The organism is Pseudoalteromonas prydzensis (assembly GCF_001661495.1).
Lineage (GTDB): Bacteria > Pseudomonadota > Gammaproteobacteria > Enterobacterales > Alteromonadaceae > Pseudoalteromonas > Pseudoalteromonas prydzensis.
Genome location: NZ_BDDT01000013.1, coordinates 1 through 57,671, shown reverse-complemented (window position 1 = coordinate 57,671; position 57,671 = coordinate 1). Strand labels below are relative to the sequence as shown.

Annotated in this window: 43 protein-coding genes and 1 riboswitch (1 of these 44 running past the window's edge); of the genes, 24 read left to right on the top strand and 19 right to left on the bottom strand. The window is 42.1% G+C overall.

Annotated elements, in window-relative coordinates:
- From argB to A7968_RS18090, 7 genes are all read left to right on the top strand, one after another.
- On the top strand, positions 1 to 330 hold the 3' portion of the coding sequence (argB, locus tag A7968_RS18120; RefSeq protein WP_064667979.1) for an acetylglutamate kinase. The gene continues 432 nt to the left of window position 1, outside the view; 330 of the gene's 762 nt are visible here — the last part of the coding sequence; its start codon lies off the left edge, out of view; the stop codon is at positions 328 to 330.
- A 7-nt stretch (positions 331 to 337) separates the two neighbouring features.
- Positions 338 to 1,258, top strand: coding sequence for an ornithine carbamoyltransferase (locus tag A7968_RS18115; RefSeq protein ID WP_064667978.1), 921 nt, complete (start codon positions 338 to 340; stop codon positions 1,256 to 1,258).
- 10 nt (positions 1,259 to 1,268) lie between these two features.
- Positions 1,269 to 2,471 (top strand): argininosuccinate synthase, encoded by a 1,203-nt coding sequence (locus tag A7968_RS18110; RefSeq protein ID WP_064667977.1) that lies wholly within the window; start codon positions 1,269 to 1,271, stop codon positions 2,469 to 2,471.
- 55 nt (positions 2,472 to 2,526) lie between these two features.
- On the top strand, positions 2,527 to 4,392 hold the full coding sequence (argH, locus tag A7968_RS18105; RefSeq protein ID WP_064667976.1) for an argininosuccinate lyase: 1,866 nt from the start codon (positions 2,527 to 2,529) through the stop codon (positions 4,390 to 4,392).
- A gap of 270 nt (positions 4,393 to 4,662) precedes the next feature.
- Positions 4,663 to 4,878 (top strand): hypothetical protein, encoded by a 216-nt coding sequence (locus tag A7968_RS18100; protein WP_064667975.1) that lies wholly within the window; start codon positions 4,663 to 4,665, stop codon positions 4,876 to 4,878.
- A gap of 35 nt (positions 4,879 to 4,913) precedes the next feature.
- A complete protein-coding gene (locus tag A7968_RS18095) occupies positions 4,914 to 5,444 on the top strand; it encodes a hypothetical protein (RefSeq protein ID WP_064667974.1) in 531 nt (176 codons plus the stop codon).
- 82 nt (positions 5,445 to 5,526) lie between these two features.
- Complete coding sequence (locus tag A7968_RS18090; protein WP_157586784.1) at positions 5,527 to 6,015, top strand: hypothetical protein; 489 nt, start codon at positions 5,527 to 5,529, stop codon at positions 6,013 to 6,015.
- Here the strand turns inward: A7968_RS18090 and A7968_RS18085 are convergent.
- A complete protein-coding gene (locus A7968_RS18085) occupies positions 6,012 to 7,406 on the bottom strand; it encodes a capsule assembly Wzi family protein (protein WP_064667972.1) in 1,395 nt (464 codons plus the stop codon). The two genes, A7968_RS18090 and A7968_RS18085, sit on opposite strands and share 4 nt — an antisense overlap.
- Positions 7,403 to 7,885 carry a pantetheine-phosphate adenylyltransferase gene (gene coaD / locus A7968_RS18080; RefSeq protein ID WP_064667971.1) on the bottom strand — a complete coding sequence of 161 codons (483 nt, stop codon included), beginning with the start codon at positions 7,883 to 7,885 and terminating at the stop codon, positions 7,403 to 7,405. The genes A7968_RS18085 and coaD overlap by 4 nt, the downstream gene beginning before the upstream one ends.
- 251 nt (positions 7,886 to 8,136) lie before the next feature.
- Here coaD and A7968_RS18075 point away from each other — a divergent pair, with 251 nt between their 5' ends.
- Positions 8,137 to 8,790 carry a TetR/AcrR family transcriptional regulator gene (locus A7968_RS18075; protein ID WP_064667970.1) on the top strand — a complete coding sequence of 218 codons (654 nt, stop codon included), beginning with the start codon at positions 8,137 to 8,139 and terminating at the stop codon, positions 8,788 to 8,790.
- A gap of 102 nt (positions 8,791 to 8,892) precedes the next feature.
- Positions 8,893 to 10,350 carry a tRNA uracil 4-sulfurtransferase ThiI gene (gene thiI, locus A7968_RS18070; protein WP_064667969.1) on the top strand — a complete coding sequence of 486 codons (1,458 nt, stop codon included), beginning with the start codon at positions 8,893 to 8,895 and terminating at the stop codon, positions 10,348 to 10,350.
- Between the two features lie 29 nt (positions 10,351 to 10,379).
- On the opposite strand, the gene A7968_RS18065 is transcribed toward thiI, so the two are convergent.
- Positions 10,380 to 11,279: a ketopantoate reductase family protein gene (locus tag A7968_RS18065; protein ID WP_064667968.1), complete on the bottom strand. Its 900-nt coding sequence runs from the start codon at positions 11,277 to 11,279 to the stop codon at positions 10,380 to 10,382.
- Entirely contained in the window at positions 11,272 to 11,625 is a 354-nt protein-coding gene (locus A7968_RS18060) for a VanZ family protein (RefSeq protein ID WP_064667967.1), read from the bottom strand. The genes A7968_RS18065 and A7968_RS18060 overlap by 8 nt, the downstream gene beginning before the upstream one ends.
- Before the next feature lie 161 nt (positions 11,626 to 11,786).
- Between A7968_RS18060 and A7968_RS18055 the strand changes: the two genes are divergently transcribed.
- Together A7968_RS18055 and A7968_RS18050 are read left to right on the top strand one after the other, a co-directional pair.
- The gene (locus A7968_RS18055) at positions 11,787 to 12,269 is read left to right on the top strand and encodes a YajQ family cyclic di-GMP-binding protein (protein WP_064667966.1); all 483 of its coding nucleotides are present in this window, start codon (positions 11,787 to 11,789) and stop codon (positions 12,267 to 12,269) included.
- A 188-nt stretch (positions 12,270 to 12,457) separates the two neighbouring features.
- A riboswitch (cobalamin riboswitch) is annotated at positions 12,458 to 12,625 on the top strand.
- A 34-nt stretch (positions 12,626 to 12,659) separates the two neighbouring features.
- Positions 12,660 to 14,495: a TonB-dependent receptor domain-containing protein gene (locus A7968_RS18050; RefSeq protein WP_064667965.1), complete on the top strand. Its 1,836-nt coding sequence runs from the start codon at positions 12,660 to 12,662 to the stop codon at positions 14,493 to 14,495.
- A gap of 79 nt (positions 14,496 to 14,574) precedes the next feature.
- Here A7968_RS18050 and msrA read toward each other — a convergent pair whose 3' ends face one another.
- The 3 genes from msrA to A7968_RS18035 form a co-directional block, all read right to left on the bottom strand.
- Positions 14,575 to 15,111: a peptide-methionine (S)-S-oxide reductase MsrA gene (gene msrA / locus A7968_RS18045; protein ID WP_064667964.1), complete on the bottom strand. Its 537-nt coding sequence runs from the start codon at positions 15,109 to 15,111 to the stop codon at positions 14,575 to 14,577.
- A 136-nt stretch (positions 15,112 to 15,247) separates the two neighbouring features.
- On the bottom strand, positions 15,248 to 18,346 hold the full coding sequence (locus A7968_RS18040) for an efflux RND transporter permease subunit (RefSeq protein ID WP_064667963.1): 3,099 nt from the start codon (positions 18,344 to 18,346) through the stop codon (positions 15,248 to 15,250).
- Positions 18,347 to 18,349: 3 nt separating this feature from the next.
- The gene (locus tag A7968_RS18035) at positions 18,350 to 19,402 is read right to left on the bottom strand and encodes an efflux RND transporter periplasmic adaptor subunit (RefSeq protein ID WP_064667962.1); all 1,053 of its coding nucleotides are present in this window, start codon (positions 19,400 to 19,402) and stop codon (positions 18,350 to 18,352) included.
- 245 nt (positions 19,403 to 19,647) lie between these two features.
- On the opposite strand from A7968_RS18035, the gene A7968_RS18030 reads away from it, so the two are divergent.
- From A7968_RS18030 to A7968_RS18015, 4 genes are all read left to right on the top strand, one after another.
- On the top strand, positions 19,648 to 20,376 hold the full coding sequence (locus A7968_RS18030; RefSeq protein ID WP_064667961.1) for a DUF2982 domain-containing protein: 729 nt from the start codon (positions 19,648 to 19,650) through the stop codon (positions 20,374 to 20,376).
- A 16-nt stretch (positions 20,377 to 20,392) separates the two neighbouring features.
- Entirely contained in the window at positions 20,393 to 20,725 is a 333-nt protein-coding gene (locus tag A7968_RS18025) for a hypothetical protein (RefSeq protein ID WP_064667960.1), read from the top strand.
- 94 nt (positions 20,726 to 20,819) lie between these two features.
- Positions 20,820 to 22,493: an Lcl C-terminal domain-containing protein gene (locus tag A7968_RS18020; RefSeq protein ID WP_064667959.1), complete on the top strand. Its 1,674-nt coding sequence runs from the start codon at positions 20,820 to 20,822 to the stop codon at positions 22,491 to 22,493.
- Complete coding sequence (locus A7968_RS18015) at positions 22,490 to 22,993, top strand: Lcl C-terminal domain-containing protein (protein WP_064667958.1); 504 nt, start codon at positions 22,490 to 22,492, stop codon at positions 22,991 to 22,993. Before A7968_RS18020 ends, A7968_RS18015 begins: the two co-directional genes overlap by 4 nt.
- A 9-nt stretch (positions 22,994 to 23,002) precedes the next feature.
- Here A7968_RS18015 and A7968_RS18010 read toward each other — a convergent pair whose 3' ends face one another.
- A complete protein-coding gene (locus A7968_RS18010; RefSeq protein WP_064667957.1) occupies positions 23,003 to 24,112 on the bottom strand; it encodes a tRNA nucleotidyltransferase/poly(A) polymerase-related protein in 1,110 nt (369 codons plus the stop codon).
- Between the two features lie 128 nt (positions 24,113 to 24,240).
- Between A7968_RS18010 and A7968_RS18005 the strand changes: the two genes are divergently transcribed.
- Together A7968_RS18005 and A7968_RS18000 are read left to right on the top strand one after the other, a co-directional pair.
- Positions 24,241 to 25,158 (top strand): ExeA family protein, encoded by a 918-nt coding sequence (locus A7968_RS18005; protein WP_064667956.1) that lies wholly within the window; start codon positions 24,241 to 24,243, stop codon positions 25,156 to 25,158.
- Positions 25,159 to 25,171: 13 nt separating this feature from the next.
- On the top strand, positions 25,172 to 26,200 hold the full coding sequence (locus A7968_RS18000; protein ID WP_064667955.1) for a general secretion pathway protein GspB: 1,029 nt from the start codon (positions 25,172 to 25,174) through the stop codon (positions 26,198 to 26,200).
- Here A7968_RS18000 and A7968_RS17995 read toward each other — a convergent pair.
- The 8 genes from A7968_RS17995 to putA form a co-directional block, all read right to left on the bottom strand.
- On the bottom strand, positions 26,197 to 28,869 hold the full coding sequence (locus A7968_RS17995; protein WP_064667954.1) for a TonB-dependent receptor: 2,673 nt from the start codon (positions 28,867 to 28,869) through the stop codon (positions 26,197 to 26,199). The genes A7968_RS18000 and A7968_RS17995 overlap by 4 nt on opposite strands.
- 86 nt (positions 28,870 to 28,955) lie before the next feature.
- Positions 28,956 to 29,984: a FecR family protein gene (locus A7968_RS17990; RefSeq protein WP_064667953.1), complete on the bottom strand. Its 1,029-nt coding sequence runs from the start codon at positions 29,982 to 29,984 to the stop codon at positions 28,956 to 28,958.
- A gap of 23 nt (positions 29,985 to 30,007) precedes the next feature.
- A complete protein-coding gene (locus A7968_RS17985) occupies positions 30,008 to 30,586 on the bottom strand; it encodes an RNA polymerase sigma factor (RefSeq protein WP_064667952.1) in 579 nt (192 codons plus the stop codon).
- Between the two features lie 77 nt (positions 30,587 to 30,663).
- Positions 30,664 to 33,408, bottom strand: coding sequence for a beta-N-acetylhexosaminidase (locus A7968_RS17980; RefSeq protein WP_064667951.1), 2,745 nt, complete (start codon positions 33,406 to 33,408; stop codon positions 30,664 to 30,666).
- A gap of 144 nt (positions 33,409 to 33,552) precedes the next feature.
- Entirely contained in the window at positions 33,553 to 35,838 is a 2,286-nt protein-coding gene (locus A7968_RS17975; RefSeq protein WP_064667950.1) for a beta-N-acetylhexosaminidase, read from the bottom strand.
- Between the two features lie 83 nt (positions 35,839 to 35,921).
- Positions 35,922 to 38,450 (bottom strand): TonB-dependent siderophore receptor, encoded by a 2,529-nt coding sequence (locus tag A7968_RS17970; protein WP_064667949.1) that lies wholly within the window; start codon positions 38,448 to 38,450, stop codon positions 35,922 to 35,924.
- Positions 38,451 to 38,555: 105 nt separating this feature from the next.
- Positions 38,556 to 39,752 (bottom strand): cyclic di-GMP phosphodiesterase, encoded by a 1,197-nt coding sequence (locus A7968_RS17965; RefSeq protein ID WP_064667948.1) that lies wholly within the window; start codon positions 39,750 to 39,752, stop codon positions 38,556 to 38,558.
- A gap of 107 nt (positions 39,753 to 39,859) precedes the next feature.
- Complete coding sequence (gene putA / locus A7968_RS17960) at positions 39,860 to 43,663, bottom strand: bifunctional proline dehydrogenase/L-glutamate gamma-semialdehyde dehydrogenase PutA (RefSeq protein ID WP_064667947.1); 3,804 nt, start codon at positions 43,661 to 43,663, stop codon at positions 39,860 to 39,862.
- A 169-nt stretch (positions 43,664 to 43,832) separates the two neighbouring features.
- Between putA and A7968_RS17955 the strand changes: the two genes are divergently transcribed.
- Positions 43,833 to 44,315 (top strand): winged helix-turn-helix transcriptional regulator, encoded by a 483-nt coding sequence (locus A7968_RS17955; protein ID WP_064667946.1) that lies wholly within the window; start codon positions 43,833 to 43,835, stop codon positions 44,313 to 44,315.
- Between the two features lie 339 nt (positions 44,316 to 44,654).
- Here A7968_RS17955 and A7968_RS17950 read toward each other — a convergent pair whose 3' ends face one another.
- Positions 44,655 to 45,689: an IS110 family RNA-guided transposase gene (locus A7968_RS17950; RefSeq protein ID WP_064667945.1), complete on the bottom strand. Its 1,035-nt coding sequence runs from the start codon at positions 45,687 to 45,689 to the stop codon at positions 44,655 to 44,657.
- A 433-nt stretch (positions 45,690 to 46,122) separates the two neighbouring features.
- The gene (locus A7968_RS17945; protein ID WP_064667944.1) at positions 46,123 to 46,722 is read right to left on the bottom strand and encodes a TIGR04211 family SH3 domain-containing protein; all 600 of its coding nucleotides are present in this window, start codon (positions 46,720 to 46,722) and stop codon (positions 46,123 to 46,125) included.
- Positions 46,723 to 46,936: 214 nt separating this feature from the next.
- Between A7968_RS17945 and A7968_RS17940 the strand changes: the two genes are divergently transcribed.
- The 4 genes from A7968_RS17940 (at position 46,937) to A7968_RS17925 (ending at position 51,733) form a co-directional block, all read left to right on the top strand.
- A complete protein-coding gene (locus tag A7968_RS17940; protein WP_064667943.1) occupies positions 46,937 to 48,457 on the top strand; it encodes a CYTH and CHAD domain-containing protein in 1,521 nt (506 codons plus the stop codon).
- A gap of 28 nt (positions 48,458 to 48,485) precedes the next feature.
- On the top strand, positions 48,486 to 49,163 hold the full coding sequence (locus tag A7968_RS17935; protein ID WP_064667942.1) for an START domain-containing protein: 678 nt from the start codon (positions 48,486 to 48,488) through the stop codon (positions 49,161 to 49,163).
- A gap of 145 nt (positions 49,164 to 49,308) precedes the next feature.
- On the top strand, positions 49,309 to 51,297 hold the full coding sequence (locus tag A7968_RS17930; RefSeq protein WP_064667941.1) for an LTA synthase family protein: 1,989 nt from the start codon (positions 49,309 to 49,311) through the stop codon (positions 51,295 to 51,297).
- A 28-nt stretch (positions 51,298 to 51,325) separates the two neighbouring features.
- Complete coding sequence (locus A7968_RS17925) at positions 51,326 to 51,733, top strand: diacylglycerol kinase (protein WP_064667940.1); 408 nt, start codon at positions 51,326 to 51,328, stop codon at positions 51,731 to 51,733.
- A 1,082-nt stretch (positions 51,734 to 52,815) separates the two neighbouring features.
- Here A7968_RS17925 and metK read toward each other — a convergent pair.
- Entirely contained in the window at positions 52,816 to 53,967 is a 1,152-nt protein-coding gene (gene metK, locus A7968_RS17920) for a methionine adenosyltransferase (protein ID WP_064667939.1), read from the bottom strand.
- A 277-nt stretch (positions 53,968 to 54,244) separates the two neighbouring features.
- Here metK and tkt point away from each other — a divergent pair, with 277 nt between their 5' ends.
- Positions 54,245 to 56,236 (top strand): transketolase, encoded by a 1,992-nt coding sequence (tkt, locus tag A7968_RS17915; protein WP_064667938.1) that lies wholly within the window; start codon positions 54,245 to 54,247, stop codon positions 56,234 to 56,236.
- Between the two features lie 636 nt (positions 56,237 to 56,872).
- Positions 56,873 to 57,274 carry a PaaI family thioesterase gene (locus A7968_RS17910; RefSeq protein WP_064667937.1) on the top strand — a complete coding sequence of 134 codons (402 nt, stop codon included), beginning with the start codon at positions 56,873 to 56,875 and terminating at the stop codon, positions 57,272 to 57,274.
- The last annotated feature ends 397 nt before the right edge of the window (positions 57,275 to 57,671 follow it).

The following is a 57,671-nucleotide window of genomic DNA, read 5'->3' as shown; positions in this document are numbered from 1 at the left end:
TTTGGTGACGATGGCCTTTGGTATAACGTGAATGCCGATGAAGCTGCGGCGGCGATTGCTAAAGAGCTCGATGCAGAAATTATTTTTATGACCGATGTAGAAGCTGTGCTTGATGCAGATAAACAGCCGTTACATCAACTTGACACAAATCAGATCAATACTTTAATTGCAGAAGGAGTAATTTTGGGTGGGATGGAGGTCAAAGTTAAGACCAGCCTTCTTGCTGCCCAGCACTTACGACGTGGCGTTTATATCTCGAGTTGGCAAAAGCCAGGAAACTTAGTAGCTCTACTTGCGGGTGAGCACGTCGGAACAAAAATTACACCATAGGTTTTATATGTTTAATCATTTTTTATCAGGTCTTGAACTAGACCAGCAAGGCGCACTTAAATTACTTAAGCTTGCGCAAAAAATTAAAGCAAATCCAGCTGATTTTAGCCAAGCACTGGCTGGTAAATCAGTGGTTACGTTATTTGAAAAACCAAGCTTACGTACGCGTTTATCATTTGATATTGGCATCAATAAGTTAGGTGGTCATGCTGTGTATCTTGATTCACAAAATGGTGCCATGGGCGCCCGTGAATCAGTAAAAGATTTTGCTTTGAATATTGCCAGCTGGGCAGATGGCATTGTTGCACGTGTGTATCAGCATAAAACCTTAACTACGCTTGCTGAATTTTCCAGCGTACCTGTGGTCAACAGCTTGTGTGATTTATATCACCCATGCCAAGCGTTGGCTGACTTTTTAACATTACAAGAAGTATACGGTGATGTGAGCCAGCTAAAACTTGCTTATTTAGGTGAAGGTAACAACGTTACACATTCACTGATGTTACTGGCTGCAACCTTAGGGACTGATTTTGTTGCAGTATGCCCGAAAGGCAGTTCACCGGATTCACAAATTCTTAAGCAAGCTGAGCAAATTGCGGCAATGAATGGTGCATCGGTAATGGTCAGCGATCGTGTTGAAGCAGCGGTTGGTGCAAATGCTGTGTATGCCGATACGTGGGTATCAATGGGCGACGATACACCGCTTGAACAAGTAAAAGAAAAGTATATGCCGTATCAATTAAATACTGCATTACTTGAACAAACAGGGGCTGACACTGTATTACATTGCCAGCCTGCACACCGTGAGTTTGAAATTACCTCAGAAGTAATGGATGGCCCGGCGTCAAAAATTATACAACAAGCAGAAAACCGTATGCATGCGCAAAACGCGTTGCTTGTTTCATTATTAAATCCAAATTTTGTGTAAGGTATCACCAATGCGTTCTATTAAAAAAGTTGTATTAGCCTATTCTGGTGGTTTAGATACGTCGGCCATCGTGCCATGGTTAAAAGAAAATTACGGCTGTGAAGTGATTGCGTTTGTGGCCGATGTAGGCCAAGGCGCAGAAGAGCTTGAAGGCGTTGAAGCTAAAGCTATCGCATCAGGTGCATCAGAGTGTTATGTAGTTGACTTAAAAGATGAAATGGTAAGTGACTATATTTATCCAACACTTAAAACAGGGTCAATCTACGAAGGTACTTATTTACTTGGTACCTCAATGGCACGTCCTATTATTGCAAAAGCGCAGGTTGAAATTGCTCGCAAAGTAGGTGCAGATGCACTTTCTCATGGTTGTACAGGTAAAGGTAACGACCAAGTACGTTTTGAATCTTGTTTTGCCGCGCTTGCTCCAGATCTTCAGGTGATTGCGCCATGGCGTGAGTGGGACTTATCAAGTCGTGAGTCATTACTTGATTACTTAGCTGAACGTGATATTCCATGTTCAGCATCAGCAACTAAAATCTACAGCCGTGATGCTAATGCTTGGCACATTTCTCACGAAGGTGGTGAGCTTGAAGATCCGTGGTGCCAACCAAGTGAGCAAGTCTGGACTTGGACTAATTCACCAGAGCAAGCACCGAATGAGCCTGAGTTTGTTACTTTAAATGTAGTTGAAGGTGAAGTTGTTGCGGTAAATGGTGAGCAACTTAAACCGTATGATTGTTTAGTTAAACTAAATGATATTGCATCACCGCATGGAGTTGGCCGTGTTGATATCGTTGAAAACCGTTTAGTGGGTATGAAGTCACGTGGTTGTTATGAAACACCTGGTGGCACAGTGATCATGGCGGCATTACAAGCAATTGACGAACTTGTACTTGATAAAGCAAGCCGCAAATGGAAAGAAGTACTGGGCGGTGAGTTTTCGCACTTAGTGTATGACGGCCGTTGGTTCACGCCGCTTAAAGATTCAATTTTAGCGGGCGCTGAAGCGCTATCAACCGTCGCTACCGGTGAAGTCGTACTTAAGCTTTACAAAGGCCAAGTGACAGCGGTTCAGAAAAAATCACCAAATAGCTTATACAGCGAAGATTTTGCAACATTTGGTGCAGATGATGTGTACGACCAATCGCATGCTGAAGGTTTTATTCGTTTATTCTCGCTTTCAAGCAGAATTTCAGCACTAGCGAAGAAGTAATTTTACTACAGCCCCGTAACTAAAACGGGGCAATTTCAGGGTTTGGAGAGATTTCATGGCATTATGGGGCGGACGTTTTTCTACGGGTCCAGATGAGGCGTTTAAACAATTTAACGACTCACTTCCCTTCGATTATCAACTAGCGGAGCAGGATATTGTCGGCTCTGTTGCATGGGCTGGTGCCTTAAAGCAAGTTGATGTACTAAGTAGTAGCGAGCATCAATCGCTAGTAGCTGCACTATACGAACTACTCGACGAAGTAAAAGCGGATCCGCAAGCGGTGGCAACATCGGGTGCTGAAGATATTCACTCACATGTTGAAGCTGCTTTAATCGAAAAAGTAGGTGATTTAGCTAAAAAGTTACACACCGGACGTAGCCGTAACGACCAAGTTGCCACTGATTTTCGTTTATGGTGTCGTGATACCGCAGATCACTTACTTGCAGCGCTTGGTCAGTTAAAAGGTGAGTTTATTGCGTTGGCTGAACGTGAGCTGGGTACTATTTTACCTGGTTATACCCATTTACAACGCGCACAACCACTCTTGTTTAGTCACTGGTGTATGGCGTATGTTGAAATGCTCGAACGTGATGAAAGCCGTTTAAGTGACGCTAAAGCTCGAATGAACTTTTGTCCATTAGGCAGTGGGGCACTTGCCGGTACTGCGTACCCAATTGATCGGCAAGCACTTGCCACTGGGTTAGGTTTTACCGCTGCGACTAAAAATAGTTTAGATGCTGTATCAGACCGTGACTTTGTGGTTGAACTATTGAGCTGTGCGTCAATCTCTATGATCCATTTATCGCGTATGTCAGAAGATCTGATCTTCTACAACTCGGGCGAGGCGGGTTTTATTGAGTTGGCTGATAATGTCACTTCTGGTTCGTCACTTATGCCACAAAAGAAAAACCCAGATGCATTAGAGCTTATCCGTGGTAAAACTGGCCGTGTCTTTGGGGCATTTAGTGCCATGATGATGACGTTAAAAGCTTTGCCGCTTGCCTATAACAAAGATATGCAAGAAGACAAAGAAGGCTTGTTTGATGCGATGCCAACCTGGCTTGCCTGTATTCATATGGCGCAAGCGTGTATTAAAGGTATAAAAGTAAATGGTGAACGAACGCTGGCTGCTGCAAAAGGTGGCCATTCAAATGCGACTGAGTTAGCTGATTATTTAGTAGCCAAAGGCATCCCGTTTAGAGAGGGTCATCATATTGTTGGTGTACTGGTGCAAATGGCTATCGCACAAGGGAATAACTTAGAAGATTTAAGTTTAGAACAATTCCAATCTGTGCATAGTATTTTTGAGCAGGATGTATATGCTGTATTAGAAATAGACGCATGTATTAAAGCGCGCCAAGCACTTGGTGGCACATCTTTAGAGCAAGTAAGCATTGCTGTTAAAGATGCTAAAAAAAAACAGCAAATAACGGTTCGTGACGCTAATCTTGATGATGTTGAGTCAATTGCAAAGCTGATCCAGCATTGGGCGACTGTAGGCGAAAATCTGCCGCGTGCTAAAAGTGACATGGTGCACTCAATTAATGAGTTTGCGGTAACGGAAGTTGCAGGCAAAGTCTCAGGCTGTGCGTCACTGTATATTTATGATACTGGTCTTGCTGAAATTCGCTCACTCGGTATAGATCCCGAAACCGGTATTACCGGACAAGGTCGCCAGTTAGTTGAGCACTTATTAGTTAAAGCCAAAAAATTGGCACTGAATCGCATCATTGTTTTGACGCGAGTACCTGATTTCTTTGAGAAACAAGGTTTCACATTCTGTACTAAAGACAGCTTACCGGAAAAGGTAATGAAAGATTGTGAACTGTGTTTGCGCAGAGACAATTGTGACGAAGTCGCAATGGAATTTATTTTGAAGCTAAGTAGAAATACGGAGATCCCGTGTAAAAACGTGGCCTAGAAATCCCTGGATGTAAAAGACGTACGGTTACCCCTGTGCGTTTTTTTATGTCTAAATACATCTGGTATGATCTGTTGTTCTACCTGCTTATTATCAAGATCAAAAAAAGATCGTTTTTTTTAAATGTTGGATCGGTAATTGCTACCTATAAAGTGTACGATGGCTCAGTGTGAGTTCATCTTAAAAGCGCCAATAAATAATCAGAGCGCTAAAGCAACGATAGCTTGTTTAACAAGTTATTAATTCAACATTTTTGAAAGGATCAATCTAATGCAAATTACTGCTAACAACCAACTGCAAATGCAAGCATACAACTCTATGCAACAAACAAAGCCAGCACTTGAACAAAGCGCTAGTAATAAAACCCTACAATCTGATACAGTGTCTATATCCAATGAAGCTTTACTAGCGGCAAAAGGTGAAGCTGAAATTCAGCGTGGCGGTGGTGGTTTATCTACAGATCCAGATCGTCGTCGTCCGACTTGATTAGTTGCTAAGGCTTAGCGAAAACGAGATGGTGTATGTATTTTGATTTAACGTCTTTAGGGATCCACTTTGATACAATAATCATTTGGGGATTCTTAATGGCTTGCTTATATAATTTATTTTTAAAGTTTGCTGTTGAGGACAGAAGTAGTTCACCACTCGTTATCTCTCTTATAATGCTTGCTTCGTATGGTCTTAGCTATGAATTTGTGGACCTAAATGCTGGTATGTATGTCTATCTTATATGGGTTAAATATGACATTATAACAATTATAGCCCTTCTAGCTTCACATAAACTGCTAAAGCTTCGCTATACTTCTACTCTTCTATATATACTGACTGGTTTAACTATTAACACCTTGATTTTTATTGGAATTCATGTAGATATTGTGATGTTCGAAAATAAAGATTATTGGTGGTTTTGGAGTTTTTATTCAATCGGCATCACAGTTGTTGATTTTTTTATGGTTGTAACACTTATCTTTGGAAAAGATTGGTTACAGGTAGGCAAACTATTTTCTAAATGGACAGAGAAAAAACCGAAGACTAATTTTAAAAATTGCTAAAGCAATTTTTAAAACTAAATTAATGATGTTGTTTCAAGAGTATTTCGGTATCTATTTAGCTTCGCTAATCATGTGGGGCTTTATGATGGCGTTTCTATACAACGTTGTTAAAAAATCTTCTACCCCAGGAAGCAATGCTACCGTTATGTGGATGTCTTTGGCTATTTTCTTATCTTACCTTGTATCTGACCCTTTACTCAATTTATCACTTGGGGTTGATATGATGTATAGCTATAAGAGCTACTTAATTTGGGCTCTGTGTGATTTATTTATCTTAGTTGTGATTTTGCTAATAGCTAAAAACCAATCTTTTCACAATTGCCCTGCTAAGCTATACCTAAGCATAGGCTTAACAGTCAATATGCTGTTATTTATTGCTATGCATATAGATATCAACTTTATTTACCGTTTTGAACCTTGGTGGTTTTGGTCTTTTTATTCTGTCACGGTTAACGTGATGGATGTGATGATGATTATTGCACTACTGTGCAATAAGGATTTTCTTGGCTTGGTACGTGGTTATAATCGATTGCGAGGCTTACTAAAACCAGAAGCCTCGCCAAACGCTTAAAACCGATATTCCCAACTGGTTTTTAATGCGCTGTTGGTATCAGACTCATCACTAAATTCGTCTTTATACACTGAGCCGCTGATCTTCCATAAACCACTAAAAATTGCTTGCTGATAACCAAGCTCTAATTGTAAACGTTCGAAAGTCTCGGGTGTTTGAGTTAGGTCTAGCATTTCGCTTTGCGACCAGCGTAATTTGGCATAACCGGCGTAACCGTTCATAGTATGATAATGAGCACCTAATACGGCTGATTTACTTTGCAGCGGCGTTGCAGAGCCAATTAAGCGATCTTTATGATTATAGGCTTGGGCATAGTTAGTAAAGCTCTCATTAGCCTCATCACAGCTAAGTTGCGCTGTACAATCTTGTTGGGTATTTGAATATTCAAAATAGGTTTTTAATAACTGTTTTTGATCACCAAAAAAACTTTCTACACCCACTGTATAAAAAGGATCACTGGGCGCAATACCACTGTCATTTTTACCCATTAGCTCAGTATAAAAAGCAATCGGTTGATTGGCGATGCTGGTTGAGTACTTAGCATCTAAACTGGTTAAGCGTTGCTTAGTTGTTCTCAGTTCAAGCGAATTGGGGTCTATTTCTGTGCTGGTGAAATAGTCCGAGCCCGCTGAGCTAAATGCAATCTCAAGCCCCGCAAGTGGAGTGCTGGCAAAGCGCACTGCCCAATAATTACCTTTTTCACTGCTATTTAAATGTGGTTTTTGTTTTGCGTAAATGCCGGTTAATTGCCAGTTACCAATAAATGATAGCCAGCTTGGCCCCACGTATTGTGTGTTAGCACGGTTGACTCGTAGACCTTTCATTGGCGATGCATTATTCGAAAGCAGTAATGCATTATCGTTGCTTGGCCCCCACCAATGGCTTACTTGCTCGGCACTGACAGACCAATTCCCCATTAATACCGCTAAATAGCTGCCATGATAATTTGTATATTCATCATCCAGTGCTTCGTCTGCGTAATTAACACTTACTTTGGCGCTAACTCGATTACCTGTGATTGCGCCATAGCTATTTATGCCGCTTTTTTGCTGATCGCGTTTGCCAAAGCTTTGCTGCAGCTCAGGTGCGCCATTGTAATTAATTCTAATACCGGAGCTGGTGCTTTGTTTTGCATTTGCTAATGCATGCTTTACATGTTGATAAGCAAACTGACTTTGTGCAGGTAATGAACTGGCTTCAATTGCATTTAAATCTCTGGCAATACCTTGCCACATCAAGGGATAGCTATTAACAGGCTGTTTAATTACGCCTTGGTTAAACAACATTTCAATTGATGATCGCAGTAGTGGATCATCGCTTTCAATCCAAGGGCTTGCAAACGCAGGTGCTGCGACCACAACTAAAGCACTTAAATAGACATTTAACTTCATCCGTGTAATTTTTCCTGTAATGCTTTTACTACAATAGGGTGCACAAACTCACTGACATCGCCTTTATGACGAGCAACTTCTTTCACTAATGTTGAAGAAATAAATGAATTTTTTTCAGCTGGTGTTAAAAACACACTTTCTAAATCAGGGTTTAGGCGACGATTCATGTTAGCTAGCTGAAACTCATAATCAAAATCAGACACCGCTCTAATTCCGCGGATCAACACATTTGCATTATGATCTCGCGCTAAATCAGCCAGTAAGCCTGAAAAGCCAATCACACTAACGTTATCTATGTGAGTGAGTAAACTATTGGCAAGTGCTACGCGTTCATCTAAGCTGAAGCACGGCTTTTTACTAGGATTGTGAGCGATTGCAACAATCACAGTATCGAACATTTTTGCTGCCCGCTGGATCAAATCTGTGTGGCCATTAGTTAATGGATCAAAGGTACCTGGGTAAATTGCGGTGACTTTCATAAAATATCGGCTTAGTGTTATTTTGGCTGCTATATTAGCAGTCTTTGTTGCCCAGATCAGCCTGCAAATTGCGACTGTAGAGCTTCATTTGTAAATGAGTTTATTTCATTAAGAAACAATAGCTACGAATTATGGGTTAGAAATTTTCAAGTTAGTATTTTATTGGTTTAGATTTGTATATACTGCGCGACTACGAATACTGAGTGAATTCTGAGCATTTACTTAAATAAAAACAACTAGAGCAGCAGGATATGAGTACCAAGGATAAAATAATTAAAACTAGCATCATGTTATTTAATCAACATGGTGAGCGTGCAATAACGACTAACCATATCGCTTCTCATATGGGGATCAGCCCCGGTAACCTTTATTATCACTTTAAAAATAAAGAAGACATCATTCGGCATATTTTCGCATTATACAGCCAGCATTTACACACACAATTTGTGCCAATGGCTAAGCATGATGAAGCATTCACGCACTTAACAGGATATCTTGATGCTTTGTTTGAATTGATGTGGCGGTTTCATTTTTTCTATGACAATTTGGGGGATATTTTATCTCGCGATGAAGTATTGAAAAAAGACTACATTGAATTTCAAGCCGCTTTACTAAGCCAAGTGCGCGAACTGGTAATTGGTCTGCGCGAAGGTGGCATGATCACCATCGACGATGAAGATGCCATTGAACTTGCTCATATGTTAAAAATCACCGTCAGTTTTTGGACTCCTTATATTAAAGCCAGACGTTTAAGCGGCGAACTCATGCAGCAAGATATTTATAACGGTATTTTAAAAGTATTAGCGCTTTTTAAAGCTTTTGCTACAGAGCAAAGTATTCCGCAAATTAACTTGTTACGCGAGAAATATAGTGCGCTCGCTGCACAAGCTGAACCAGCCAGCTAAGCATAGAGCTTTTGTTTATTTCCTAGACGTTAGATTTTTTGCTATAATCGCGCGCCCAACACGTGGGTGCGTGAATCCTAAATATTGTCTAACGAGTAAACTATGCTTAAATTTATCGTCAAACTCCATCCTGAAATAGCCATTAAAAGCCGCTCTGTGCGTAAACGTTTTACTAAGTTGTTAGAAAACAACATTAAAATTGTATTACGTAAGCTTGACGAAAAAGTACAAGTACAAAATAACTGGGATAATATATCGGTTGTGACTAAATCAGATGACGCGCAAATGCGCCTTGATTTTATCGATGGCTTACAACGCATCCCTGGTATTGTGCAGTTTATTGAAGTAACCGAAACCAGTTACGAAAACCTTCATGACATTTACGAAAAAGCGTTAGATATGATTGGCCATACTGTTGTCGGCAAAACATTCTGTGTTCGTTGTAAACGCCAAGGTAACCATGATTTTACCTCGACAGATGTGGAGCGCTATGTAGGTGGTGGTTTAAATCAGCACGTAGATGGTGCCAGCGTCAGGTTGAAAAACCCTGAAGTAACTATTCGTCTCGAAATTAAAGATGATAAAGCGTATATCGTAACGCATGCTCATCATGGCATGGCGGGTTTCCCATTACCAACCCAAGAAGATGTGTTGTCGTTAATGTCAGGCGGGTTTGACTCTGGCGTTGCCAGCTATCAAATGATCCGTAAAGGCGCTCGTACCCACTTTTTATTCTTTAACCTAGGTGGTGCGGCGCATGAAATCGGCGTTAAACAAGCCAGTTACTATATCTGGAAACAGTTTAGCTCAACGCATAAGGTTAAATTTATCAGCGTTGACTTTGAACCGGTTGTTGCTGAGATCTTAGAAAATGTTGAAAACAGTCAAATGGGCGTGATCTTAAAGCGCATGATGATGCGCGCAGGCAGCCAGATTGCTGAAAAAATGGGGATACAAGCCTTAGTGACCGGTGAAAGCCTTGGTCAAGTTTCAAGCCAAACTTTAGCAAACTTAAGTGTGATTGACCGTGTTACTGAAACGCTTATTTTACGCCCATTGATCCAGCACGATAAACAAGAAATTATTAATATCGCTCGTAAAATTGGTACTGCTGAAATGGCAGAAACCATGCCTGAGTACTGTGGTGTGATCTCTAAAAAGCCAACGGTAAAAGCTAAAATTGCTGTTGTAGAAGCTGAAGAGCAAAAATTTGATTTTGATGTGCTCAATACTGTGGTTGAAAATGCCCGTATTATGGATGTGCGTGATATCGATGTTGAAGCAAAACAGGAGCTTAAAGAGGCTGAGTCAGTGTCTGATTTACCGGCAGGGGCTGTTGTTGTTGATATTCGTTCACCGGAAGAAGAAGACACCAACCCACTGGAAATCGACGGGATTGAGGTTGTGCACTTACCGTTCTTCCGCCTAGCGACTAAATTTGGTGATTTGCCACAAGACAAAGATTATTACTTATACTGTGCCAAAGGTGTAATGAGTCAACTGCAAGCGCTTATTTTACATGACAGCGGCTTTGCTAACGTGAAAGTTTATCGCCCATAAGGCTGGTAGTCGTTCAAAAAAGCGCGATTTTAATCGCGCTTTTTTGTGTCTAAAATTGCAGTTAATAAAGCACCGTTATACGGCGTATCAATATTGAGTTTTTGTCCTTGCTGACAAATATAGCCACAAATCGCCATCACTTCTGTTTCGCGTTGATGATGAAAATCTTGATGCATGGAAGAGTAATTAGCTTGGGTGTGAGCCATCACTTGATAGGCGCTATTAAGGGCTTGTGCTAAATCTACGTTAATGCCAAGTGCTTTGGCAATGTTGCATGCCTCAGCTAATAAATTCATGATTTGTCTACTAAACTTAGGCGCACGTAATTCACCATTTTTTACATTATTTAGGGCACTGAGTGGGTTAATAGCAATGTTAACTAATAGTTTTTCAAAGCGTAACTGCTGTATGTTGTTAGTCGTTGTTAATGCCGGTATGTTAGCTAATAGATGTTTAACGTCAGGCAGTTTTACTTTGGCTGAAGAGTTGCAATCACCTAAAACACTGTCACCCATACCAGTATGTAATACACTAAAAGGCGTATTTTTATAACCCGCCAAGCGAGTTGTTAAAAAGTACAGCCCTTGCTTTTGCGTCAGCTCGGCATTGAGTTCATCAACATTTCCCATGCCATTGTGAGATAAAATCACTTGGCACTGAGTGCTTAAAAATGGCTTTAGCTGACTAAATGCACTGGCGACTTGGTGTGCTTTGACAGCAAAAATAACGGTGTCGATTTGGGTGCTTGCGGTTAATTGTACAAGGTTTATCACTTGGCAATTAATCGCTTGTTTGATGTGTTGTTGCTGGTAAAAACGAGGCTTACACTGCGTTTGCTTACTGATGAGTGTTACTGAGTGCTGCTGAGCTAAATAGTAGCTGTAGAGCAGCCCAATCGCACCATCGCCAACAATAAATATATTAGCCATTTTGATTCTTTTTAAAGTGTGAATATAGGCCATATAACAAGAAGAAGCAGGCAGCACCGCTAAAGTCAGCAACCACATCTGCAATGGATGCGCTACGATAAGGAATTGTACTTTGCATAAGCTCGATGGCAATACCATAAAACGCCAATAATGTTAGATGTATATAAACGGGCAGCTTAAACGCTCTGACCATAACAGCCGCTAAAACAAAGAAAATAGCAAAATGTACTAATTTATCTAAATGGGGCAGTGACGACACCCCAACGCCCCTAAAATCACGGGCAAACAAAAAGGTAAACACCAGCATACTGATTAAAAATAGAGTTTGATAAACACGCCGAGTCACGAAAAATCCTAAATTGCTTAAAAATAGAGCCGCAGTATATCAAACTAATTTCGTATCGCACCTGAACAAAGCACAGAAAAGTGTAAAGATTTATAAAATTTATATAGTATAATTATCGACAATATAAATTTGAATTAAAAATATCTTGCTAGGAGAGACTTATGCCTTCATTTGACATTGTTTCGGAAGTCGAAATGAACGAAGCAAAAAATGCTGTAGATAATGCTAACCGTGAATTAGAAACCCGTTTTGATTTTAGAGGTGTTGATGCATCGATTGAACTTAACGATAAAACAATTAAATTAAAAGCGGAAGCTGACTCACAAGTTATGCAGTTGTTTGATATTTTAGCGAGCAAAATATCAAAACGCGGTATGGACGTAGCAAGTTTAGAGCTGCAAGACATTTCTCGAGCAGGTAAAAATGTATTTCGTAATGTTGCATTAAAGCAAGGTATCGAAAAAGACATGGCTAAAAAAGTCGTTAAAGCCATTAAAGACTCTAAAGTAAAAGTACAAGCCGCTATTCAAGGTGAAGAAGTTCGTGTTACAGGCAAAAAACGTGATGACCTACAAGAAGCCATGCAAGTTGTACGTAGTGCTGATTTAGGGCAGCCATTTCAATTTAAAAACTTTAGAGATTAGAAAGCTAGGAGCTAGGTTTTTAGGTGCTAGAAAAAGCCAAATTGCAGCAATGCAGTTTGGCTTTTTTAGTTTAGAACTTATTCCTAGAACCTAGAACCTAGAACCTAGAACCTAGAACCTTTAGATGTATAGCCGTCCATTGACATTTATCCCTAAAATAATCACAATAACCACCTATTTTCAAGGTGCTTGTGGTTACTTTTCAAGGTTGTTGATTAAGTACAGCAAGATAATCGGGAAGTTGGTGGCGTTTATAGGATATAAACGAAGTCCAACACTGCCCCCGCAACGGTGATACATAATATACGCAAGTATCTATGTTAAGTCCGGAGACCGGCCTTGAAGTCAATTTACTATCACTTGTGCGGTGGGCGCGGGTCAGGGGAAGTCATGTTAAATAAATCTACTCTAGGCGTAGCAATCGCTGCTGCGTTATCTTTTTCTGTGTCTGCAGAGCAATCAATTGAACATATTACTGTAACCGCGAATAAATTCGAGCAATCAATTACTGACGTTCTTGCCAGTGTTGCTGTTATTGAGCGTAGTGATATCGAAACAAGTAATGTCCGTGATTTACCAAGTTTGTTAGCAACACAAGTAGGTTTTCAAATAAATTCAAATGGTGGATTTGGGCAAAACTCTGGCGTATCGCTTCGTGGTTCAAGTTCGCGTCATACCTTGATTTTAGTAGACGGTATTCGTACCGGATCAGCAACCCTTGGTTATACATCAATTAGTAATATTCCTCTTAATTCAATAGAGCGCATTGAGATAGTTAAAGGCTCGCGTGCAGCTGTATATGGTTCTGATGCTCTTGCCGGTGTGATTAATATCATTACTCGTAAAGAGCAGCTATTAACGCTAAATGCAACATTTGGGACAGACGCTTATCAAAATTATCAAGTCGCTGGTACAGCGGTAGTTGATGCCGTTACAGCATCGTTTAATGCTGGATTTGAAAAAACCGATGGTTTTGACGTATTGCAAGGTGTAGCGCCGGATGAAGATGGTTATGAAAACAAAAACATTGGCTTTAACATTCAATATGCCGATGAATTGTTGGGGGAATTAACTGCGAAAGGGCAATACAGCGAAGGTTATGCTCAATACGACAGTGCGTTTTCGCCTGTTGAAAGTACCGTAGAAAATAATGAATTTGAAAACTATCAATTAGCTTTTGGGTGGGAAAAATCGCTCACAGATCAGCAACACTCTGTCGATATAGCGTTATCAAGGGATGGTTCAGATAATGCGCGCGTAGATTATACTGGCGGTACCGTTGTGGATGTATTCGACACTAAGCGTTCTCAGATTGATTACAATGCTCTTTATATAGTTAATGCAGAATTCGATATTAATGGTGGTTTAAACTGGTATAAAGATGATATCTCAGGAACGTCAGGTGATTATGCTGAAAATAGTCGTGAGGTGTATGCAGGGTACATTGGTGGTTATTATGATAACGAGCAACTTTTAGCTAATCTAGCAGTTCGTTATGATGATGATCAATATTTTGGCGATGAGACAACTTATACAGCTGCTGTTGGCTATCACTTGCATGAAAATGCAACATTTAGACTAAGTCAAAGTACAGGATTTAAAGCGCCAACATTTAATGATTTATATTATTCAGTGTCAGGTAATCCAGATTTAGTTCCTGAAACATCAGTAAACCAAGAGATCGGTCTGAGTCTTGATTTTTCACAAGTAAGTGTTGATATATCTATTTTTAGAAATGATATTGAGAACTTAATTGCTTGGGCACCTAATGCCGCCGGTGATTGGCAACCAGCTAATATCAACAAAGCACGACATGAAGGTGTTGAGTTTAGCTTTGCTAATGAAATATTAGGCTTTGATAATCAGTTTAATTTTACCTACTTAAATGCAGAAAATACTGAAACGGGTGTAGCACAAACGTATGTTTCACCACGTACAGTAAATTGGTCTGTTGCGAAACAGTGGGGCGATTTTGATGCAGGTTTTGATATGCAGTACCGTAGCGATCGTCAAGGTAAAGTAACAGAGCTAAGCTCTTATACGTTATGGAACTTAACTGCCAATTACCAATTAAACCAAGCTCTTTCGTTTTCTTTACGCGTAGAAAACTTATTTGATAAGCAGTACAACGCAGTTGACTCAAGTATGGATTATGCAACTGGTGAAGTGTTTTACTACAATACAGCTGACCGCCGTTTCTTTGTTGGCGCCAGCTACCAGTTCTAATTTCGTGCAAGCTTAAATAAAAAAGCCCGACACCGTTGTGCCGGGCTTTTTTGTATCAAGATGATAATACCTATTTTACTTAATTTACTAAAAATTGTTTATAGTCTTTCGCAAACTTTTGCAGCTTAGGTGCAATCAATAAACTGCAATAGCGCTGCTCAGGGTTTTCGTTGTAATAGTCTTGGTGGTATTGCTCAGCAGGGTAGTATGTAGTTGCTGGGCTTACTTCAGTGACGATATCTTCGCGTATTTGGCTTTGTAATTTAGCAATGTAGTTGTTTGTTTGCGCTTGTTGCTCACTATCATGATAATAAACTACACTGCGGTACTGGGTGCCCACATCATTGCCTTGGCGATTGAGTTGCGTGGCATCGTGCAACGTAAAAAACATTGCCAATAAGGTTTCAAAGCTTATCTGGTTGCTATCAAACTCAATATTAACGACTTCAGCATGGCCTGTCAGCCCTGTGCAAATTTGTTTATAGGTTGGATTCGCTGTTTCGCCACCAGTGTAGCCAGAGCTTACTTGTAATACGCCTTTTACACGTCGAAATGCGGCATCGATACACCAAAAACAGCCGCCACCAAAGGTTGCAGTTTCAATTGCTATGCTCATATATGTACTCCTAAGAACGTTAAATTACGCAGATGTTCTAGCCTAGCAGAAGAACGGCAAAGACGGTGTTTTATTTCATGAGTTAGAGTGAGGATAGAGTGGAAGCGTTGCTGCAAGGTGCAGCAACGCGCTTTGTTTAGAGTTCTTTAAGTGGCTTTTCAGCTTCTTGCTGGTTAAGTTTCTGTTGTAAAAACTCGGGTGATTGCGTGTTTCTAGCCAGCGCATAATAGGCCGCAGGCACTACAAATAGCGTCAGTATGGTTGCGACAATAACGCCGGTAAACACCACCACACCAATTACCATACGGCTTTCGGCACCAGGGCCAGATGCCAACACTAACGGCACGGCACTCATTACCGTGGTTAATGAGGTCATAATAATAGGGCGTAGTCGCATGGTTGCTGCTTGTAATATTGCTTCACTAAATTCAATGCCTTGGTCGCGCAGCTGGTTGGTAAACTCAACAATTAAGATACCATTTTTAGCGCTGAGGCCGATTAACATTACAATCCCGATCTGGCTGTAAATATTTAAAGTAAGCCCCGTAGACCATAAACCAAACATGGCACCCATTAACCCAAGTGGTACTGTAAGCATAATAACAAACGGGTGCACAAAGCTTTCAAATTGTGCTGCTAACACCAAGAAGGTAACGGTAAGCGCTAGAATAAATACGTAGGTCATTGCTGAAGCACCTTCGTAGAATAATTGTGATTCACCTTTATAATCAACCGCACCATCAATATCATTTTCTTCAGCAGCGATTTGATTCAAAAAGTTAAGCGCTTCTTCGAGTGTATAACCATCTGCAAGGTTTGCGCTAAGTGTGATTGCGCGCATACGGTTATACCTATTCAAACGAGATGCCGTAGCTTCTTCTTTCAGGCTGATCAAGCTATCTAGTGGGACTAATTCACCACTGCGTGATTTTAAATAGATATTTGAAATATCAGTTGGATCTTTAAAGTCTGCCTTGGTGCCTTTTAAAATCACATCGTATTCTTCACCGCGATCAATAAAAGTAGTAACACGGCGTTGGCCAAGCATAGTTTCAAGAGTACGACCCACATCAGACACCGACACGCCTAAATCCGCTGCTTTATTTTTATCGATACTGATCAAAAATTGCGGGAAAGTTTCTTTGTAATCGTGATCGATTCGTACTAAGCCTGGATTTTCCTCGGCACGTTTAATAATGCGGTCGCGCCAATCGGCAAGTTGGTCGTAATCGTTACCTTGTAATACAAATTCTATCGGTCGAGACGAGCCGCCGCCACCGATGCCGCTACGCATAATGGCAAACGTTCGCACATCGGTCACTTCAGCCATTTTGCCACTGATTTCATCCATTACTTGCCACGTTGAGCGTTTACGGTCACTCCAATCTGCCATGCCAACAATGGCAACACCACCCGAACCACCCCAACCTGGCACACGCACTAATACGCGGCTCAGTTCGCCAGATTCAGAATATGGCATTAAGCGCTCTTCAATTTTTGCCATATTCTCAGCGTTATTTTCATAGCTGGCACCTTCAGGGCCACTCATCATTAAGAAAAAGGTTCCTCGGTCTTCTTTAGGTGTTAACTCTGACGGGATTTGTTGGAACAATGCATAACTAACAAAACCAGCGAGCAATAAGGTTATTGCTAAGCCTCCTGAGCGGGTCATATTTGAAGTTAACGCATTCTTATAACTTTGTTCAATTTTGTCAAAAATGCGGTCCATCCATTGGCTAAACTTGCCTTCTTTTGACGAGGGCTTAAGGATTAATGAACACAGCGCAGGAGAGAGTGTTAATGCGGTAATACTCGAGAAAAACACTGCGGCACTTACCGCCATGGCAAATTCAGTAAATAAAGCGCCTATACGGCCATCCATAAATACTAAAGGCACGAATACTGAGATCAATACAAGCGTCGTGGCAACAATCGCAAAACCAACTTCGCGGGCACCGCGATAAGCTGCCAGTAATGCCGGTTCGCCTAATTCAATACGACGGTGAATGTTTTCTAGCATTACAATGGCATCGTCTACCACTAAACCTATTGCTAGTACCAATGCTAGTAGAGTTAATAAGTTGATTGAATAACCCATTGCCAGCAAGAACATAAAGCTACCAACTAAAGCAACCGGAACAGTCACTGCGGGGATCAAGGTAGCGCGAATATTGCCTAAAAATAAGAAAATAATTAACACTACTAAAGCCATTGAGATGGCGAGCGTGCTGTATACCTCGTTTATCGACTCTTTAATAAAGATTGATGAGTCATAGCTGTCTTGAATGGTTGTGCCTTCTGGTAAGTTACGTTTGATTTTTTCAAGTTCAGCGCGGGCGTTATCAACTACGGTTAAGGTATTTGCTTTAGCTTGCTTAACAATGCCAAGGCCCACCATATTACGGCCGTTACCACGGAATAAGCTTTCATCATCTGCAGCTTCTAAATGAACGTCAGCCACTTCACCAAGACGAACTAAGTAGCCATCATCACCACGTTTGATGACTAAATTTTGAAAATCACGTTGTTCTTTATAGCTACGCGCAGTGCGCACGGTAAAGTCGCGGTCGATAGATTCTATTTCACCAGCCGGTAATTCAACATTTTCAGTGCGTAAGGTGTTTTCTATGTCACTACTGGTGATACCGCGCGCTGCCATAGCTTGGCGGTTGAGCCAAATTTTCATGGCATATTTACGCTCGCCGCCCACACGTACATTCGATACGCCATCAACAACGGCTAAGCGGTCGACAATAAAGCGCTGCGCATAATCAGAAAGCTGTAAGGAGTCCATAGTGTCACTGTTGAGTAAGAACCAAGCGATTGGACTTTCATCACTGTTAGATTTTGACACTTCAGGCGGGCGTACTTGCTCAGGTAAACTGTCAAGAGCACGTGCCACACGCTCACGTACATCGTTTGATGCAGCATCAATATCACGGCTTATATTAAATTCGATGGTGATATTAGAGCGACCATTACGACTTGATGAGTTAATACTTTTAATGCCTTCAATACCGGAGATGCGGTTTTCCAGCACTTGAGTGATTTTAGTTTCAATAATTTCGGCTGACGCGCCGGTATATTCAGTGCTAACACTGACAATGGGTGATTCAATATCTGGATATTCGCGCAGTGGCAGCATTGAAAAAGCGACTAAACCAAAGGTCAGTAGCAATAAATTAATTACAATCGCAAAAACAGGGCGTTTAACACTCGTATCAGTAATTTTCACGATCTACCCCTTCACAGACACTTTGCTACCAGAACGAATCTTAATGATTCCTTCAGTAACAATTAGTTGACCATTACTAATGCCTTCATCAATGGCAACCCAGCCGTTGTGACGGCCTGCAACATGAACTTCTACTTTGGTGGCTATACCGTCTTCAATTTGAAAAACATAATGTTTATCTTGTTGTGGAATAACCGCTTTTTCTGGCACCATCATGGCTTGATTAGAGCTCAGTTGTAGGGCGGTATTAAGCAACATGCCAGGGCGTAATAAACCACTTTTATTGGCAAAACTTGCGGTTACTTCAACACTGCGGGTAATTGCATCGATGCGAGCGCTAACGTGGGTGACTTTACCGGTAAATGTTTTTTCTGGGTAAGCGTCATTTTGAGTCATGACCTTCATACCTACGTTTAATTGCGCGAGGTATTTTTCAGGAACTTTAAAATCTACCTTGATGATGCTGATATCATCTAAGCTGGTAATTATAGTGCTGTTATTTACATAGGCACCAATTGAAATCTGGCGCTTCCCTAAAATACCTGAGAATGGCGCAGTAATGGTCATTTCTGAGAGTTTTGTTTTGGCATTTTCTAACTGCGCTTCGGTGGCATCAACGCGAGAAAGTTGTTCTTCCAATAATGATTTTGCGGTGGCCTGTGAGCGAGAAAGCTCAGTTAAACGCTCAAGTTGACGCTTTTCTTCGCGCAAGTTGATTGCCAGCTCTTTTACTGTCAGTTCTTCTTGCAATGATTGTAATTGTACTAGCTTTTGACCTTTGCTAACTAAGTCACCGTCTTTGAAATAAATGTCAGTTACGTAGTCATTTTGTGCGCTTTTGATATAAATCGCTTGATTCGCACGCGCGCTGCCGATAGCCTCAATTAGCACAGCATTTTCTTCACTTGCTACAGTGTGCGCTGTAACTTGGGTTGCACTTGCCGTAAAGTCGGATTGTTCACCTTGGCTACTTGGTAAGTAAAGGTAAACACATAGCCCAAGAAGTAAAGTAATGATAAATGGAAATAGCGCTTTGCCAGATTGCTTTGAATACATTTTTAAAATACCGGAAAATTAATTGCCTCTAGTGTACAAAATAACAGCGTGGAATAGCTGTCGCGTATCTCATAAATCTGTCGGTTAGGCGTAAAAGTTAAAGTATTTATCAATTTGTTCCTGTTTTGTAATTATAAATGAGGGAGTTATGAAGTTAACGAGCAAATGTTCACATTGTTTGAAAATACGTAAATTGATTATTTGGGCTATAGTTATGTACGCTTTTTATATAGTTTTTTATCGCTATGGTTAAACGTAAGCTGGCTGTGTTGAAATTTCGTGCGCAAGGCGCGCGCAATGGCATAGAAGTTCTTATCGTTGGTGCAATAGGGCTTATATTTATTATGCTGTTTAATTTATTGCGCCCCGGTGAAATTAGTATTTTAGAAATCTTTTTGGTAAGTTTGTGCTTAGCGGCAATTTTTGTTGGTTTTCTAAAAACTCAAGAGCCATTTTATAGTTTAGTTATTACAGAACATGAGCTTACTTATCAGCACAAATATGGTTATTGGTCTGTTAAGCAAGAAAACTTCCATCACAGTGGGATCCCTACAGTAGAACAACAGCTTGAAAAGCTTGAGTTAAATGCGGTAGGTATTAAACTAAATAATACAGATGAATTTTTATCACAATTAGCGCCAAGAATTGCTGGTAAATTGTTGATTGAGCAACGACATTTATTTATGCAAGTGATTCAAAAACATTGCAAAAATGGTAATTGCCCATCAGAATGGTTGGTTGAAGACAATCATTACACCTCAGTGCATGGGCGCAGCTTCAATGGCTTGATTGCTATGTTTGCCAATAGGATGCGACATTTACAGCAATTAACCGGGTACGATTTGTTGTTACCTGCAAGTGTATTAGATAGTAGTATTTGGGACTTTAGCCGTAATTTAAATGCTTGGCACAGTAACCCAAAGGTATTTATAGAATCTCAATTAGAGAGAAAGGCGCTTGATAATAAGCGTTAGTTAGTAGGATGAAGCGATGAGTCAAGATAGATCTTTTATTAAAAGTGGCAGAAATACCATTATCCACAAAGATAAAAAACTCGATTTAGTGATCGTGAACTCTGAAATACACCCAAAAATCAAAGTAACTCAGCATGGTTTAGAGCCATTTAAAGAAGAGCTGCCAAAAAACCGCCGTGAAGCTAAAGAACGTTATTTAGAAGTTGTTTATGTTAGCAGTGTTGATGTGTTTGGCGAAGAAAAGCGTTTACTGTTTATTCAGGCTCTGGATGGTCGTGAATACAAGATAGATTACAGTAAAATAGGGACTAAGTTATTTGTCCGCATTCACCAAGATAGTTATTTATAATATTGTTCTCTCAAATGGCACTGTAATTGCTTCATAAACTTATTGGCATAACCTTTAGTGTTATGTAATTTCGATTTTAATGAGGAAGCAGTGGATGAAATCTCGCTTGATAATTGCCCCACTTTTAACTTTATTAGCCGCATGTGGTGGCGGTGGAGGGGGAAATGATAACCCGGTTGTGGCCGCCTCCGTATTTGCAGGCAATGATCAGCAAATTATTGAAAAAAGTGAGTTTACCATTGAAGCCAAAGGCTCTCCTGCCGATGGCACTTTTACTTGGCAGCGAGTCAGTGGCCCCATAATTGACGGCTTCCCGCTTGATGGTGCACTACAAACCGTAACCGCCCCAAACATTAAAGCCGACAGCGAATTATTACTGCGTATTAGCTATCAAACTACTGATGGTCAATTAGTCAGTGATGATTTACTAATTAAAATAGAATCAAATAATCAGCTTCCGCAAGTTATTATTACTCAAACCGCACCAGCAACCTTACCTTCTGATTATAAAGATATAATTACCCTTAGCGCAGCAGGCTCAATAGATCCTGATGAAAACGGCCAAATTAACAGTTACAACTGGCAACAAATTGCAGGCCCAACCCTTGCTGTAGACAGTAGCAGCAATGCGACAATTAGTTTTGTGCATCCGCTGCTCGATACTAATACTTTAATTACGTGGTTAGTAACAGTAGTGGATGATGAAGGGGGAGAGTCAAGCTCCGAGTATTCACATACCTTAAATAAAACCAGTGAAGTCATTATTGCCAATGCGGGTACCGATCAGAATGTTATTGAGCTGGAAACAGTGACCTTAGATGCCACCGCTTCAGAAACTGTAACAGAAACATTTAAGTGTTTTTGGCAGCAAACTGCAGGCACAGCGGTGCTTGATAACCAACAGCAATGTATTACTTCTTTCACAGCACCGGCAACCGAAGCGGTCAACACGCATACTTTTGAAGTAACCGTGACCGACAGCAAAGGGCGTACTGATAAAGACAGTGTGGATGTCGTGGTTAACTCTAAAGCGCTGGGTCTTATCAATGATACTGGGATGAGTAAATGCTATAACAATACCCAAGAAATAGCCTGTACAAGTCCAGACTTTCCACGTCAAGATGCCTTTGTCGGTCGCGATAGTGGCGTTGGTTCACATATCGAGAAAGTGGGTGCCGGTGAGCAGGCATTTGATTTTACAAAACTAAATCAGTTTGCCGATGAATTATTAGATAGCGCTGCTAATTTTAGTTGTATTCGCGATAACGTGACCGGTTTGATTTGGGAAGTAAAAAGCCCGAATACTGGCACTCTACCTAACACGCAACTTCGTGAAGGACAAAATCACTATACGTGGTATTTAACCAATGAAGATGGTGTGCAAACGGGTAGTAGCCTTGGCACGCCAAATAGCACTTGCCCAAGTGATAGTAGCTGTAATTTGCAAGAGTATGTTGATGCGGTTAATGCCCTTGATTACTGCGGCGGTACTAACTGGCGAGTACCTAGTTACACAGAGTTATTAACGTTACTTAATTATGGCAAGCATGGGCAATCTATATTGCTCGACGAAAACTATTTTCCTAATACACCTAATAGTAGCTTACTCGCGGATGGACTCATTTATTGGACCTCGCAAACTGCCGTCGATGGTACGAGTTTATCGCAAGCGTATATTTTTGATATGAGCGACGGGAACGATTTGGCTTATCCAAAAAGTAATACCGCGTTTGTGCGTTTAGTCCGAACTGCAGGAGCAACACAATGAAATCATTATTAATTGGCTTATTGTTAGTGTGTCCCACAGTAATGGCTGTGTGCTATGACGGTGTAACACAAACAACCCCTACTGCGCGTTTTACTGTAAATTCGGACGGAACTGTGAGCGACAGTGTCACAGGTCTTATGTGGCAAACCTGTAGTTACGGGCAACGCTATGATCTAACAACCAATAGCTGTTTAAACAGTATAGTTAAAGTTAATTGGCAAGAAGCATTAAGAGCGGCGGTAAATGACCGCACGGCTTCTTATAAGGATTGGCAAGTGCCTAATAATAAAGAGCTTGCTAGCATTTTAGAGCACAGTTGTGTAACTCCCAGTATTAATGAAGCAGTATTTTTTGGCAATAAAAGCGAAAATTATTGGACCAGTACATCAGGTATTGCTGATAAAACCGCAGCTTGGGTATACACCTTTGATAGAGGCTTAAACAGCTTGCATGCGAAAACCTCGTTTGTGTATTTACGCCTTGTACGCTATGAAAAGTAACGTCGGTACTTAACTTAAAAATTGCTGAAATACTTCTAACCGCGCTTGTTCTAGCGCGGTTTTTATTTGCGCGCCTTTGATCCCTTGGGCAATAAATTGCTGCGGGTTGATTGCTCTTGCCGTGTTGGTTGCTGCTAATAATTTTTGTTGATTGCCAAGTGGGGCGGCTTGATTAATTTCAATTGCCTTAAGTACTGCTTCAAATCGCTCCGGGCGACGCCATAAATCAAGTTGGTTACAACAGGCAAGTAATTGCTCTGCGGTAATTGTTTTACTTGTTAAGGTTGCAAGGTGAGCATTGAGTTGTAATGCGAGATCGCGTACGTCATTGGGTAAGCGAATCGTTTGGCTCATTGCTTTTATGTCATCGGCGGTTAATGAGCTGGAGGCTTGTGCAAACAATAATGCTTGATCCGTTATATTTTGGCTTTGTGCGTATGCGTAACGGGTTTTTAATTGTTGGTATAGCTCATTACTCCAATTACTTGCTAAAGCTGGGCTAATTGCGGTGAGCGCCCCTAGTTGCGCTAATATATTTAAAAATTCAGCAAATGCACCATCCGCGAGTGACTTTTCACACTCTAGCCAAATACGTTCTGCGGTCAGTGTTTTCAGCTCGCCACGGTTGATCATCTGGGTTAATAATGCTTGAGTTTCATCGGCAATGGTAAAGCCTAGATAGTGGTAGCGTGCGGCAAATCGCGCAACACGTAAGATACGCAGCGGATCTTCACTAAATGCTTCGGATACATGGCGCAAAACATGATTATCTAAATCTTGCTTGCCACCGTAAGGGTCAATTAAGCTGCCATCTTCCGCTTTAGCGATGGCGTTAACCGTTAAATCACGGCGGCGTAAGTCATCTTCTAAAGTGACATCGGGCGAGAACTCACACACAAACCCGGTATATCCTTGGCCTTGTTTACGTTCGGTGCGGGCGAGGGCATATTCTTCTTTGCTTTTAGGGTGCAGAAATACCGGAAAGTCTTTTCCGACTTGTTGATAGCCTTGTTTGAGTAATTGTTCTGGTGTTGCGCCTACAACCACGTAGTCGCGCTCTTTAATAACTCGCCCAAGTAGTTCATCGCGAACCGCGCCACCCACCAAATAAACTTGCATAACTCACCCTGAATATTAACTGTGCAAACTATTTTACGTTATTTCACTAATAAAACGCTAACAAGGTTTTCACTTAGCGCATTTTTTTGCCATTATAGGCGCTGATTTACTCAGTAAGGAAATTCAGGGTGTATTTAAGCTACTTTGGCTTGTCAGAAAAACCATTTTCAATCGCGCCAAACCCACAGTATTTGTTTTTAAGTGAACGTCACAAAGAGGCTTTGGCTCATCTAACCTATGGTTTAGGTGAGGCGGGAGGCTTTGTATTACTTACTGGCGAAGTGGGCACAGGAAAAACTACCCTTACCCGTAGCTTACAAGAGCAATTGCCTGAGAATACGCAAGTTGCTTTGATCCATAACCCTGCTTTATCGCAGCTAGAACTATTGGCGAGTATTTGCGATGAATTCAGCATTGCGTACGATGAGCAAAATGCCACGTTAAAAACCTTAACGGATGCAATTAAAAAGCACCTTGAAGCGAATCATCACGCCGGTGGACACACTATTTTAATAATAGATGAAGCCCAGCTACTAGCCCCTGATGTACTTGAGCAGCTGCGATTACTCACTAACATAGAAACTAATCATAAAAAATTATTACAAATCGTGTTAGTAGGGCAACCTGAATTACAAGCCTTACTGAAACGTAATGAGTTACGCCAGTTAGCGCAGCGGATCACTGCTCGTTATCATTTATTGCCGTTAACAGAGGGGCAAACCTTTGCCTACGTTAAACACCGTTTATATGTGGCAGGCTGTGATCGCGGGTTGTTTTCTAATGATGCGTTAAAAACAATTCACTTAGTGACGGCAGGTATTCCACGTTTGGTAAACTTATTATGTGAACGCTGTTTAATGGGCGCTTTTTCGAAGCAGCTAACTATGATTGATAGTGATATAGTAATGCGCTCTGCACAAGAAGCGTTACCGCCCAGTGCATTAAATGCCGTTAGCATAGATCAGCAGTCGTCATTTAATTGGCTTTATCCGTTGGCATTTTTAACTGTGCTCAGTCTGGGTATTGGTTTGTCGTTTATTCTTTAATTAATGGTCATATATGTCGTACTTATTAGATGCCTTAAAACAATCAGAACAACATGACGAAGCGTCTGCACATGACAGAAACGCTGAGCAATTAAAACAGCAACAAGAGCTACAGCGCTATCGTTTTATTGCGATTTCGCTTGGCTTGTTAGTTGCTTTTTTACTGACTTTGATGGCGGGGTTTTCAATTGGTAAATGGTTACAGACAAATTATTTAACTGCGCCAGAGCAAGTGGTAACGAATGTTGATAAGCAAGCAGTAGAACCAGCTGAAAAAGCCCCAACTACTGTCGAGCCTGAGCAATCTACACCTGCGCCAACCAATCCCGCACAAGTTAATCCAACACAAACGAGTCCAACGCAAGTTGCCAGCACGCAGCCTATACCACAGCAGCAGTTTGTTCAGCCTCAGCAATATCAACAAGCTGCAGGGCAATATCAGTGGGTGCAAGTGCCAGTAAATAATATGCCTACGTACCCACAAGGTCAGCCTATGCTAGTGCAAACGCCTAATGGCTACCAGCAAGTATATGCAACGCCTCCGCAATACAACCCGAATAACATGCAAATGCAGCCAAGTAGTAATAATAGCGCTAGCAATATTGATATGAGTAAATACAAGGTATTAGGCAAACCCATGGGGGAGCCTGCTCGCGAGCAGGCAAAACCAGCTGCAACGGTAAGTGATGAAGAACTGGAAACAGTACCAACTGCACTAAAAGATGCGTTTGCCCGTGCTATTGAAGACACGCAAGACACAAGGCCGCATCAAGTTACTCAAGGTACTAAAAATTCATCTTATGCCCAGCCAATTGAGTTATTGCCGGATGCTTTGCTTGCCTTAATACCTGATATTAAATATCAAGCGCATATTTATTCGTCATCGCCAGATAAACGCTGGGTGAAGCTTAATAATCGTGAGCTTTACGAAGGCGATAGCGTTGGTGATTTACGAGTACTGGAGATCACCCCAGAGCAAACCGTACTTAGTTTTGATGATTATGAATTTAGCTTAAAAGCGCTACAGGATTGGCCGAATTAAAATTGATAGCTGAGCGCCACTTTTATGGTACGGCCAAATATTGGTCGTCCATAAAATAACGGTTCTTGATGACTTAAGTCATCCCTTGGATTGCCTTCCGTTAAGCCTAATGTATTGGTGAGGTTTTTCACTTCGAGTTGCGCACTAAGCTGCTCTGTCATTGCATACTCTGCCAATAAATCCCACGTTTGGTAAGCCGGCAATGCAAATTGATTGGCAATATCAGAATAACGTTCTCCCACATAAAACCAAGTGACAGCAACCGTTAGTGGCCCTGCGCTATATTCAGGGGTTAGGCGCAGTTGCAACTCTGGAGTACGAGTAATTTGGTTACCATTAAATCTACTTTGAGGTAATTGCGCGGGAATGCCGTAAAACCCAGCATCCTGCCACACGCCTATCGCAGCAAACTGCCAAGCCTGATTAAACTGATAGTTATACTCAAACTCTAATCCTTGGGTTTGGGTGTTAATTAGCACCGCTTGCTGGGCACTCGCAGCACCTCTGTATACAGTAAAGGGCAGAGGATCAAAGTTAGTATCAAAAACAGTGCCGCTAAACTGCCAGTGCGGTGCTTGGTAGCGTAAACCTATTTCACTCAAGGTTAAGCTGATTGGCTTTCCAAAGTTTTGCTGCGCACGTTGCTCATCGTTTTTAGACCAACCGCGAGCATTGCCATAATTTATCAGTCGAGGCATTTCGAAGGCGTCAGCATAGCGAGTAAACACGGCGAGTTGTTCACTAAGTTGGTAGTTGGCCCCGATACTGAGGGCATTTTCACTAAATGAATCAGTTAGTGAACTTGCCTGAGTGTAATGGGAGTAATAAGTTTTTGTATTGCTCAAGGTTGATAGCTGCCCTTGCTGGCTGTGACTGTTTAGCCTGAGCTGCTCATTGCGTAGAGCAAAATCAACCCTGAGTTTGTCGGTTATTTGCCAGTCTAAGCTTGCATAAAGAGAATGCGACTGCGACTGCCCTTGGCCTTTTAAATACACAGGCCCCGCATAAGATAAAAAGCCTTGCTCGGTAAAATTAGCGACAACATTATCCTGCTGATCCACCAGCACAATATCAAGCCGCTCAGGCTGGTGTTTAACGTCGGTAAGTAATTGGCCAAGCCATTGATCTAAAGGAAGAGAGCTAAAATCGCTGTGGGCGTATATATGCCCCAAGCTGATTGACCAATGCTCTTTTAGGTAGTTAACACTAAAATGATTTATAAACTGCTGTTGCTTATAGTCAGAGTACATTGGGTAGCTTGATGTGATCAGCCCATTGCCATTAAGTTGGCTGGGGTCTTGAATTAACGTTTGATCTGTACTGCGTTGGTATTTGGCTTGCAAGGTGGCATCTGCAAAATGACTTTTGAACTGGTTTACATCATCAAAGAGTAAGCGGCTATTCGCATCAATGATGGTGTCATTGCCTAAGTTCATTAACGTATAAAAGCGATTACTTAAATTTGCGTAACGGGTAATATTATTAAGTTGCAATTGTTCTGACAGCAGCCCTTTAAATTGTACTGTGTAGCTGTTCATTAAAGTATGTTGCGCATCGTCTAAATCGTGTTGGCGCGTGCCTTCTGGAGTATGAAAATTCAATAATTTTAGATCATCGCTAAGCAGTGTGCCGTAGTCATAGGGTAGGCTTTGTAGTTGTTTGATAGTGCCATGATTTTGCATGACTAATGGGGCATAAAAGCTGGTTTTATCGTTTAAGTGTTTGTAGCTAAAATCCAGTTCTACATCATCAGTTAGCCAGCTTAGTCGGGCGCTAAATTGACCGCCTAAATCACTGTTAAAACCCGGTTCGCGAATGCCATTTGAATCTCTGTAAAAACCACCAAAGGTATAAAATAGCTGCTCATTAATGGGGCCACTAAATACGCCATCAAAACGTGTGTAGTCATAATTTAGCGCTTGACTCAATTTGACTAAGTTAAATGGCAACTCTGAGCCGCGACGACCAATATAGTTAACCATAGCAGCTGGGCCGTTGACGGTGAAAATACCACTGCTACCGCCCCTTACTGCTTCAATTGCTTGATGAGTTAAATCTGGGCGTAAAAAAAAATCACTCCAAATACCGTCGTAGGTTATTGGCAGCCCATCTTCCATTAAACTAATAAAACGAAACCCTTCACCCCCTCTCAGGCCACGCGGTGCAACATTGTTATTGGTTTCACCACCGGAATCTTCTACCCAAAAGCCAGTAACGTTTTTAAGGATTTCGGCGCTGGAGTACGGGGTGTGTTGCTGTAGTTGCTGTGCTGATAGGTGAGTGATTGAAATAGACGAATTTAAAATATTACGCGTTTTACCACTGACGCCAGTAACTATGATGCGTTCAAACTCGCTCTGTTTATCTGCTGCTGTTGGGGTTACAAAAATACGCTGTTGAGTGGAGTCTAAGGTAAATTGATAGTGGCTATTGGCAAAGGTTTTAACTAGTAATTGTTCAAGCGTAAAACGCCCTTGTAAAGGGGGGAGGAGGGTAGGCTCTGCTAAATCTGCGGCGCTAAGTTGCCAACCACTTTGCGCGGCAACATCAAGAATGCGCTGCTGCAAAGTAGCCTCAGGTAAATTAAATTGATAGTCGGTGGTAGCATGTACACAGCTACTAAATAATATTAACCAAGGTAATTGCTTGGTTAATAAGCTTAATAACATGGTTTGATTCAATATTTTTATTATTGTCCAAACTTTGTACCATTTTTAGCTCGCGTATGCCATGCCACTTTTAGCTAACTTACTATTTAGTTAACTGTTAACGTATATTCTTTACCTTGTTGAGTCACCGTGATTGGGTAAATTTTATCAAGGCTGTGTAGCCATGAGTCGATTTCAGAGGTTAACAAAGTGCCATTGTAAGTAAATTGACTGAGTTGTTGACTGCCAAGGGTTATTTTCAGCTCACTGTAACGGGCAACATCATTGAGTACATCGCCTAAGCGGGCATTTTGATACACTAAACGACCCTGTTGCCAGTCCATGGTAAGGTTTTCTCCTTGTGCTTTGCTACGCGTAATGGTGCCAGTTTGAGTTATTTGCGCGGCTTGTCCTTGGGTTAATTTAATTGCCTGCTGCTGCGCGAGCGATACCGTGCCCTCAAGTACATCAACGCGAATAGATGTAGGATTTGCACGCACATTAAACACGGTGCCTAGCGCTTCTACTTGGCTTTGCTGATGGCGCACAATAAAGGGTCGTTGTTTGTCTTTAGCGACCGTAAATAGTGCTTCACCTTGGTATAAAGTTAACTCTCGCGAGCTATTACTATAGCGCACCGCTAACTGGCTATTAGCCCCTAAATCCACTCGGCTATTATCAGCTAAGGTGATAGTACGGTGTTGGTTAATAGTGGTACGAAAAAACTGATTTTGTACATTGGTCATTGCGGCACTGTTATTTGCAACCGTTACTGTCTTATTGCTGGGTTGTTCAACATTAATAAATACGGTAAAGCTTAATAAGAAAAACGCCGCAGCAAGGGCAAAGTAGCCTATACGAGAGCGTTTTTCAGCACGTTTACTGATATCGTTTACAGGTGGTATTTGCGCAAGTTGTTGCTCTACATAATCGGTATCTAGCTGGGTGGATACTTGCCATAGTTGCTGCATTTTTTGAAAAATATCACGGTGCAATTCGCTTTGCGCCAACCAATCATGTAACTGAGCTGGGTAATGCTGGCTGTTATTAACAGACAGTTGCTGATCTTCTAATAACAGCAGCCAATCAGCGGCTTGCTCTTCAATAATCGCTAAATCGTCAGGTGATGGGTTCATGCTAATATCCTTAAAACTCATGATCAAAGCTCATGTTGTAACTGTTGATAGCAATGACGAACTGCACGTAATACATATTTTCGTACCATACTGGGAGATATTTGTAAGGTCAAAGCGATTTCTTCATAACTTTGACCACGAATTTTATACAGTAAAAAGGCCAGTCTACATTTGTCTGGTAAGCTGGCGAGGGACTTTTCCATTTCTTTAAGTAACTCTTGGTTATGGTGATTCTTCTCAGGGTTGGCACTGTTGCCAGGTTGCGGCATTTGTTCACTTTCGTCAGTGTGCTCCGCAAACGGACTGCGGGCTTTGCGACGAAGCTTATCTATGGTTAAGTTGGTGGCTATTTTATATAAATAAGCTGCAATATAGTTACTCACTTGCGCATCTTCTAAACCTAACAGTTTTACAAATGCTTCTTGTGCTATGTCCTCTGCTTCACGCTGATCAAGGCCTTTAGCCATAATATGGCGCACCAACTTTTGCTGTTGTTGTAAAAACAACTGCTCAACCTGCTGACGGCGCTTGGCATCGGCTTGTACCGCCACCGGAGCCTCGTTTGCGGCTTTCTTTCGTTTAAATGACAATAAAGGTGGCATGGCTACGCATCCTATTCTTCCATTTATAGTACAACGTGAGTTGCACCAAAAGTACAACCCACGTGCAGTTTGCTTAGCTAGTTAACTGTTGCGACGCGGCTTACTTTGCCAGAATCACTTACCGTTCTCAGTTGTACACTTGCTGTTGTTGTTAGCGATACCGGACCTTGATAACTTTGCCACGTTGCGCCTTGATCGAGTGAATACTCTGTTGTCATACCAACAAATCGTGTATTCACTATAAGTTGACCGTTTTCAATATTGCCGCCGGGTAGTGGTATGCGGTAATTAACGCCAATTTGTGCTGGCATTTGAGCATTAATATCGACCACTTGGTAATAGTCCAATAGTGGTAGAGCGTATTGCCCTAAGGTATTGGTGAAGGTTTGCCAAGCTTGCTCCATAGCGGCTCCTTCGGCTGGCATGCTCTGCACCCACGCACGCTCAGCTGCCCCTAGTAACTTAGGGAAGGTCATGTAATCTAAAATTTCGGGGGACTTTTGATTTTCACCAAATAACTGTGCTTGGATCCCCTGAATATTTTGTTTACCAGTGTCATTGAGTAATATCCAGTTTGGGTTCCAAGGCACAGGATTACCTAGCTTGTCAGTTTCGGCATTGGCGTAAATATTAAACGGGCGATATTCAAAGGTTTTTTTCGTGTCAGTGTAGCCCGCCCAATGATAGCCAATTTCATCAGGGTGTTTATTGTAAGCTAAATCCAAATACAGGTTTGTGGCATGAGAGAGCACCACTTGATAACCCTGATTGGCAAACTTATAAGCTTGATGCTCATTGCCCCAGCCCCATACATTGTTCCAAAAAATAGGGTAGATGGTGCCATAATTTACGTTGCCGGTGCCATTATGTGATAACACATCGCCCCAGGTTGCCATATCAAAACCATGCTGATTGACGATCTGTTTCCAACGTAAGAAAAAGTAATCAAACAATTCAGCATCAGTTTTACCTGCTGTGTTTGGATTTTGTTGTACCGCAGGAGATTGAGCCCACCATTCATTTGGTCCTAAGTGCGGCAGTTCATCACCACCGCCATGTAAGCGAGTAAGCTTAGCATCTGGGACTGCATCGTAGATTGCGCGGGTTTCACTGATTATATGGTTTAAAAATGTAAAGGTGCTCTCAAGCGCTGGATTAACAAAGTTATCAGTATAAAATTGCGGTGTGTAGTATTTGGATTGATCAAGCGGATCGATAAGACGATATTTGTTTGCTTCTGCTAAGTTGGTGTCTTTATATTTATTAAAGCGATGCTCCATTGCTTTAATGGCTGCTCTAGCATGGGCAGGGAAATCATATTCGATGATCACATCTATATGTCGGTCGGCGGCATACTGTAAAATCTCTTTGAAGTCATTAACAGTGTAGTAGCCCCAACCTTTGCCTAAGTAGTTTTGCTGCGCAACTTCAAAACCTTGAAAGCTAGGAGCAACGCCTAAATTTGCTTCGTTGCGATTAGCTGGCTTATTGGCAATACCATCACCCGCTGCAAATTCATTGGCTGCGCCCATAAACGTATGTAGCATGTTTTCTTCGTTAAGATCATAACCACGCTTGGCCCCAAAATCCGTGAGTTCAGGAATTCCAGGGATCTCAATACGCCAGCCTTCATCATTGGCAAGGTTAATTTCGAATTTGTTTAATTTATAAAAAGCCATTAAATCTAGCAGCTTGAATACCGTTTCTTTAGATTGAAAGTTTCGTGCTACATCGAGCATCATGCCGCGATAGGCAAAGCGGGGCGCATCGAGAATAACACTTGCGGGTAATACGGCATTGTCAGCTAAAGTTGTTGAGTTCTTCGCATTTTTATACACCGAAGTGGGGATCATTTGGCGTAATGTTTGAATACCATAAAACACCCCTTGCGCATCACTACCGGTAATTTTGATGCCTGTAAAAGCATCAATCTCAAGTTTATAGCCGCTGGTGTTGGCTTGGCCGTCTTGATCAGTATCGAGACTGCTATCAATCTGGAGCATTATTTGGTTTGGAGTATGTTGTTGGCTGGCATTAATGGCAAAGCTACCACTGAGTATATCGCTTAGCGCGGTTTGTAAATAAACGGCTTCTTTTGTCAGCGCTGCTGAGGCTGTAATTGTAGTTAGCTGACTCATTAAGGTTAAAAATTCATTGTCAGTGGTTACTACCGAATGAGGCTGAGGAACAAGTTGGTTTTGTAACGATAAATTAGTAAGCGGCGCACTGTTTTCGCTAAATCGCAATGCACTGTTTTGCACTGGCATATTATCGTTTGCTGTTTGTGTGGTTTGCTTTGGATCAGTTGGATCCATATACACATCTACTAATACCGCCTGAGGTGTTTGGTTATCATAGCTAATATGAAACCCTGAAGGAGAGTCATTTTTTAGCATTTGCCAATATTGGGCGATGATCTCTATTTCACGGGACTCACCAGGTTGAATTGGTGTAAATCCAGCGACAGGTTTTAATACAAAATAGTCGCCACTTTTTGCCGTATCGGCATTATCGAGACTTAAATGTTGGGCAGCAATATGCTGGCGAGCCAATTCACCATTAGGATCTGAACTTGGTAATACGCTAGCTGGCGGGCGCACTGAGCTAAAGTATAACGCCCAGCCACTTTCCCCTAGAGGCTCTAGGCCATTGTTAGTAATAGTGAGGCTACCCATAAAGATATTTTCGCCAATACCATGATCAATCACTTGCCAATTTAATGCTAAGTTATCTGGATTTGGTTGGGCGTTACTAAATTGACTCGCAGTGAGTAATGCTAATACTGAAAGTGCGGTGGTTAGTTTTTGTTTTTTCACAAACATAATGGCTCCTGAGCATTGTTATTATCGGTAGAGCGCTTACTGCAAGTTGACTCTAAGGTTATAAACGCTTTTAGGGGACTGTTTGGGAACGAAAAACTAAAAAAAGCCCTAAATACGCAATTAGTATGAGGGCTTTGGGCGGTTTTAGTTTACGGCAATCTCATCAATATAAAGTGGTAGCTTAGGGATTTGCGGGTCATCAGATTGCTTACTATTAATCGCAATGACTTTTAAATAGCGTAATTTCACACCATCAAATACCAGAGTAGATAATGGTCCTTGCGGGTTATTGTCTTCAGCTAAGTTTTGCCAAGATTGTTGATCGTTTGAGCCCATAACTTGAATTTTTACGGGTGGGTGGAGTTGGCGGTGGCGTCCACTGTTGTAACCCAGTTTAACTTGCGTCACCAAGGTGGGCTCTACAAAGTCAATGGTCGCTTCAAGATCGGTGTCGTAAAAAATAGCGTAATCGTCACTGCTGTAAAATTGATCATAGGCAAATTGGCCATCTTGTAATTTGGCTGCTGAATCATCGGCAGCAGTATTACTAAGGGTAATTTTTTTAGTTAATGCCAAATGTGGGTTGAGGGTAAGGCGGGCATCACCAACTAACTGCCCGATTGCATCGGCATAGCTTTTTGCACGCAGTTGCGTTTCTTTAGTAATGACTAACGGCTCTTTGTAGATCATTGATGAAAGTGTTGGCTCTGTGCCATCTAAGGTGTAGTAAATGCGTATGCCGGCAATCTCGGTGCTGATCTCTGCCTGTAAATTATTACCTATCACTGTGCTGCTTATAGCTGGTTTGTAGGCGCTACTAGCCGTATTGATATGCATCTGTTGGTAACGTTTAAATAATGCTGGTAAGCGGTTTTGGCTATAGTCAGACCAAGATTTATTGTCTTTGTTAGACCACAATGTTTCAGCTAATGCACTTAACCGCGGAAACAGCATATACTCGGCGTGACGAGGGGTTTTAATGTACTCAGTCCATAAAGCGCCTTGTGCGCCAATAATGTAAGCTTGTTGCTCAGCGCTTAAGTCATTGGGTTGAGGGTCATACTGATAGACATCTTGCAACCCCGTCAACCCATGAATTGCTTTGGGTTCATCTAGATTACGTGATTGATAAGCATCAAAATAAATATATTGATACGGGCTCATGATCACTTGATGGCCCATTTTCGCCGCTTGAATACCCCCTTCAGTGCCACGCCATGACATGATCAAGGCATCATCTGCAACCCCGCCTTCGAGTATTTCATCCCAGCCAATTACCTTTTTATCAAGTGCTTGCACTATTTTTGCGACCCGTTTAATAAAGTAGCTTTGTACTTGCTCGGGGGTTGTAAGATTATGCTGCTGCATTAATTTTTTCACCTCAGCACTTGCCAGCCACTGCTTTTTAATCACTTCATCGCCGCCGATATGAATATATTGGCTCGGGAATAGTTCCGCCACTTCTTGGTAAATTACCGCTAGAAACTCAAAGACATCTTCACGCGGGCATAGCACATCTTCAAAAATGCCAAATTTTTCTTGTACCGAAACGGCTTGTTGATGACATGAAAGTTCAGGGTAAGCGGCAAGGATTGCAGTGCTATGGCCTGGAATATCAATCTCAGGGATCACTTCAATATGGCGTGTTTTGGCATATTCAAGCACTTCTGTAATTTGTGCTTTAGTGTAAAAACCTGATACCGGTTGGTTATCAAACAGTGGCTTATAATCATAAGTATGGCCTACTACTGTATGTGGGCGGGTGCCACCAATGGTGGTAAGTTTTGGATAAGCATCGATTGCAATACGCCAGCCTTGGTCATCGGTTAAATGCCATTGAAAAACATTAAACTTATGCATAGCTAGCCAGTCAATGTAACGTTTAATAAAAGCCACATCGAAGAAGTGTCGGCTCACATCTAAATGCATGCCGCGATAACTAAAGCGCGGCTCATCGTTAATTTTAACTTGTGGAATAAGCCAGCTTTGGCGGTTGATTGGCATCCGCGATTCTATTGCTTCGGGCAATAACTGACGCAGAGACTGCATCGCCCAAAAGAGTCCCTGTGCAGTACTTGCTTTGACTTCAATAAATTCTTTTTCAACAATTAATTGATAGCCTTCAGCGCTAATAGGGCGCTCAACAAGCTTAAAAAACACGCTATTTTTAACGGTGTTATTCGCTTGCGTTACGGGTAATTGGTAGCCTGTTGGTGGGCGCAGAAAATCAGCAAACTGCTGCGCGACCGCTTTGGCTTCATTGTGGTTATAGTGAATTTCAGTATCGTAAGCCAAACTAAAACTGCCTTGATTATAGTGACTGCTGGTTGGTTTTGGGGTGATCTGTGCAAATGCAAAGTAGGGGGTAATAAGTAATAGCAGTGAGAGTAGGCTGCTTTGTAGGTATATAGCAAAATAGCGTTGAGGCATTGTAACTTCCTGAGAAAAGCCCGCAATAGCGGGCTTGGTTAAACTAATCAGCACTGGGCATAGCGCAAATTAGCAAGGGGACTTTAAAAATTAAGGGTTAAAGATGCGCTGATAGTGCGCCCTAAAATGGGTCTGGCGTAGTAATAGTCATAGCCTGCTTGAACATCGTTAATTGCTCGCGGGTTACCCTCGGTTAAGCCAAGTTCATCGCTGAGGTTGGTGGCTTTAACATGTAAGGCAACGCTGTCATTGAAGCGATAATTGATACCCATATCAACGGTGGTGTAAGCGGGTAGTTCAAATTTGTTTTCGCCATCAGAGTAGCGCTCACCTAAATGATGCACAGTTAAATAGACATCACCATCGTCAAAATAATAAGTAGGCGTTAGGCGTAATTGCACTTTGGGAGTGCGTTTAACTTGCTTGCCATTCCAGTGTGAGAACACACCGGTAAAACCTTCCATCTTCGGGTTTTGTACCACACCGGTTAATTCCAGTTGCAATGAATCAAGTGCTTGCCAAACAGCCTCAAATTCGACCCCATCGGTGATGGTGTCAATGGTTTGGTTGGCGACTTCACCATTGCTACCAGTAAAGTTACGCTCTACTAAGTCATTAAATTTAGTTCGAAATAAAGTGACTGAGGTTCCTAGGGTGTCGCCTGAATAGCGAGCGCCAAGTTCGCTAAAGGTGAGGTTTACACTGTCATTAAAATCGGCATCAATACCGGCATGAATGTTTTGCCCATAACTCATTAAGCGTGGCATTTCAAAGGCATCAGCGTAGCGGCCAAACATGGAAACATCGTCACCGAAGGTGTAATTAAAGCCCACTGTCCATGCGGTTTCTGTTTCATCACGTTGTTTTGATAAATATTTTGTTGAGGTGGTATCAACGTAGTTATTAGCTAGGTTGTTATCTACATCATTGCCACTTGCATCAAATGCGCCATCAACAGGTTTTGCAAACTCAGTGCCAGATGCTGTGCTATCAAGCTCTAGCCATTCAACGCGAATACCGCCATCCAGACGTAAGTTGTCAGTTGCTTGATATTGCTCATTAATAAATAATGAGTTTGAGGTACTAGTACCAAATGCTGTCGCTTGCCCCCAGCCTGGTGCATATCCAGTTGAGCCGTTGTCGGTGAGCTGACCAACCACTTGCTGGTTATCATCAACAGCAACAATATCAAGTAATCTGGCATTGTCTTTAACTTCGGTTAAAAATTGCGATTCCCATTTATCAACAGGCAGTGAATCGGCATCGACATAAGCAAATAACCACCCCATAGTGAAAGTGTGTTTATCGCCTTCGTAGGTAAAGTTAAGCTTATTAACAAACTGCTCTGCATCGTAGCGAGAATACAGCGGGTAGCTAGTCGTAACTAAGCCGTTGCCATTTAAATTACTCACATCATTAAGCATTTCGCCGCTATCTACATAACGATACTGCGCTGCTACAGCGCCATCATCAGCAAACTGATCAAGCATTGCCAGTACATCTTGTTGGCCAAGTCGGTCATTGGCATTGACTAAGGTTGAGTTGTCAAAGTTAAGCAAGATATACATGTCGTTTTCAAACTTTGAGTAACGCCCGGCGGTGTTAAGTAACCAGCGATCATTGAGCTCCCAGTCAAGGTTATAGCCTAAGGTACTAAACTTAGTGTGCTGACCGTCTTTAAGATCGCGCGTTTGGTAGCTGCCATCTTCTTGTAAGTAATTTAAGAAGCGCTGACCATTACCAATTAACGTACCGTGTTGCGGATCAACTCCAGGAATACCTTTGGGATTGTTTTGATCTTGCAGCGGAATTGGCACAAAGAAGGTGGTGTGATCATTTAAATGTTTAGCAGAGAGGGTAAGTTGACCTTTATCAAACTCGCGCACAAGATTGAGCCTAAGCTGGCCACCGTGATCGGCGGTAAATTCGGTATCTCTTACTCCGTCTGAACGGCGATAAAAACCACCTACCGACATTTTCCAATTATCACTGATAGGCGTGCCGTAAAAAAATTCGCTGCGATACATGCCATAATCGGCCGTTGTGAGCTTTATAGTGGCTTCTTCAACGTCATCAGGTTTACGGGTAATAAAGTTAACTAATGCCGCGGGGCCGTTAGTAGTTAGTAAGCCTGACGTACCACCACGAACAGCTTCCATATGTTCGATGGTAATATCTTGGCGTTGATAAAAATCTACCCACACGCCATCGTACACCACAGGTAAGCCGTCTTCTTCAACGCCAATATAACGAAACCCTTCGCCGCCTCTCAGGCCGCGCGGCGCTACATTGTTATTGGTTTCACCACCTGAGTCTTCAACCCAAAAACCCGGCACGGCTTCAAGTAAATCAGCGGTACCAAGCGGGGCTTCTCGAGCAAGTTGCTCTGCATCTAAGGTGGTGATTGAGACTGATGATTCTAGTTTGGTTTGTCCGCGGCCACCACTGCCTGTGACAACGATGCGCTCAAGATCCAGTAGTTTTTTTTGTTCACTGTTTTGTTTGCCGTTTGGCTGTGAGTTTTGTGCTGCAGCTAGCGCACTGCCACTGAGTAATGCGCTACTAATAGCCAGTGCAACGAGATGTTTTTTATAATCTGTTTTGTTGTTCATCGTATTCCCTTCGTTGTTGTTGTATCCAAAGCTGACGGATTATTGGCTTTGTAAATCTATAAACGAACGAAGGAGGCGTTTTAGGAATTTTTATTTATAAAAATGTCACGGTAAAATTGAATGCTTAAAAAAGCGAATTAAATCAATATTAAAATCGGCAGGCTTCACGGCTGCTTCTAAACTATCTTGAGCACGATTATGCGCCAGATCAATATCGGTTACTTCGGTGTAATGAGCGTGTTTTGCGTTATAGAAGGTTTTAACCACCGGCTTTAGCGGGCTACTAGGGTTACTTTTGGTCACTAAACCGACTTTTTGACTGGAGAGCTTTACTAGAGTCCCCACCGGGTGAATACCAATGCACTGAATAAACTTAGTTAATAGCTCGCCATCAAAGCTGTCAGGACAACCGTCTTTGAGTATTTTAAAGGCTTTTATTGGCTCCATGCCCGCTTTATAAACCCGCTCAGCGGTTAGGGCATCGTATACATCAACAATCGATGCCATTCTCACATATTGACTAATTTCATCGGCTTGCTTTGCAAACGGGTAACCTGTGCCATCTAATCGTTCGTGATGATACCCAGCGATGTCGACGGCAATACCTTTAAGACCTGATTTTTCTAAAATTTGCTTACTAAACAGGGCATGATTTTGCATGATTTTATATTCATCATCAGTCAGTTTGCCTGGCTTATTAAGAATTTCGTCAGGGATCTGAATTTTACCAATATCATGTAATAGCGCACCGGTGGCAAGCTCTTCAATCAGTGCTTTATCAAAGCCTAAGTGTTTGGCAAAAATGCTGATCAAAATAGATACATTAATCGAATGCTCTAGCAGGTAAGTATCCTTTTCACGCATTCTGGTTATGCAGGCAAGGGCATCTTGGTTACGAAATACAGAATCAATAAAGCCACTTGCAAGCTCTCTAAATGGCGCGATATCTATAGTGTTACCGGCTTTTATGTCGGTGAATGCCTTGCTTTGTAATTGCTTTGCTTCGGTGTAGAGTTTTAACGCTTTATCCATCTCTTTTTCAACACTGTGTGTTGTGTGCCATGGATCACGGTGTTTTGGTGGGACAACTTTTACAGTTTCGGTAGCGACCGCCGGGCTTTGCGCAACAATGGTTTTATCAGGATCAATCTCAACTTCTAAGATGCCCGCTTTTATAAGTTGCTGTACACCAGCTTGTGTTTTGACCCAACCTTGGTTTTTGATTTTTATTTTACCCGTTTGTTTGGTCACGCTTTGTACAAACATACCTGGGATAAGTTGAGCAATTGGGATTATTTTCAATATACTTACTTCATACTAAATAACTGTCCTTTAAAGCTAGCAAACTTTTTACCATATAAGTAGCAAAAAGGGCGCTAATTAGCGCCCTTTTTATATCTACTTAAACGTTACTCGTCGTCTTCAACTAAAGTCATTAGTGATGTATTACCACCTGATGCGGTAGTATCAATACTAATAGTCTTTTCGGTTAATAAACGCTTGATTAGCGTATCGTAGTACTCTGCACTGATCACTGGCAAAATTGCGCCTTTACGTTGTGCTAGCTGTTGGCTGAAATAACCTAAGCGAGAAGAACGTGCTGCAACTACCGCACCTGCTAAATGCGGGTGGGCCAAAATAGCTTGTAACTGGTTTGGTTTAGCTACTTGGAATACCCCTTCAGCAATGCCTGTTGAGATAAACTTATCTTTAAACGCGACAGCTTCCTCATAGAATAACTCAGACGCTACAGTGATCACGGTATTACCCGCAGCAAGTGCGGTGATGATCGAAATAGCCCAGAAGTTAAACGAGGTGCTCTTATCTGCATAACATACTACACAACCACGTGCTTCAAGATGCAGGGTATTTGATTCACCTGTAGGCCCAGGCAACGTAGTAAACTTACGCATATGCTTTTCTAGACGATTAAGCTGCGCACGTGCATCGGCAAGTGTCAGTGCTAAATCGTCCGCCAGCTCATCGATAATATCAACCGTTGCTACTTTAGCTAATAACTGACGTACCGCAGAAACACGATCGTTCAGTGGTGTCGCACGCCAGATTTTTTCATCGCGCATTGAGTTAGCCATTAACTTTTCAACTTGCTCAGCAGCACCAGAGTAGTGGTGAGTATCAAGCTCATCAGGCGTTAAGTTAGTCATTTGTACGTTTTCTGGCGATGCTTTTTCTTTAACTAAACGCGCTAAGTAGTTAGGGCCACCGGCTTTAGGGCCAGTACCAGATAAACCACGGCCACCAAATGGTTGCACACCAACAATCGCACCAATCATGTTACGGTTAACGTAGACGTTCCCCGCACGTGACATTTTAGCTAGGTATTCACAACGCTCTTCAATACGAGAGTGAATGCCCATAGTTAAACCAAAGCCAGTGTTATTGATTTGGTCAATCACGTTATCAAGCTCTGAGCCTTTAAAGCGAATAACGTGTACACATGGGCCAAATACTTCGCGTTTTAGTACTGATAAATCTTTGATCTCATATAAACGTGGCGCAAAGAAGTAAGCCCCGTTTTCACTGTTATCAGGAATTTTACACTCATAATGCAGTGTTGCGTTGCCTTTTAAGTACTCAACATGTTCGTTTAAGTTCTTCAGTGCTTTTTCATCGATGACCGGACCAATATCGGTTGATAGCAATGATGGATCGCCAACGTGTAATTCTTGCAATGCGCCTTTAATCATAGTGATCACGCCATCAGCGATGTCTTCTTGTAAGAATAATACGCGAAGCGCTGAACAGCGTTGGCCGGCACTTTGGAAGCCAGAGCTGATCACATCGTCAACAACTTGCTCAGGAAGCGCCGTTGAATCAACGATCATACAGTTTTGACCACCGGTTTCGGCGATTAATGGCACTTGAATATCGTTACGAGCCGCCAATGTTTGCGAAATAAGTGTGCCCGTTTCTGTTGAACCGGTGAACATCACCGCTTGAATACGTTCATCAGGAACAATGGTTTTACCTACTTCACTACCACGAGCGATAACAGGTTGTACTACGTGTTCTGGTAAGCCAACTGATAACATTAGCTCAATCGTACGAAGTGCGATGTAGCTGGTTTGTTCAGCTGGTTTAGCGATAACGGTATTACCAGTTACGATCGCAGCGGCGACTTGACCTAAGAAGATTGCTAATGGAAAATTCCACGGGCTAATACATAAGATCACACCACGGGCTTCAAAACGCTCATCTTCACTTAGTTCTTCGGCACGAGCTGCGTAGTAACGACAAAAATCAACCGCTTCACGAACTTCATCAATACCGTCTTGAGCTACTTTACCAGCTTCTTTAATACAGATAGCCACAAGCTCGTCGTGATGACGCTCTAGAATGTCAGCAATACGACGTAATAGATTTGCGCGCTCTTTAACTGACGTTTGCGACCAAGACTCAAACGCGGTTTCTGCGTTAGCAAGCAAGGTAAGCATTTCGTCGCTGTTTTGCAGCTTCACATGACCGATGATTTCTTTATGGTTTGCAGGATTTTTAACTGCAATAGACCCTTCAGGAATATCGCTTTCACTAATGCGGTGCTCTGCAAACCAGCTATCAAGATTTGCTTTGAATGGTGTAATGGCATTAATGTCAGTTAAATCCATACCTTTCGAATTAGCACGCTCTGCGCCGTATAAATCAATTGGCATTTTGATTTGCGTGTTGTACTTGTTCCGTAACCCTTGCAGTGTTTCTACCGGATCAGGTAATAATGATTCTACAGGTTTGGTGGTATCAACAATGGCATTTACAAACGATGAATTCGCACCGTTTTCAAGTAAACGACGTACTAAGTAAGCCAATAAGTCTTCGTGTTGACCAACAGGGGCATACACACGACACTGAATTTTTTCTTCCGTTACGATTTGGTCGAATAATGATTCACCCATACCGTGCAGACGTTGGAATTCAAACCCTTGGTTATCACCTTTAGCAACTTCTAAAATAGTGGCGGCAGTGTAGGCATTATGCGTGGCAAACTGTGGATAAAGCACATCACGCGCTTCGAGCATTTTGATTGCACAGGCTTTGTACGATACATCGGTCGTCGCTTTACGAGTAAATACTGGGAAATGCTCTAAACCATCTTGTTGAGTAGTTTTGATTTCTGTATCCCAGTAGGCGCCTTTAACTAAACGCACCATCATTTTACGGCCTACACGCCCAGCAAGCTCTGTTAACCATTCAATCACGAAAATAGCACGCTTTTGATAGGCTTGAACCGCTAAACCAAAACCATGCCAACCAGCTAGGTCATCGTCACTAAATACCGCTTCGATTACATCAAGCGAGATATCTAAACGGTCAGCTTCTTCAGCATCAACAGTAAAACCGATATCGTAGCTTTTTGCTGCCATGGCCAGTTCTTTAAGTTTAGGCACAATCTCGCTCATCACACGTTCTTTGTGAGTAAACTCATAACGAGGGTGGATCGCAGACAGCTTCACTGAAATACCTGGGCTCTTAATTGGACCACGGCCGTTTGCCGCTTTACCAATTGCATGAATCGCATTCATGTAGCTATTGAAGTAACGGTCAGCATCTTTCATGGTGCGTGCGCCTTCGCCTAGCATATCGTATGAATACACATAGCCTTTTTGTTCTTTTTCAGCAGCGCGCTCGATGGCTTCGTCAATGGTGCGACCCATTACAAACTGCTTACCCATGATCTTCATGGCAAAGTTTACTGACTTACGAATAACCGGTTCACCTAAGCGACCAATGGTTTTTTTCAATACGCCAAATTGCTGCTCTTTGGTTTTATCTGTGTAGTTAACCATTTTACCGGTTACTAATAAGCCCCAAGATGATGCATTTACAAATAAAGAGTCACTGCTACCTAAGTGAGAGCTCCAGTCGCCTTTGGCTAACTTATCGCGAATTAGGGTATCTTGAGTTGCTTTATCTGGCACACGAAGTAGGGCTTCGGCTAAACACATCAATACCACACCTTCTTCACTTGAAAGTGAGAACTCATTTAAAAGTGCATCAACACCGCTTTGACCATCTTGGTCACGGCGAATATTGTGAACTATTTGACGAGCACGTTCCCAAGCACGGCTGCGGGCTTTTACGCCTACCTCAGCAAGCGGTAAAATATGATCAATTACGGCATTTTCATCGATGCGGTAAAAGTCACGGATTTTTTGTCGAATTGGACACGTTGTTGTCAAATCGCCGTCGAATAACATAAGCAACCCTCTGGTGTGTGGAGTCTTGCAGCAAAAAATTTTGCTGCCTGATTTTCATCTGTGTAATGCGTGCATTCTAATTAAATTCCAGCAGAATATGCTGGTTAAATTTAGCGTTTTACGATAATTTACAGGGCATACCTTAAACTTATCCGCATAAAATTCTGTTATGACAAGTCCGAATAGATTACGTATGCTAGATCGCATCGATTTAGCAATTTTAGACGTTCTGCAAAAAAACGGCAGAATTTCTAATGTTAACCTCGCAAAGCAGGTTAATTTAAGCCCTAGCCCTTGTCTTGATCGGGTCAAACGGCTTGAACAAGAAGGTTACATAGAAGGCTACTTTGCAAAGCTTAGCGAAGCCAAGCTTAATCAAAGCTTAGTCGCTCATGTGCAAGTGTCGTTAGTGACATCAAATACCGCGGTGTTTAAAGTGTTTCGTGAGCATATTTTAAAGATTAAACAAGTGGTTGAGTGTGACATGGTGGCCGGAGGATACGATTATTTATTAAAAATTCGTGTTTGCGACATGGATGAGTATCGCCAAGTGTTAGGGGATTTAGTTGATATACCGGGAGTTGGTACACACCACACCTATATGGTGATAGAAAAAATCAAACAGGATACAGGCCTGAGATTAGATACTTAAATTAAAACTCGCTGCTAGCCGACGTAGGCGCGGGTTTACCCCGCGCTTTGGTTATTTATTCACAAAGAGGTTATGAGGACGCTGCGCTTTAGAGGTAAAAATAGGGACTAGGTTCTTATATGGACTCCCTAAGTAAATCAACAAAAAACTGTCTTTAAAAACAAGTATAGATGCGTGCTTATATACGGGCTTTATTGAGGAGCTACCTCGCCCTAAAATGTACTCGCACCAATAGGCAAATTCTAGGAAGCGGCATCTAAAGTGCCTTAGGACCTAACTTGCTTCTATTGGTCGGTCTTACCTGTTTTACATCGCTCTTTGCTGATCCAACATGGAATATCAAGCCAATGAGATTGGCTGATATTCCGTGTCATTCTTTAATATCGCATAGGCGGTTCTCACCGTTTTGTTTGCGAAAGCAATCGCTGCGATTTTTTTACCTCTTCTCTCAACTAAGGCTTGTAGCCAACGCTCTTTGCTTGTTCTGGCTGGACGTTTACTCACTTGCGTGATAACAGAAAGCGCTCCTTGAAAAAGAGTAGAACGAAGTCGCTTATCTGCATGACGCTTTGAAATATGCCCAATACGCTCTTTACCACCTGAACTATGTTGCTTTGGCGTTAACCCTATATTTGCTGATGCTTCACGACCGTTGGTAAAATTCTCACCCTGACCTAAACGCACCGCTAGCCCTAAAGCACCGATGGGGCCGACGCCCTCTAACTTCATCAACTTTTGGCAGGTCGTATCATATTTTACCGCGCCTTCGAGCTGGCGTTCCAAAATGGCAACATGTTCGATTTGCTGTAGTAAGTGCTGCCATAAATAATTCAGTGTTTCACGAAAAGACTGAGGCAAGCTATTTTCAGCGTCTTCCAGAATAAAAGGAATGTGCTTACGAAGTTGGGATAAGCTTGGTGGTACAATAATACCAAACTCGCCAAGTAAGCCCCTGACTTGATTACTCTGTGCTATTTGATGTGTCTTTGCTAAATGACGAGCTCGCTCCAATGATTGCAAAGCCTGCTCTTCGGCAGATTGCACACGCGCACCATGGATATGCTCTTGAGAAGCGGCGATTGCGATAGCTAAAGCATCATTACGATCCGTTTTTTGCTTAGTTTGGAAAGGCTTAACTGTTCTTGCGGAAATGATTTTGACTTCGTGACCAAGAGCACGTGCTAGCCTAGCCCAATATTGCGCACTACCACACGCTTCCATCGCCACCAATGAGCGTGGCTGCTTAACAAGCATCTCTTTTAGCTTTGCTCGGCTAAGTTCTCGGTTGAAGAGGACTTTACCTTTTGGATCTCGTTTACAGACTTGAAAAACATTCTTTGCTAAATCAATAGCCAATATATTAGTATCTTTCATGTATGGACTCCTTTGGTTAATCTTTTGTCGGATTAAGACCGTACCTCCTCAGGGAGAGGGAGTCCATACATCTAGGAAGTGACTAGATGCTAGGGTGTATTCGGAGCTTGTCGCTCGAAGCCTGTGGCATTTTTCTCTTCTCATTTGCTCTCATTCATTTCTCTTTGTGCAAAAAAATTTTAATGATTCATTCACCACCGAGCAGCGAGTTCACCGAGAATAAATTAGTGACAGTGATTGCTTTTAGTTAGATTTATCTGTGTAGCGCGAAGCGTCGTCTTTGTGCTTTCGGTGGTAAAATAGGTTTATCGGCGTAAATGTATAAACAGTCGCGAGGTAAACTCGCTGCTACCGGCGTAGGCGCGGGTTTACCCCGCGCACTAAAAAAGCACCCTAGGGTGCTTTTTTAGTATCAAATATATGTGGTTATCGTTTACGCCCAGCCGTCATAACGCTTACGACGTGATAATACGATGGTTAAAATAATACCTAAAAACAAGCCAATAAATGCAATCGCACCACCATAGGTTAGTAGTTGACGTTTTTCTTTCGCACCTGCTTGTTGTTTTTGTGTACGCTCTGCGTCTAAGGTATTTTTTAATTTAGTAATTTGCTCTGACAGCGCCGTGTTTTGGTCTGTTAACGTTTGGTTTCGTTCTTGTAGTTGCGGCAATTCAATTTGTGCTTGGCGAAGTTGCTCTTGCATCGATGCCATTTCTGCACTCAGTGTACGGTATTGTTGATGAATACCTGCCGATTTAGTTACAAATTTAGACTCAACCCAGCCTTCACGCTCTTTGTCATCAAGCACTTTAATAAAGCCATTTTCTTCAGCAGATAATTGCGTCAATTTAGTGCCAGCATCAACAGAGCCAATAATGCGGTAATTTTTACTCGCGCCTGAATGCATGAATGTATAAAGATTATCGATTATATATGCGGTGTTTGCGTCGCTAGCTGTATCAGTTTCTTCAGCGTGGCTCATAAATGTGGCCGCTGCAAATAGCAAAGCTAATAAAGAATGTTTTAACATCAATCTACCCTGTTAATGTAACCGTCTGTGGGACAGCAATCGTATTATTCATAGTTAAGTCTTGAGATAGTATGGATTTAGCGCGCTAATAGCAAGGTTGATATTGTAATCGCTGCTGCTGTTTGCTGATCCAAATAAGCTAAAAAATTTGCAATGTCGGGCAGCTTTGTTTATTTTGAGCTCTTATTTATTTTAAAGGTAATCCTCAAGCCTAATGGATACTGAGATAGAACTGAAGTTTTTGGTGTCAGACGCCGTTATTCCACTGATCCCCGCGTTAATAACTCAATTTGCAAAAACCGTTACAAATAAGCCTTCTCGCAGTTTGCAAAATACTTACTTTGATACGCCGAGTCGTGAATTAAGGGCACTTGATATCGGTTTTCGAACCCGTTGTGCGGATAATCAATGTGAGCAAACCATCAAGCTTGCTGGAGAAGTCATCGGTGGCTTGCACCAACGACCTGAATATAACTTACCGCTTGAAAGTAGCCGACCAAATATAACTGCATTTGATGCCAGTATTTGGCCGCATGGTATGCAAATAAGTGCAATTGCCGCCAATATTTATCCTATTTTTAGTACTAACTTTATTCGTCGTACTTGGCTGATTGAAACAGCAAACGGTGCCAAAATTGAAGTCGTGCAAGATAAAGGTGAAGTCTCAGCGTCTGGCTTAATGGAACCTATTTGTGAGCTGGAAATAGAGCTTATAGAAGGTAGCCGCGATGAATTATTCACTTTAGCGGATAAACTGGTTAGTCAAAATAATATTCGCTTAGGGCTCTATTCTAAAGCGGCTCGTGGCTATCGCTTAGCAGACAATAAACCGCTCAAGCCTAGTAAATCAATCGGTTTTGTATCACTTCCTAATAATGCCACGCAAGAGCAAGCACTCATAGCGGCCATTGGCTTTGGCATACGTTTTGTACAAAAGCACGAGCAATGCTATTTTGACAAACCTAGTTTAAAAACCCTCAAGCGTGTCACCGATGGGATTAGTTTAATTCGCCATACGTTTTGGTTATTTGATGATATTGTTGACAAAAGTACCACCGAAGCATTACGTACAGAACTCAAATGGTTACTCAGTGAATTAGCCTGGGTTGAAAATGCCATTCAGTTGAAAACTTACACCTCTAAGCGCCACGCCTACTATAAAAAAATCAACAGTGCGCCAGAGTTGACCCAAGTCATCAATGACTTAAAAGAGCTACAGCCAAGTATTGATGATATTAATCGTCTATTTCATAGTGCTCGTTATAACCGTCTATTGTTATCGTTGACCACGTGGCTGGTGGATAAACAATGGCGTAAAAGTTGGGGGCAAGTGCAATTTAAAGCTGCCGAGCAACCTGTAGCAGAGATCGCCAATCGATTATTTGAAAAAGACTGGCAAGACCTTCATCAATTGCTGCCAGAGCAAAAAACACTGACATTTAAAGATTACTTAGATTTGCGTACCCGGCTTGAAAATAGTTTGCTTAGTGGTAATTGTTTAGGTGCATTATTTGAAAAAGATGAACGCAGTGAGTTTCGTATTCCGTGGTTAGATATTTCACACGGTATGTATGAGCTTAGTACGCTTGAGTATTTAAAGCAGCTATGTGCCGGGCAAGATGACGAAGAACTGGCAAAAATTCAAAGCTGGCTAGAAAAAAAATCAGAGTTTTTGGTTAGTGCCATGGAACAAAGTCGTTTAGCGTCTTATAAAATAGCGCCATACTGGCAATAATAATTGTTCAGTACATGAGGGAGTATGTATGCTGCAGCGAGTGTTATTTTTAGCGTTGCTTTTTAGTGTCAAGGTTATGGCCCAGCCTAGCGAATGGCAGTTATGGAAGCAACGCGATGGTGCGAGCGTACACTACAAAAAACATGCAAGTGGCATTTTTGAAGTACAGGCAGAGATTGCGGTTACGGGTGTCACGGCAAACGATTTTATGGCTTTGCTAAGTGACACTGAGAGTGCCCCATTATGGATTGAAAATGTTACTCATGTGCAAGTATTAAAACGTTTAAGCCCCTCAGAAAATATCGTTTATACCCAATTTGATTCACCATGGCCGGTTGCAGACCGGGATATGGTGAGCTATTCATGCTATCGGCGAGTTAATCGCACCCAAACAGAATTAAAGATCGCTGCTTTAACAGATTTTCTTGAGAAGCGCGAAGGGGTGATCCGTATCACTGACCTTAACGCAAGCTGGTTGTTAACTGAAACTAGTGAGCAAGGGGAGTCGCAATTGACTATTCGCCATGTTGTTTACGCGGACCCAGCAGGGGCGATCCCTCATTGGCTCAGTAACAAAATTGGGCTTAAAAGTGCGATGCATACTTTATTAGCGTTAAAACAACGTTTGCTTGAAAAAACTTATCAACCGAATAAGCAAATAATAGAGCTGGGTGATTGTAGCCAGCAATCATTAATAACTCGATAGTGCTTAAAAATAGGATACTAACCATTTTGTTAATGCATTGTAATTAAACAGTTTTATTACAAAATATTACAAAGTCAACATTGTCTGTGTAACTAAAGTAGGTAATAATTCCTTTTGGGATAAATCTATTTTAGGGACAGTGAAAGTGTTGGCATCATCAGTATTTAAATCAAGCAGATGGTTTTTATTTGTTAACGAAAGTTGGCGTATTGCGACACTGTGGTTTGCAGGTGTTTTGCTGTTTATGAGCTTTCGGGTGTTCTTTTTAGTTTATTTTCATAACCGGATCACTGCCTCGTTAGATGTAGACACTGTTTTAAATGCGTTAAAAACAGGGTTTGCATTTGACTCCGCCGCTAGTGGCGTGTGTTTTAGTATTCCTTTTCTACTCAATTGTATTTTACAACCGCTGCGGCTAGGACACTGGGTCAGAGTCGTGCGTATATTGACAGCGAAACTCTTTTTTGCGGTTGCAATTTTACTCTGCATAACCAGCATTACTTACATTACAGAATACGGCAGCCAATTTAATTATTTTATGTTTGAAGGGCTACACGACGACCAGCAAGCAATTGCTTTAACGGCAATAAAGCAGTATCAACCATGGGGGAGTCTACTGAGTTTATTGCTATTGTTAGCGGTTGCATTTAAGTTATGTCACATCATTGATAAGCAATCGAATGGTTTCTTAGAGCGTATATTTACTAATTGTAAGTGGAAACGAACATTTTTAATCGTTTTGATTGTGGTGTTATTTGTTTGTGCTATTCGAGGTTCGTTCGAGTCTCGCCCTGCCACGCGAAAATGGTCTGCAGTGACCCATGACCCATTTTTAAATAATTTAGTTATCAACCCATTTCGCAGCTTTGTATACGCAATAAAAGATTATAGCGAGCTACAAAACCATGGTTTAGAAGGGGCAAATCCGTACTTAAAGAACAATGTAACAATTGCTCAAGATGTATTAGCAGGATTAGAGCAACACACCAGCGAGCCGCTGTTGGCTGCACCTTCACAGGTATTTTTTATTGTGATGGAAAGTTACGATTCGTGGCCGTTACAACACAAATACGCGTCACTAAATTTAACTAATGAGCTAAAAAGCCTAGCTAGTAAAGGTATTTATTTAGATAACGTGTTGCCAGCAGCAAGTAGTACCATGAACTCGTTATCCAGCCTTCTATCTGGGATCCCCTATGCGGGAGTCAATATGAGCCTTATTGGTCCACAGCAACCAGCTAGTAAATTATCGTTATTCAATCAGTTGGAACAGCTGGGCTATACCAGCCAATTTTTTTATGGCGGTTTGTTGTCATGGCAAAATATCGGCCAATATGTCCTCTCCCAAGGCGCTGATAAGGTGTACTCTGCCACAGATGCTGGCGGTAAAGGCAGTGCCGGGGTTTGGGGGATTGATGATGGCCAGTTATTTGATTTAGTTGCAGAGAAAACTCAAGCAAAAAGCTTTAATGTGATCATGAGTGGCAGCTATCATGGACCCTTTAATTTAGATCTAACTCAGTATGATTACCCGTTTAAATCTGCTGCAGATTACCCTGCAGCAATTCAAGAGTTAGAGACACAACTACTTGATCCTTATGTGCTTGGACACTTATGGTATAGCGATAAAATGTTAGGGTCATTTGTACGTAAAATGCAGCAGCGCTACCCGGATGCGTTATTTATTATTACTGGTGACCACTATAGTCGGCGTTATTTACATCCACGTCCTAATTTATATGAGTTGACTCATGTTCCTTTAGTTATTTATGGTAATGGGGTTAAATCGAGCATGCTGAACGCTCAAAAAATAGCTAGTCACATGGATATAGCACCAACATTGCTAAATTTAATAGCGCCCGCCAATACAGCATTTTATAGCGTAGGGCAGTCACTGTTTTCACCGACAGCCGAGCGTACTGTGTTTGGCTTTCAAACTGTTCGTAATAATAAGCAGTTATGGCGAGGTGATTTAAGCGCATTATATGAGTACTATGCTGTAAACTCCCTTGATAAAATACAGCTAATGCCAACACAAACACAAGCGTTTAAAGAGATCGATGCTGAAACAGAGCAAGCGTATAATCAATACATGGCGCAAGCGTGGCATTTGTTAACTCAAGGCAAAAAATAATTCCTAATGAGCTGTAAAGATACTAAACATGAACAAACCAAACATTAATTTAGTTAATAAGCCCAACGGTATCGGCTTAGGCCGTATTTTTAAGGCAACACAATGCTCTATCAAGGGGTTTAAAGCAGCTTATCAGGAAGAGTCGGCTTTTCGTACAGAACTGGTGCTAGGTGCTGTGTCACTGCCATTATCATTTTGGCTTGCACAATCATTGCAACATTGGGTGATGCTGGTTGTTAGCTTTTTATTTTTATTGATTGTTGAATTACTTAACTCGGCTATTGAAGCACTAACAGATCGCGTTGGCGTTGAATACCATGTGCTTTCTGGGCGTGCTAAAGATATTGCCTCAGCAGCAGTTAGCCTAGCGCTACTCGTTTTGCTAATAGTGTGGGGTGTTGCAGGGTATGAAAAAATACTTATATGGATAGGTTAGGGAGTGAGGCAAAACCGCAACGGGTTCCGAATACACCCTAGCCCCTAGTTTAAATTACTTGGGCTAAACCCGCGCCTACGCCAGGTAGCAGCGAGTTTACCTCGCGACAAACATTTTATCCTTCGCGGTGGCAAGCCACTCGCCTACAAGTAACACCTAGCCCGCTCCAGTAGGTCGCCATTTATGGCGACAAGCGATTTACCACTGAGGGCAGGAGGCGCTTCGCGCTACACTGAGAATACAAAAGTAAAAAGTCACTAATTCTTCTCTGCGTTCTCGGTGGTAAATTAATCACTTAAAGAACATTTCATTAAATCTCGCGGGCTAAACCCGCGCCTACGTCAGGTAGCAGCGAGTTTAGCTCGCGACAATAACTTTACCTTCGCGGTGGTAAGCAACTCGCCTACAAGTAACATCCAGCCCGCTTCTGTAGGTCGCCATTTATGGCGACAAGCGATTTACCACTGAGGGTAGGAGGCGCTGCGCGCTACACCGAGAAGAGAAGATATTAACAACTTTATTTAATTGCGCGGGCTAAACCCGCGCCTACGTCAGGTAGCAGCGAGTTTAGCTCGCGACAATAACTTTACCTTCGCGGTGGTAAGCAACTCGCCTACAAGTAACATCCAGCCCGCTTCTGTAGGTCGCCATTTATGGCGACAAGCGATTTACCACTGAGGGTAGGAGGCGCTGCGCGCTACACCGAGAAGAGAAGATATTAACAACTTTATTTAATTGCGCGGGGTAAACCCGCGCCTACGTTAGGTAGCAGCGAGTTTACCTCGCGACAAACATTTTATCCTTCGCGGCGACAAACCACTCGCCTACAAATAATACTCACCATCAAAAACTTTTTTGCACAAAGAGTAGTGAATGAGAGCAAATGAGAAAAAACGCCACTGGCTTCGAATACCCTCTAGTAGCTAGCCACTTCCTAAAACCTAGCCGCTATTTTTTCAATTACTTCTCTAAAGCGCAGCGCCTCATAACCTCTTTGTGAATAAATTACTTAAAGCACATAATCAGCAGGCATAAAAAAAGCGCCAATTGGCGCTTTTTCTGCATTCACCCAGAGGCTGGTATTAAAGACCAGCGGCTGCGCGAAGTGCGTCTGCTTTGTCAGTACGCTCCCAAGGGAATTCATCGCGACCAAAGTGGCCGTAAGCCGCTGTTGGTTGATAAATTGGGCGCTCAAGATCAAGCATTTGGATTAGGCCGTATGGGCGTAAGTCAAAGTGTTCACGAATAAGTTCGATTAAACGAGCTTCTTCTAATTTACTTGTACCAAACGTTTCAACACTGATTGAGGTAGGCTCTGCAACACCGATTGCGTAAGATACTTGTAGCTCACACTTGTCAGCAAGGCCAGCAGCAACCACGTTTTTAGCAACGTAACGTGCAGCGTATGCAGCTGAGCGGTCAACTTTTGATGGATCTTTACCAGAGAAAGCACCGCCACCGTGACGAGCCATACCGCCGTAAGTATCAACGATGATTTTACGACCAGTAAGACCACAGTCACCCATAGGGCCACCGATAACAAAACGGCCAGTCGGGTTGATAAAGAACTTAGTTGCTTTAGAGATAAGCTCTGCAGGCAATACTGGCTTGATGATTGTTTCCATCACAGCTTCTACTAAATCTTTCTGTGAAATGTCTTCACTGTGTTGAGTAGAAAGTACTACTGCGTCAATGCCTACTGGTTTGCCGTTTTCATATGCAAAAGTAACTTGTGATTTTGCATCAGGACGTAACCAGTTTAACTCGCCGCTTTTACGTACTTGCGCTTGACGCTGTACTAAACGATGAGAGTAAGTGATAGGTGCAGGCATAAGTACTTCTGTTTCGTTACATGCGTAACCAAACATTAAACCTTGGTCACCAGCGCCTTGTTCTTCAGGGCTAGTACGGTCAACACCTTGGTTGATATCAGGTGATTGCTTACCGATAGTGTTTAAAATTGCACAAGAATCAGCATCAAAACCCATGTCTGAATGCGTGTAGCCAATTTCACGTACAGTTTTACGAGTGATTTCTTCAATATCAACCCATGCGCTAGTAGTGATTTCACCACCAACCATAACCATACCAGTCTTAACGTAAGTTTCACACGCAACACGGGCATGAGAATCTTGTTCTAAGATGGCATCAAGTACCGCGTCAGAGATTTGGTCCGCGATTTTATCCGGATGACCTTCAGAAACAGATTCAGAAGTAAATAAATGTTTTGCCATTGTCTTTCTGCTCACAAATATTGCGCTTCACAAACGTCGGTAAGAGCGCTAAAAAATTAAGGGGCGTATTTTATCTAAAACAACCATAGTTGCATAGTGTTTTTACGCCTAGACGTCTAAATAAAATTACTAATAACTTTTTGTTCTTAAAAAATTTTCATAATAGCCAATTTAATCAGGGTTTTTAATTGCACACAGCCCCCACAATAAGTAAGAATGGGTGTTCTTGAAAAACACACAACAACCAGCGCAAATACAGTTAAAGGTAGGAGAATTCATGCCGTCTCGCAAAGAACTTGCAAATGCTATTCGCGTCTTATCAATGGACGCAGTACAACAGGCCAAATCAGGCCACCCTGGAGCCCCTATGGGCATGGCTGATATCGCAGAAGTACTATGGCGCGATTATCTAAATCATAATCCAACAAATCCAGAGTGGGTAGACAGAGATCGATTTATACTCTCAAACGGCCACGGTTCAATGCTTATTTATTCTCTATTGCACTTAAGTGGTTATGATTTGCCAATTGAGGAAATTAAAAACTTCCGTCAAATGCATTCAAAAACACCGGGTCACCCAGAGTACGGTTATGCACCAGGGATTGAAACCACTACGGGCCCACTTGGTCAAGGGATCACAAATGCAGTCGGTATGGCGATTGCTGAAAAAGCATTAGCGGCACAATTTAACCGTGAAGGCCATGAGATTGTTGATCACCACACATATACGTTCTTAGGCGATGGTTGCTTAATGGAAGGTATTTCTCATGAAGCCTGTTCACTTGCCGGCACATTAGGCCTTGGTAAGTTAGTGGCGTTTTGGGATGACAACGGTATTTCAATCGATGGTGAAGTGGAAGGCTGGTTTAGTGATGATACCCCAGCACGCTTTAAAGCTTACGGTTGGCATGTAGTAAGTAATGTTGACGGCCATGATTCAGATGCAATTCGCGCAGCCATCGAAGAAGCACGCAGTGTGACTGACAAGCCAACGCTTATTTGTTGTAAAACAGTAATTGGTTACGGTTCACCAAATAAATCAGGTAGCCATGATTGTCACGGCGCACCACTAGGTGAAGACGAAATTAAAGCTGCTCGTGAGTTCCTTGGTTGGACTGGCGAGGCATTTGAAATCCCAGCTGATATATACAGCGAGTGGGATGGCAAAGAAAAAGGTAAGCAACTTGAAGCTAGCTGGGATGAGAAATTTGCCGCATACGCCGCTGCACACCCAGAATTAGCCGCCGAATTTAAACGCCGCACAAGCTCAGAGCTACCAGCTGATTGGGCTGAAAAATCACAAGCGTATATTGAGCAACTAGACGCAAACCCAGCAAATCCTGCATCGCGTAAAGCGTCGCAAGATGCACTAAACGCATTTGGCCCGTTATTACCTGAATTTATGGGCGGCTCTGCAGATTTAGCCGGTTCTAACCTAACAATTTGGAAAGGCTCGAAAGGCCTTGAAGCGAATGACGCAAGCGGTAACTACATCTATTACGGCGTACGTGAGTTTGGTATGTCAGCGATTATGAATGGTATTGCACTGCATAAAGGCTTTATTCCTTACGGCGCTACTTTCTTAATGTTCATGGAATACGCACGTAATGCAGTACGTATGGCTGCGTTGATGAAAGTGCCAAGTATTTTTGTATACACGCACGATTCAATTGGTTTAGGTGAAGATGGCCCAACTCACCAACCAGTAGAGCAAATTGCTAGCATGCGTTTAACGCCAAACCTTGTTAACTGGCGCCCGTGTGACCAAGTTGAGTCTGCAATTGCATGGCAACAAGCCATTGAACGTAAAGACGGCCCAACATCACTTATCTTTACTCGCCAAGGCCTTGAGCAGCAAACTCGCTCAGCACAGCAATTAAGCGATGTGAAAAAAGGTGGTTATGTACTGAGCTGTGATGGTGAGCCTGAGCTTATCTTAATCGCAACTGGCTCTGAGGTGCAATTAGCACAAGATTCAGCCGCTGAACTGCGTAAGCAAGGTAAAAAAGTACGTGTTGTATCAATGCCATCTACCGATGTATTTGATGCCCAAGACGCCGCTTACAAAGAAAGCGTATTACCAGCTGCAGTTACACGCCGCGTTGCAGTAGAAGCCGGCATTGCCGATTACTGGTATAAGTATGTTGGCTTAAACGGCGCTGTTGTTGGTATGACTACCTTTGGTGAGTCAGCACCAGCTAATGAGCTGTTTGAGCACTTTGGCTTCACGGTAGAAAACATCGTAAACAAAGCCAACGAATTGTTTTAATCTTTACGATTGAAATTTAAAAGCCCGCACTGTGTTAAACGCAGCGCGGGTTTTTTTATACAGAGCTGTAAGCTTTAAGCCGTCAGTTTTTAATTTGAGGATAGTGCCAAGGAAAAATCGTAGGAGGGTGCTTTAGCCCCGATTGTTTTGGGAGCTTTATCACTGATTTTATGGCGCTTGCGCCCGATTATTCTTGCCGCTTTTTTCGATTGTTTGTAATACCTTGTAGGCGTGAAACTTGTTTCGCACGTTGTCTATGTAGGTCGTGCTTTAGCGCGTAGGTTGGGTAGAGCGCAGCGAAACCCAACAGCCAGAGCCCAAGCCGTCAGCCATAAGCTTTCAGCTGTCAGATTTAGTGCTGAAACGCCGTGCCAAGGAAAAATCGTAGGAGGGTGCTTTAGCCCCGATTGTATGGTGTTCAAATTGCCTTATCTGATTTTGCTTTAAGCTGAACAAAAACTTAGTGATAGTAATACCTTAGCTAATTTGTTAAAAGTATATGAAGTAAAGAAATGAGCACTAAACCAGTAGAGATATTGACCACAACAACGACCAACAATGCTTGCTTAATTTTAGCAAAGGATTTTCGACTGTTTATTATGTTAAATTTCAAGATTCAAATAAAGGAGTAAACAATTGGAAGTTACATTAAAAACTGGAAAGGAAATATTAGCGCAGCAATCATTTAGTAATTTATTAGGTGCGGAGCTTGAAAAGTTCGAAGCAGGTTATGCTGAGTTACGTTTAGAAATTAAAGAAGAGCTAAAGCAAAATAACGGTTTTGTTCATGGTGGTGTGGTTAGTTACATGGCTGATAACTGCATAACATTTGCAGGCGCGTCAGTGCTAGGTGCATGTGTAACATTAGAGTACAAAATAAATTACGTCCGTCCTTCAATTGGTGAGCGTTTGGTAGCAAAGGCAAATGTATTGCATGCAGGTAAACGTCAATCTACTTGTGAGTGTAAAGTTTTCGTTCAACAAAGCGGTGAAGAAAAACTAGTTGCTGTCGCTCTTGGGACGATAAGCAAGATCTAAGCTGTGGGATTATGCCTTACTCATTATGCTTGGCCATACAGTAATGACACAAAGCTAGAGTTAAAGCATTTATTTAGCCCTTAAACACTTGACGCGCTAAAGCACGACCTACAATGTAAGCCCGAAGCCCGAAGCCCGAAGCCCGAAGCCCGAAGCCCGAAGCCCGAAGCCCGAAGCCCGAAGCCCGAAGCCCGAAGCCCGAAGCCCGAAGCCCGAAGCCCGAAGCCCGAAGCCCGATTCTGCAACACAAGTCGAGGCACAGCCAGCTCCTACACTAAAGCACGCACGGCAAGGACTACCCATCAAAGAATGCCACGAAGAGACATCATCACGGAACAACGACACACGGAACCGTAAAACAGAAAACAGAACAAAAACGGGAAAAGAACAGCAACGA

Bases quoted from the DNA above. Each gene is read 5' to 3' on its own strand.
- A7968_RS18115 (WP_064667978.1), top strand. From the start codon at position 338: ATGTTTAATCATTTTTTATCAGGTCTTGAACTAGACCAGCAAGGCGCA.
- A7968_RS18110 (WP_064667977.1), top strand. From the start codon at position 1,269: ATGCGTTCTATTAAAAAAGTTGTATTAGCCTATTCTGGTGGTTTAGAT.
- argH (WP_064667976.1), top strand. From the start codon at position 2,527: ATGGCATTATGGGGCGGACGTTTTTCTACGGGTCCAGATGAGGCGTTT.
- A7968_RS18100 (WP_064667975.1), top strand. From the start codon at position 4,663: ATGCAAATTACTGCTAACAACCAACTGCAAATGCAAGCATACAACTCT.
- A7968_RS18095 (WP_064667974.1), top strand. From the start codon at position 4,914: ATGTATTTTGATTTAACGTCTTTAGGGATCCACTTTGATACAATAATC.
- A7968_RS18090 (WP_157586784.1), top strand. From the start codon at position 5,527: ATGATGGCGTTTCTATACAACGTTGTTAAAAAATCTTCTACCCCAGGA.
- A7968_RS18085 (WP_064667972.1), bottom strand. From the start codon at position 7,406: ATGAAGTTAAATGTCTATTTAAGTGCTTTAGTTGTGGTCGCAGCACCT.
- coaD (WP_064667971.1), bottom strand. From the start codon at position 7,885: ATGAAAGTCACCGCAATTTACCCAGGTACCTTTGATCCATTAACTAAT.
- A7968_RS18075 (WP_064667970.1), top strand. From the start codon at position 8,137: ATGAGTACCAAGGATAAAATAATTAAAACTAGCATCATGTTATTTAAT.
- thiI (WP_064667969.1), top strand. From the start codon at position 8,893: ATGCTTAAATTTATCGTCAAACTCCATCCTGAAATAGCCATTAAAAGC.
- A7968_RS18065 (WP_064667968.1), bottom strand. From the start codon at position 11,279: ATGGCTAATATATTTATTGTTGGCGATGGTGCGATTGGGCTGCTCTAC.
- A7968_RS18055 (WP_064667966.1), top strand. From the start codon at position 11,787: ATGCCTTCATTTGACATTGTTTCGGAAGTCGAAATGAACGAAGCAAAA.
- A7968_RS18050 (WP_064667965.1), top strand. From the start codon at position 12,660: ATGTTAAATAAATCTACTCTAGGCGTAGCAATCGCTGCTGCGTTATCT.
- msrA (WP_064667964.1), bottom strand. From the start codon at position 15,111: ATGAGCATAGCAATTGAAACTGCAACCTTTGGTGGCGGCTGTTTTTGG.
- A7968_RS18035 (WP_064667962.1), bottom strand. From the start codon at position 19,402: ATGTATTCAAAGCAATCTGGCAAAGCGCTATTTCCATTTATCATTACT.
- A7968_RS18030 (WP_064667961.1), top strand. From the start codon at position 19,648: ATGGTTAAACGTAAGCTGGCTGTGTTGAAATTTCGTGCGCAAGGCGCG.
- A7968_RS18025 (WP_064667960.1), top strand. From the start codon at position 20,393: ATGAGTCAAGATAGATCTTTTATTAAAAGTGGCAGAAATACCATTATC.
- A7968_RS18020 (WP_064667959.1), top strand. From the start codon at position 20,820: ATGAAATCTCGCTTGATAATTGCCCCACTTTTAACTTTATTAGCCGCA.
- A7968_RS18015 (WP_064667958.1), top strand. From the start codon at position 22,490: ATGAAATCATTATTAATTGGCTTATTGTTAGTGTGTCCCACAGTAATG.
- A7968_RS18010 (WP_064667957.1), bottom strand. From the start codon at position 24,112: ATGCAAGTTTATTTGGTGGGTGGCGCGGTTCGCGATGAACTACTTGGG.
- A7968_RS18000 (WP_064667955.1), top strand. From the start codon at position 25,172: ATGTCGTACTTATTAGATGCCTTAAAACAATCAGAACAACATGACGAA.
- A7968_RS17995 (WP_064667954.1), bottom strand. From the start codon at position 28,869: ATGTTATTAAGCTTATTAACCAAGCAATTACCTTGGTTAATATTATTT.
- A7968_RS17990 (WP_064667953.1), bottom strand. From the start codon at position 29,984: ATGAACCCATCACCTGACGATTTAGCGATTATTGAAGAGCAAGCCGCT.
- A7968_RS17985 (WP_064667952.1), bottom strand. From the start codon at position 30,586: ATGCCACCTTTATTGTCATTTAAACGAAAGAAAGCCGCAAACGAGGCT.
- A7968_RS17980 (WP_064667951.1), bottom strand. From the start codon at position 33,408: ATGTTTGTGAAAAAACAAAAACTAACCACCGCACTTTCAGTATTAGCA.
- A7968_RS17975 (WP_064667950.1), bottom strand. From the start codon at position 35,838: ATGCCTCAACGCTATTTTGCTATATACCTACAAAGCAGCCTACTCTCA.
- A7968_RS17970 (WP_064667949.1), bottom strand. From the start codon at position 38,450: ATGAACAACAAAACAGATTATAAAAAACATCTCGTTGCACTGGCTATT.
- putA (WP_064667947.1), bottom strand. From the start codon at position 43,663: ATGTTATTCGACGGCGATTTGACAACAACGTGTCCAATTCGACAAAAA.
- A7968_RS17955 (WP_064667946.1), top strand. From the start codon at position 43,833: ATGACAAGTCCGAATAGATTACGTATGCTAGATCGCATCGATTTAGCA.
- A7968_RS17950 (WP_064667945.1), bottom strand. From the start codon at position 45,689: ATGAAAGATACTAATATATTGGCTATTGATTTAGCAAAGAATGTTTTT.
- A7968_RS17945 (WP_064667944.1), bottom strand. From the start codon at position 46,722: ATGTTAAAACATTCTTTATTAGCTTTGCTATTTGCAGCGGCCACATTT.
- A7968_RS17940 (WP_064667943.1), top strand. From the start codon at position 46,937: ATGGATACTGAGATAGAACTGAAGTTTTTGGTGTCAGACGCCGTTATT.
- A7968_RS17935 (WP_064667942.1), top strand. From the start codon at position 48,486: ATGCTGCAGCGAGTGTTATTTTTAGCGTTGCTTTTTAGTGTCAAGGTT.
- A7968_RS17925 (WP_064667940.1), top strand. From the start codon at position 51,326: ATGAACAAACCAAACATTAATTTAGTTAATAAGCCCAACGGTATCGGC.
- metK (WP_064667939.1), bottom strand. From the start codon at position 53,967: ATGGCAAAACATTTATTTACTTCTGAATCTGTTTCTGAAGGTCATCCG.
- tkt (WP_064667938.1), top strand. From the start codon at position 54,245: ATGCCGTCTCGCAAAGAACTTGCAAATGCTATTCGCGTCTTATCAATG.